The organism is Streptosporangium sp. NPDC000563 (genome assembly GCF_040299985.1).
Taxonomy (GTDB): Bacteria; Actinomycetota; Actinomycetes; order Streptosporangiales; family Streptosporangiaceae; genus Streptosporangium.
On sequence record NZ_JBEPDA010000001.1, the window covers coordinates 1,220,126 to 1,277,796 of the forward strand.

At 69.1% G+C, this 57,671-nt stretch carries 45 protein-coding genes, 1 tRNA gene and 2 pseudogenes (1 of these 48 cut by a window edge); 21 read left to right on the top strand and 27 right to left on the bottom strand.

Features of this window, described 5'->3' with window-relative positions; translation table 11 throughout:
• The 3 genes from ABT352_RS05820 to ABT352_RS05830 form a co-directional block, all read right to left on the bottom strand.
• On the bottom strand, positions 1-310 hold the 5' portion of the coding sequence (locus ABT352_RS05820; RefSeq protein ID WP_350942808.1) for a 2-oxoacid:acceptor oxidoreductase subunit alpha. Its footprint begins 1,544 nt before the window's first position; 310 of the gene's 1,854 nt are visible here — the first part of the coding sequence; it begins with the start codon at positions 308-310; the stop codon falls past the left edge of the window.
• A gap of 233 nt (positions 311-543) precedes the next feature.
• Positions 544-627, bottom strand: a complete 84-nt coding sequence (locus ABT352_RS05825) for a putative leader peptide (RefSeq protein WP_350943552.1) — start codon at positions 625-627, stop codon at positions 544-546.
• 69 nt (positions 628-696) lie between these two features.
• Positions 697-2,025, bottom strand: coding sequence for a polysaccharide deacetylase family protein (locus ABT352_RS05830; protein ID WP_350942809.1), 1,329 nt, complete (start codon positions 2,023-2,025; stop codon positions 697-699).
• 409 nt (positions 2,026-2,434) lie between these two features.
• Here ABT352_RS05830 and ABT352_RS05835 point away from each other — a divergent pair, with 409 nt between their 5' ends.
• From ABT352_RS05835 to ABT352_RS05855, 5 genes are all read left to right on the top strand, one after another.
• Positions 2,435-2,806 carry an NADH-quinone oxidoreductase subunit A gene (locus ABT352_RS05835; RefSeq protein ID WP_350942810.1) on the top strand — a complete coding sequence of 124 codons (372 nt, stop codon included), beginning with the start codon at positions 2,435-2,437 and terminating at the stop codon, positions 2,804-2,806.
• Positions 2,807-2,860: 54 nt separating this feature from the next.
• Complete coding sequence (locus ABT352_RS05840) at positions 2,861-3,358, top strand: NADH-quinone oxidoreductase subunit B (RefSeq protein ID WP_502992799.1); 498 nt, start codon at positions 2,861-2,863, stop codon at positions 3,356-3,358.
• Positions 3,351-4,127 (top strand): NADH-quinone oxidoreductase subunit C, encoded by a 777-nt coding sequence (locus ABT352_RS05845; RefSeq protein ID WP_350943556.1) that lies wholly within the window; start codon positions 3,351-3,353, stop codon positions 4,125-4,127. Before ABT352_RS05840 ends, ABT352_RS05845 begins: the two co-directional genes overlap by 8 nt.
• 234 nt (positions 4,128-4,361) lie before the next feature.
• The gene (gene nuoH, locus ABT352_RS05850) at positions 4,362-5,324 is read left to right on the top strand and encodes an NADH-quinone oxidoreductase subunit NuoH (protein WP_502992800.1); all 963 of its coding nucleotides are present in this window, start codon (positions 4,362-4,364) and stop codon (positions 5,322-5,324) included.
• A gap of 130 nt (positions 5,325-5,454) precedes the next feature.
• Complete coding sequence (locus tag ABT352_RS05855; RefSeq protein WP_350942811.1) at positions 5,455-6,393, top strand: hypothetical protein; 939 nt, start codon at positions 5,455-5,457, stop codon at positions 6,391-6,393.
• 365 nt (positions 6,394-6,758) lie between these two features.
• On the opposite strand, the gene ABT352_RS05860 is transcribed toward ABT352_RS05855, so the two are convergent.
• On the bottom strand, positions 6,759-8,342 hold the full coding sequence (locus ABT352_RS05860; RefSeq protein WP_350942812.1) for a serine/threonine-protein kinase: 1,584 nt from the start codon (positions 8,340-8,342) through the stop codon (positions 6,759-6,761).
• Positions 8,343-8,596: 254 nt separating this feature from the next.
• On the opposite strand from ABT352_RS05860, the gene ABT352_RS05865 reads away from it, so the two are divergent.
• The 7 genes and pseudogenes from ABT352_RS05865 (at position 8,597) to htpX (ending at position 17,058) form a co-directional block, all read left to right on the top strand.
• The gene (locus ABT352_RS05865; protein ID WP_350942813.1) at positions 8,597-9,262 is read left to right on the top strand and encodes a NuoI/complex I 23 kDa subunit family protein; all 666 of its coding nucleotides are present in this window, start codon (positions 8,597-8,599) and stop codon (positions 9,260-9,262) included.
• Positions 9,259-9,795, top strand: a complete 537-nt coding sequence (locus ABT352_RS05870) for an NADH-quinone oxidoreductase subunit J family protein (RefSeq protein ID WP_350942814.1) — start codon at positions 9,259-9,261, stop codon at positions 9,793-9,795. The genes ABT352_RS05865 and ABT352_RS05870 overlap by 4 nt, the downstream gene beginning before the upstream one ends.
• 1 nt (position 9,796) lies before the next feature.
• Positions 9,797-10,078 (top strand): annotated as a pseudogene (gene nuoK / locus ABT352_RS05875) (NADH-quinone oxidoreductase subunit NuoK); the annotation flags it as partial.
• Positions 10,079-10,248: 170 nt separating this feature from the next.
• Complete coding sequence (locus ABT352_RS05880; protein WP_350942816.1) at positions 10,249-12,402, top strand: NADH-quinone oxidoreductase subunit 5 family protein; 2,154 nt, start codon at positions 10,249-10,251, stop codon at positions 12,400-12,402.
• A 162-nt stretch (positions 12,403-12,564) separates the two neighbouring features.
• Positions 12,565-14,373, top strand: coding sequence for a complex I subunit 4 family protein (locus ABT352_RS05885; protein WP_350942817.1), 1,809 nt, complete (start codon positions 12,565-12,567; stop codon positions 14,371-14,373).
• Positions 14,370-16,133: an NADH-quinone oxidoreductase subunit N gene (locus tag ABT352_RS05890; RefSeq protein ID WP_350942819.1), complete on the top strand. Its 1,764-nt coding sequence runs from the start codon at positions 14,370-14,372 to the stop codon at positions 16,131-16,133. The genes ABT352_RS05885 and ABT352_RS05890 overlap by 4 nt, the downstream gene beginning before the upstream one ends.
• 73 nt (positions 16,134-16,206) lie before the next feature.
• Positions 16,207-17,058, top strand: a complete 852-nt coding sequence (htpX, locus tag ABT352_RS05895) for a zinc metalloprotease HtpX (RefSeq protein ID WP_350942820.1) — start codon at positions 16,207-16,209, stop codon at positions 17,056-17,058.
• A gap of 60 nt (positions 17,059-17,118) precedes the next feature.
• Here the strand turns inward: htpX and ABT352_RS05900 are convergent, their stop codons facing one another.
• The 3 genes from ABT352_RS05900 to ABT352_RS05910 all read right to left on the bottom strand — a co-directional run bounded on the left by ABT352_RS05900 (position 17,119) and on the right by ABT352_RS05910 (position 19,835).
• Positions 17,119-17,997 (bottom strand): WD40 repeat domain-containing protein, encoded by an 879-nt coding sequence (locus tag ABT352_RS05900; protein ID WP_350942822.1) that lies wholly within the window; start codon positions 17,995-17,997, stop codon positions 17,119-17,121.
• Between the two features lie 416 nt (positions 17,998-18,413).
• A complete protein-coding gene (locus ABT352_RS05905) occupies positions 18,414-18,989 on the bottom strand; it encodes a pyridoxamine 5'-phosphate oxidase family protein (RefSeq protein ID WP_350942823.1) in 576 nt (191 codons plus the stop codon).
• Between the two features lie 351 nt (positions 18,990-19,340).
• Entirely contained in the window at positions 19,341-19,835 is a 495-nt protein-coding gene (locus ABT352_RS05910; RefSeq protein WP_350942824.1) for a YajQ family cyclic di-GMP-binding protein, read from the bottom strand.
• A gap of 491 nt (positions 19,836-20,326) precedes the next feature.
• On the opposite strand from ABT352_RS05910, the gene ABT352_RS05915 reads away from it, so the two are divergent.
• Both ABT352_RS05915 and ABT352_RS05920 read left to right on the top strand, forming a co-directional pair.
• Positions 20,327-20,411 (top strand) — tRNA-Tyr (locus ABT352_RS05915).
• Positions 20,412-21,208: 797 nt separating this feature from the next.
• Complete coding sequence (locus tag ABT352_RS05920; protein WP_350942825.1) at positions 21,209-21,769, top strand: GNAT family N-acetyltransferase; 561 nt, start codon at positions 21,209-21,211, stop codon at positions 21,767-21,769.
• Positions 21,770-21,821: 52 nt separating this feature from the next.
• Here ABT352_RS05920 and ABT352_RS05925 read toward each other — a convergent pair.
• Positions 21,822-22,073, bottom strand: a pseudogene (locus ABT352_RS05925) (hypothetical protein); the annotation flags it as partial.
• A gap of 28 nt (positions 22,074-22,101) precedes the next feature.
• Between ABT352_RS05925 and ABT352_RS05930 the strand changes: the two are divergent.
• Positions 22,102-22,677: a DUF4265 domain-containing protein gene (locus tag ABT352_RS05930; protein ID WP_350942826.1), complete on the top strand. Its 576-nt coding sequence runs from the start codon at positions 22,102-22,104 to the stop codon at positions 22,675-22,677.
• A gap of 226 nt (positions 22,678-22,903) precedes the next feature.
• On the opposite strand, the gene ABT352_RS05935 is transcribed toward ABT352_RS05930, so the two are convergent.
• Positions 22,904-23,551, bottom strand: coding sequence for a hypothetical protein (locus ABT352_RS05935; protein WP_350942827.1), 648 nt, complete (start codon positions 23,549-23,551; stop codon positions 22,904-22,906).
• 682 nt (positions 23,552-24,233) lie between these two features.
• Here ABT352_RS05935 and ABT352_RS05940 point away from each other — a divergent pair.
• From ABT352_RS05940 to ABT352_RS05950, 3 genes are all read left to right on the top strand, one after another.
• Entirely contained in the window at positions 24,234-25,028 is a 795-nt protein-coding gene (locus ABT352_RS05940; RefSeq protein WP_350942829.1) for an HAD family hydrolase, read from the top strand.
• Between the two features lie 598 nt (positions 25,029-25,626).
• The gene (locus ABT352_RS05945) at positions 25,627-25,989 is read left to right on the top strand and encodes a hypothetical protein (RefSeq protein ID WP_350942830.1); all 363 of its coding nucleotides are present in this window, start codon (positions 25,627-25,629) and stop codon (positions 25,987-25,989) included.
• A gap of 518 nt (positions 25,990-26,507) precedes the next feature.
• Positions 26,508-27,137, top strand: a complete 630-nt coding sequence (locus tag ABT352_RS05950; RefSeq protein ID WP_350942832.1) for a pyridoxamine 5'-phosphate oxidase family protein — start codon at positions 26,508-26,510, stop codon at positions 27,135-27,137.
• A 134-nt stretch (positions 27,138-27,271) separates the two neighbouring features.
• On the opposite strand, the gene ABT352_RS05955 is transcribed toward ABT352_RS05950, so the two are convergent.
• From ABT352_RS05955 to ABT352_RS06035, 17 genes are all read right to left on the bottom strand, one after another.
• Positions 27,272-28,711: a serine hydrolase domain-containing protein gene (locus ABT352_RS05955; RefSeq protein WP_350942833.1), complete on the bottom strand. Its 1,440-nt coding sequence runs from the start codon at positions 28,709-28,711 to the stop codon at positions 27,272-27,274.
• Positions 28,712-28,789: 78 nt separating this feature from the next.
• Positions 28,790-29,452, bottom strand: coding sequence for a response regulator (locus ABT352_RS05960; protein WP_350942834.1), 663 nt, complete (start codon positions 29,450-29,452; stop codon positions 28,790-28,792).
• Positions 29,453-29,480: 28 nt separating this feature from the next.
• On the bottom strand, positions 29,481-30,680 hold the full coding sequence (locus ABT352_RS05965) for a sensor histidine kinase (RefSeq protein ID WP_350942836.1): 1,200 nt from the start codon (positions 30,678-30,680) through the stop codon (positions 29,481-29,483).
• 320 nt (positions 30,681-31,000) lie between these two features.
• A complete protein-coding gene (locus tag ABT352_RS05970) occupies positions 31,001-32,332 on the bottom strand; it encodes a UDP-glucose dehydrogenase family protein (protein ID WP_350942837.1) in 1,332 nt (443 codons plus the stop codon).
• Positions 32,333-32,371: 39 nt separating this feature from the next.
• Positions 32,372-33,538, bottom strand: a complete 1,167-nt coding sequence (locus ABT352_RS05975; protein WP_350942839.1) for a right-handed parallel beta-helix repeat-containing protein — start codon at positions 33,536-33,538, stop codon at positions 32,372-32,374.
• A gap of 3 nt (positions 33,539-33,541) precedes the next feature.
• Positions 33,542-35,497 (bottom strand): right-handed parallel beta-helix repeat-containing protein, encoded by a 1,956-nt coding sequence (locus tag ABT352_RS05980; protein ID WP_350942840.1) that lies wholly within the window; start codon positions 35,495-35,497, stop codon positions 33,542-33,544.
• Positions 35,494-37,872: a right-handed parallel beta-helix repeat-containing protein gene (locus ABT352_RS05985; RefSeq protein WP_350942841.1), complete on the bottom strand. Its 2,379-nt coding sequence runs from the start codon at positions 37,870-37,872 to the stop codon at positions 35,494-35,496. Before ABT352_RS05985 ends, ABT352_RS05980 begins: the two co-directional genes overlap by 4 nt.
• Before the next feature lies 1 nt (position 37,873).
• A complete protein-coding gene (locus tag ABT352_RS05990) occupies positions 37,874-39,091 on the bottom strand; it encodes a glycosyltransferase family 2 protein (protein ID WP_350942843.1) in 1,218 nt (405 codons plus the stop codon).
• 324 nt (positions 39,092-39,415) lie between these two features.
• Positions 39,416-40,015, bottom strand: coding sequence for a CGNR zinc finger domain-containing protein (locus tag ABT352_RS05995; RefSeq protein ID WP_350942845.1), 600 nt, complete (start codon positions 40,013-40,015; stop codon positions 39,416-39,418).
• Between the two features lie 191 nt (positions 40,016-40,206).
• Positions 40,207-41,646: an MFS transporter gene (locus ABT352_RS06000; protein WP_350942847.1), complete on the bottom strand. Its 1,440-nt coding sequence runs from the start codon at positions 41,644-41,646 to the stop codon at positions 40,207-40,209.
• A 1-nt stretch (position 41,647) separates the two neighbouring features.
• On the bottom strand, positions 41,648-43,123 hold the full coding sequence (locus ABT352_RS06005; protein ID WP_350942849.1) for an aspartate kinase: 1,476 nt from the start codon (positions 43,121-43,123) through the stop codon (positions 41,648-41,650).
• A 219-nt stretch (positions 43,124-43,342) separates the two neighbouring features.
• Positions 43,343-44,413: an acyl-CoA dehydrogenase family protein gene (locus ABT352_RS06010; protein WP_350942851.1), complete on the bottom strand. Its 1,071-nt coding sequence runs from the start codon at positions 44,411-44,413 to the stop codon at positions 43,343-43,345.
• Positions 44,410-45,546: an acyl-CoA dehydrogenase family protein gene (locus ABT352_RS06015; protein ID WP_350942853.1), complete on the bottom strand. Its 1,137-nt coding sequence runs from the start codon at positions 45,544-45,546 to the stop codon at positions 44,410-44,412. The genes ABT352_RS06010 and ABT352_RS06015 overlap by 4 nt, the downstream gene beginning before the upstream one ends.
• Positions 45,543-46,355 (bottom strand): thioesterase domain-containing protein, encoded by an 813-nt coding sequence (locus ABT352_RS06020; RefSeq protein ID WP_350942855.1) that lies wholly within the window; start codon positions 46,353-46,355, stop codon positions 45,543-45,545. The genes ABT352_RS06015 and ABT352_RS06020 overlap by 4 nt, the downstream gene beginning before the upstream one ends.
• The gene (locus ABT352_RS06025) at positions 46,355-49,648 is read right to left on the bottom strand and encodes a non-ribosomal peptide synthetase (protein WP_350942857.1); all 3,294 of its coding nucleotides are present in this window, start codon (positions 49,646-49,648) and stop codon (positions 46,355-46,357) included. The genes ABT352_RS06020 and ABT352_RS06025 overlap by 1 nt, the downstream gene beginning before the upstream one ends.
• 17 nt (positions 49,649-49,665) lie before the next feature.
• The gene (locus tag ABT352_RS06030; RefSeq protein ID WP_350942859.1) at positions 49,666-49,842 is read right to left on the bottom strand and encodes an MbtH family protein; all 177 of its coding nucleotides are present in this window, start codon (positions 49,840-49,842) and stop codon (positions 49,666-49,668) included.
• Positions 49,843-49,847: 5 nt separating this feature from the next.
• Positions 49,848-52,931 (bottom strand): non-ribosomal peptide synthetase, encoded by a 3,084-nt coding sequence (locus tag ABT352_RS06035; RefSeq protein ID WP_350942860.1) that lies wholly within the window; start codon positions 52,929-52,931, stop codon positions 49,848-49,850.
• A 928-nt stretch (positions 52,932-53,859) separates the two neighbouring features.
• On the opposite strand from ABT352_RS06035, the gene ABT352_RS06040 reads away from it, so the two are divergent.
• The 3 genes from ABT352_RS06040 to ABT352_RS06050 are packed head-to-tail and all read left to right on the top strand — an operon-like array spanning position 53,860 to position 56,784.
• A complete protein-coding gene (locus ABT352_RS06040) occupies positions 53,860-55,020 on the top strand; it encodes an argininosuccinate synthase domain-containing protein (protein WP_350942862.1) in 1,161 nt (386 codons plus the stop codon).
• A gap of 55 nt (positions 55,021-55,075) precedes the next feature.
• A complete protein-coding gene (locus tag ABT352_RS06045) occupies positions 55,076-56,059 on the top strand; it encodes an aldo/keto reductase (RefSeq protein WP_350942863.1) in 984 nt (327 codons plus the stop codon).
• Positions 56,056-56,784 (top strand): sulfotransferase-like domain-containing protein, encoded by a 729-nt coding sequence (locus ABT352_RS06050; protein WP_350942864.1) that lies wholly within the window; start codon positions 56,056-56,058, stop codon positions 56,782-56,784. Before ABT352_RS06045 ends, ABT352_RS06050 begins: the two co-directional genes overlap by 4 nt.
• Positions 56,785-56,998: 214 nt before the next feature.
• Here the strand turns inward: ABT352_RS06050 and ABT352_RS06055 are convergent, their stop codons facing one another.
• Entirely contained in the window at positions 56,999-57,595 is a 597-nt protein-coding gene (locus tag ABT352_RS06055; RefSeq protein WP_350942865.1) for a GNAT family N-acetyltransferase, read from the bottom strand.
• Between the last annotated feature and the right edge of the window lie 76 nt (positions 57,596-57,671).

Genomic DNA, 57,671 nt, shown 5'->3' on the forward strand with positions numbered 1-57,671 from the left:
TGTCGGCGCCGCGCGGCAGATCGGAGAGGTTGGCCTTCAGCGCGGCGGGGTTCATCGCGACCAGGACGTTGGGGGCGTCACCCGGCGTGAGGATGTCGTGGTCGGCGAAGTGGAGCTGGAAGCTCGACACACCCGGCAGGGTGCCTGCGGGGGCGCGGATCTCGGCGGGGAAGTTGGGCAGTGTCGACAGGTCGTTGCCGAACTCCGCGGTCCCGGCGGTGAAGCGGTCACCGGTCAGCTGCATGCCGTCGCCGGAGTCGCCCGCGAACCGGATGATCACGCGGTCGAGTTGCTGAACCTGCTTGGTCACAGCTCAGTCCTCCTCGACGCGACAGGGCGCCGTTGCTCGTGGCACATTCTTTTTTCCATGCTAGATCCTCGGGGTCACGCGTAGTCTTTTCGCGTTCCACTCGGCGGAGGAAAGTGACCTTTGTCCCATATCCTTAGTGCCGCTGAGTCGAATCTGAGTCGAAGCCTGGGCACGGACGTCGGTGTCGCGGCCGTCGTACGGTCTGCGTCGTACGGTCTACGGAGAAGTCGCGATCACGGACGGCCGGCCTGACACAGCCCGGCCGCGAGCCGACACAGGTCAACGTGCAGGCGGCCGAAGAGGACAGTTGGGATCACGATGCCCAACTATATGTCCCGTCGCGGAGACGCTCTCATCGCCTCCGGCTATGGCCCCATAGCCACAGGTTATGGCATGGATTGATTTTTCAGCACGTCCGACACGGTCCCGGAGTCGTAGGTCCGGCCCGGTTCCATCGCGTGTGGGTCATACAGTTCCGGAACGGTGACAAAGGTATAACCCTTGGCGGCGATCTCGCGCAGGATCTCGGGGGTCGCGTCCACGGTCGCGTCGTGAACGTCGTGCATGAGGACGATCGATCCCGGCTTGATCCGGTCGACGGTCCGACGGGCGATCGCCCGGGGGTCGGGGTCGCGCAGGTCCTCGGCGTCCACGCTCCAGCGCACCACCGACATGCCCAGCCGGCGCGCGGTGGAGGTCACCCGCGCGTCGGCCGTGTCGTACGGCGGGCGCATCAGCGTGGGGACCTGACCGATCGCCTGGGTGATCACGTACTGCGCGCGGGTGAGCTGGTCGGCGAGCAGCGCGGGGGGAAGCGCGGTGAGGTCGCGGTGGGACCAGCTGTGGTTGGCCACCAGATGGCCCTCGTCGCGCATCCGCCTGAGCAGCTCGGGACGCGCGGAGGCGTTGGAACCGAGGGCGAAGAAGGTCGCCCGCGCCCCGTGGGCGCCGAGGATGTTGAGCAGCCGCCCGGTCTCGGGGCCAGGCCCGTCCTCGTAGGTCAGCGCCACGCACCTGACCCGCGCGCAGTCCACCCCGCCCGCCTTGGAACTGTGCGCGGCGGGCCTGTCCCCGCGTGCCGCGAGCAGGTCCTCCTGTGAGGTGAGGGTCGCGGTCCCCACGGCCGCGTCCCGCGCCCGCAGCCCGGTCGCCGACAGCAGCGGCGCCGCGGTCGCGGACGGTACGGCGACCGCGACCCGGCCGGTCACGCCGAGGCTCACCTGCTCGTCGTCGAACTCCACGACGAGATCGCCGCGCGGGTTGAAACCGATGGAGTCGAACATCGCGGTGGTCGGCTTGAGCGCGCTGGGATTCACCAGCGGACCCCGCAGCGCCAGCTCCTTCCTGACGAGCCCGGTCAGCGTGGCCAGCGCCGTGCCGTCCCTGAGCAGGTCGGGGGAGTCCAGGGCGCGCCTGCTCATCCGGTCGTACCAGACGGTGGTCCTGGACTCCCGCCAGCCGGAGCCCATGGACTGGCCGATGCGCAGCCGTACCCCCAGGACCTCGGGGGACGCGGCGGCGAGCTGCCAGTCCACGTTGAACTCGGGCCTGGGCAGGGCACCCCGGGAGACCTTGCGCCGGGTGAACCGGTCGAGGCTCTCGGCCACCGTCTCGCGGAGCTTCTCGGTGAGGAGGGGGGCATGGGAGATGGCGGGGTAGGTGGCGTGCACGCGCCGGCCCTTGCTCCCTTCCGGGGTCAGGCTTCTCGTGCTCATGCCCTGGACCATGGAGGGGTCCACGTAATTGATCAGTGTCGGCTCTGAGGGGACGGGGGACTTCGCAGGGGGAGAGGCGGTGGCCACGCCGCAACCGGCCAGCATCGCGGCCATCCAAGCGATTCCTCCGATGAATCGCACTTTAGGCATGAAGCGACGTTATAGGGCCTAATGGAGTGTTTTGCTGTTGCTTGATGTGAAGTGGACAGAGGCTTTAGCCGTCGCGCGGCCGATGGTTCCGCCGCGTGACGGGGAGGGCGAATACTGCTATAGGTAAGCGAAGAACCTCCGTGCGGCGGTGGGTCCCCGACCGGGTTCGTACGGTCGGTCTTGGACCGCTCTGTAGCGGTTCCGAGTGGTCGCGCGGCGGTTCCGAGGATTCGTGCGGCGATCCCGAGGAGGAGAGGACATGAGCGGATATTTCGGCTCATATGTGGTTGTCCTCGCCCTGTTCGCGATCGGTCTGCTGATCGTCGCCGGGGCGTTGCTCGTCAACCGAGGACTCCGGCCCAACCGCCCCACCCCGGAGAAACTGCTCACCTACGAGTGCGGCGTCGACCCGGTCGGCGACGGGTGGGCGCAGTCCCAGATCCGCTACTACGTGTTCACCTACCTGTACGTGGTCTTCGCGGTGGACGCGGTCTTCCTGTTCCCCTGGGCGACGATCTTCGCCAAGCCCGGCTTCGGGATGACCACCCTGGCCGAGATGTTCGTCTTCCTCGGCTTCATCGCGCTCGGCATCCTTTACGCCTGGCGCAAGCGCGTGCTCACCTGGACCTGAGGGCCCGTGAGACCGGGCGAGCGCGAGCACCGACTCTGAAGGAGAATGCGTGCCATGGCGGATCTCCCGATGCCCACCGTGGGGCCAGTCTCGCGTCTGGCCCCCAAGCCCATGCGCTTCATCCTCAACTGGGGGCGCCGTTACTCACTGTGGGCGTTCAACTTCGGTCTCGCCTGCTGCGCGATCGAGTTCATCGCGACCTCGATGAGCAGGCACGACTTCATCAGGTTCGGGGTCATCCCGTTCGCGAACGGTCCCCGGCAGGCGGATCTGATGATCGTCTCGGGCACGGTGACCGACAAGATGGCCCCCGCGGTCAAGCGGCTCTACGAGCAGATGCCCGACCCGAAGTACGTGATCTCCTTCGGAGCCTGTTCCAACTCCGGCGGCCCGTACTGGGACTCCTACTGCGTGACCAAGGGGGTCGACCAGATCATCCCGGTCGACGTCTACGTCCCCGGCTGCCCTCCCCGGCCCGAGGCACTGCTCCACGGCATCATGATGCTCCAGGAGAAGATCGCCGCGGAGAACCTGAGTGATCGCTATGCCTGACCTCCCCGAGTCCCCGACCCCCGCCACCCCCGGCTCCGAGCCCGGCTCCGAGCCCGGTTCCGTATCCGGCTCCGCGCCCGGCTCCTCACCGGCGTCCTCACCCGGCTCCGGGCCCGCCCCCAAACCCGCGCCCGGTTCCATGTCCGGTTCCGCGTCCGGTTCCGCGTCCGGTTCCGCGTCCGGTTCCGCGTCCGGTTCCGCGTCCGGTTCCGCGTCCGGTTCCGCGTCCGGTTCCGCGCTCGGTTTCGCGTACGGCGAGGGCGCCCGGGTGTCGGAGTCCTTCGGCCAGATCACCGTCGACGTGGACCCCGACGGCTGGCTCGGCCTGCTGGAGTCCGCGAGGGCCGAGGGCTACGAGTTCTTCGACTGGCTCACCGCGGTGGACGAGCCGCCGGACGCCTTCGCGGTCGTCGCCCACCTCTTCGCCCCCGTCTCGCGCGCCCACCTGCTGCTGCGCACCCGGGTTTCACGCGCCGACCCCCGGCTGCCCAGCGCGGTCGGCGTCTTCCGCGGAGCCGACTGGCACGAGCGCGAGACCTTCGAGATGTTCGGCGTCGTCTTCGAGGGCCACCCGAACCTGGTGCCGCTGCTGCTCCCCGAGGGCTTCGAGGGCTTCCCGCTGCGCAAGGACTTCGTACTGGCCGCCCGGGTCGCCAAGGCGTGGCCGGGTGCCAAGGAGCCGGGAGAGTCCGGCCACGGCTCGCCGAGCCGTCGCAAGACGCTCCCGCCGGGGGTGCCCGCCGACTGGGGGCGCGAGCGTGACGACTGAGACACTCCGCAGGCCGTCTCGCACCCGCGAGACACCGCGCGTGCCGCGCGACGGATCGGCCAGGCTGTTGTCATGCGACGGCCCTGCCCGGGCGTCTCGCGCTCCCGGGATACCGCGCATGCCGCGCGGAGGGGCGGCCGATCCGCTGTCGTGCGACGGGTCCGCCCGGCCGTCTCGCGCCCGCGCGACCCGCGTGATCCGTGGTGGCCGGGGAGTCTCCCCGAGGGACCGGAGGTGCCCGTGATCGCCGAGGTGCTCGACGTCGTGGTACGGCTCGTCGTGATCGTCGCGGTCTTCCTGGTGCTGCCGCTGGTCGCCGGGCAGATGGAGCACAAGGTGATGGCGCACATGCAGGCGCGCCTCGGCCCCATGTACGCCGGGGGCTTCCACGGCTGGGCCCAGCTGATCGCCGACGGGGTCAAGTTCATGCAGAAGGAGCAGGTGATCCCGGTCGCGGCCGACCGCCGGGTCTTCACCCTCGCCCCCGGCGTGGCACTGGTCCCCTATCTCCTCGCGATGGTCGTCATCCCGATCGGACCCGGGCTGGTCGGGGTCGACCTGGACGCCGGGCTGTTCTTCGTCCTCGCCGTCATGGGGGTCGGCGTGCTCGGTTCGATCATGGCGGGATGGTCCTCGGGCAACAAGTACTCCGCCCTGGGCGGGATGCGCTCGGCCGCGCAGCTCATGGCGTACGAGCTGCCGCTGGTCCTCGCGGCCTCCAGCGTCGCGATGGCGGCGGGCACGCTCTCCCTGCCGGGCATCGTGGAGGCCTGGCAGTGGTGGTGGCTGCCTTGGCAGGCGATCGGCGGCGTCGTCTTCTTCGTCGCGGGGCTCGCCGAGCTGCGCCGTCCGCCGTTCGACATGCCGATCGCCGACTCCGAGCTCATCATGGGCCCGATGACCGAGTACACCGGCATGAGGTTCGCCCTGTTCATGCTGTCCGAGTACGCGGGGATCATCGTGGTGTCCGCGCTCACCAGCGTGCTCTTCCTCGGCGGCTGGCACGGCCCCTTCCTGCCGGGGCCGGTGTGGATGCTCCTCAAGGTCTTCCTGCTGGTCTTCGTGATCATCTGGCTCCGGGTGAGCTACCCCCGACTCCGTGAGGACCAGCTGCAGAAGCTCGCCTGGGTCGTCCTGGTGCCGCTGGCGCTCGTCCAGCTCGCACTGACGGGAATCGTCGCTATCGCCATAGGATGAACCTTTTCGTCCCATTCACCCGAGCTTTTCCGTGCCGTCCGGGGCGTTTTACCGGATGATCTGACGTTCGAAGTCTCCTCACAGGGCAGGGAGTTACACTCTGTGACACCACCTGCCAAGGACGGAATGCATGACCCTCGCGCTCGCCGTGGACAAGGATGAACTGGTCGTCGATGTGCCGGAACATTCGCCGGTGCGGCTGCCGCTCACCGGGGAGGGCCGGGCGAGCACACTGCTGATCTTCGGATATCCCGGCAGGGGCAGGACGAGATACGGCCTGGCGATACTCGACGAGTCCGGCCTGGTCATGCTGGAGGCCCCGGGCTCCCGGTCGAGGAGGGCGGTGGAGACGTTCGCCGCGGACAACGGGCTGGAGTTCGAACTCAGGGCTTTCGACACCCCGCAGCAGGCCAGGGTCGCGCTCGCCCGCCGGTCGCCGAGATGGCGCGCGGTGACCTGGCGCCGGGCGCCCGCGCCCCTGCCGCGCCTGCGCGTGCCCGGCGTGAGAAGCCTCAGACCGCCGCTGAGCTCGCCGAAGGTGTGGTGGCGCGAGCAACTGCTGTACGTGCTCATGTGGGCGGTGCTCGCCTACGGTGCGGTCTTCGTGACGCTCGTGCTCCTCAACCTGACCGAGACCCGGGCCGACGTCACCCGGGGGATGGGGCCGCTCGGGGTCGCCGCCCTCGTGCTGGCCGCGCTGACGGTCGTCGGGGCCGTCGTCGTGGTCGGGGTCGGCCGTCGCAGGTCCCGCAACCAGACCGCCCAGGGACGCGTTCTCAGGCGCGAGGGCCAGCCGCACTGCCGCCTGGTGGCCGTTCACGGCCGCCTGCTGCTGGAGACCGCGCGCAGGACCCGCGAGCTTGAGGCGTCCGAACTCCTGCTGTACTCGGTGGAGACAGGGGAGACCGGCCTGCTGGTGGGCGGGGGGCTGTTCCACCTGCCGGGACGCTGGGACGAGACGCAGGTCGAGCGCTTCGCCACGGGAAACGGCCTGGAGCTCACGATCCGCAGGCTGACGCGCGAGGAGTATCTGGACCTGACGGCGCGGGCGAAGGACGCGGTTCCCTAGAACGCCGATCAGGTAAGGAACAGGCGATGTCCGGCCATCGGTGAACCGCGGGTCGCAACGGATCGGTCTGGCCGCATCCGATGTCGATCAATGCTCTGCGCGGTCATCTGACCGGCTCTCCGGAGCCGAGCTCGGCGGGGTTTCCCCGGCACGGTCTCCCGGGGACGGCCTTTCCGGTGGCCACCTCTCCGGCACGGCCCCCGAGAGGCGGTCTTCCCGGTGTCCCGGCACGGTCTCCGAGAGACGGTCGGTGCCCCGGCCCGGTCTTCCGGGGACGGTCCTCCCGGGCGCCGCCTTCCCGGCACGACCCTCCGGGCGCGGTTCTCCGCGCCCGGCTCGGTGCGGGCCCCGGTGGTCGCGGTCCACTACTGCACGATCCGCAGCATGATGTCGGAGGCCGTGGGCCGGTTGCCCGGCTCCTTGTCCAGGCAGGCGGCGGCGAGCGGGCGCAGCGACTGGGGCAGGGCCGTCAGGTCCGGATGATGGTTGATCACCCGGTTCAGGATGGCGGGGATGGTGTCCTCCCCGAAGGCGGCCTTTCCCGAGGCGGCGAAGATCATGGTCGCGGCCCAGCTGAACACGTCGGTCTCCGGGCCGATCGTCCGGCCCGCGAGCTGCTCGGGCGACATGTAGGCGGGGGTGCCCATGATGTTGCCCGACGTCGAGGTGACCTGGTCGAGGGCTCGGGCGATACCGAAGTCGATGACGCGGGGGCCGTCGGCGCCGATCAGCACGTTGGCCGGCTTGAAGTCCCGGTGCACCACGCCGGCCCGGTGGATCGCGGCGAGCGCGCCCGCGGTGGCGAGGGCGAGCCGGGTCAGGCCGTCCTCGTCGCGCGGACCCTTGTCGCGGACCAGCTGCTCCAGGGAGTCGCCCTCCACGTACTCGCTGACGACGTACGCCTGGTCCTCGTTGATGTTCACGTCGAGCACCCGCGCCGTGGAGAACGTCGCCACCCTGCGCGTCGCCTCCACCTCCCGCAGGAACCGCTCCCTCACCACCTGGTTGCCGGTGAAGTGCTCGTGCAGCACCTTGATCGCGACTTTCTGTCCCTGCGGGGTCAGCGCGAGGTGAACCGTTCCCTGGCCGCCCTTCCCCAGGTGACCGATGAGCCGGTACGGCCCCAGCCAGCCCTGAGGGGCGGGGGTGTTCCGGTTCTGCGCGGGGTAGGTGGGCCCGGCCTGGGCGAAGGGGGTGTTCGGGTTCTGGGAGGTGTGGGTGGGCTGCCCCTGAGCGAAGGGGACGTGTGGGCTCTGGGAGGCGTGGGTGGACTGGCCCTGCGCGAAGCGGTCCCGGGGGGTGTGCGCGGGCCCGCCCTGCGCGAAGCGGTCCTGGGAGGTGTGGGTGGGCTGGCCGTGGACGAAGTGCCCCTGGGCGGGCTGGGGCGGCGCATACCGGGGCGGCCGGTCGTCGTGACGGGGTTGTGGCTGCGGCCGGTACCCGCCGTGGTGCTGCGGCGGCTCGGGAAGTCGCGGCTGCGGCCGTTGCGCGGGCGGATGCAGCATCGAGACCTCGGTGGGACCCGTCTGGTACGACGGCGGCCGGGGCGGTCGCTGGACGTGGCCGTACCCGGGAGACGACGGCCCCGGATGGAACGCGGGGGAGGGCCCCTGCGCGAAGACCGACCCCCTGAGGATCAGCGCGTGGCCCAGCCCGCCGAGCCAGCTGCCGACGAGACCGATCGTCGCGACGGTGTCCAGCACGATCGGTATGTCGTCGGAACTCCCGTAGATGGCCGCGGCGGTCACAAAGATGCCGACGCCGAGGCCGTAGAAGGCGGCGGCGAAGGCCAGTAACGGGCTCCGCAGCTTGCGCGCGGCGTGGCCGATGATGAAAGGCGTCCCGATGCCGCAGGTCAGCAGGGGTACCAGCGTCCACACGACGCTCCACGCCGTGTTGGATCGTGCCGGTGGTTGCGACTGCCAGGCCGGCCCGTACTGGTGGGACATGGGGCGAACAATACGATTTTTTCCGGATCTCTGCAGACGCTTCGGTGGCGAGTCGGCGATTGGAGGGCGGTTCTCGAACACACAGTCTGTGGATAACTTCTGTGGATAACCCGGTTCCCTCGCTGATTCCCCCGTCATTACGGTCTCGTGGTTCCACGCATTCCCGAGCGCCCCACTGTGCGTCATGATGTTGAGTTGTGGCACGGATACCAGGAGTGGGATTGGCGAAGGGGCTTTCCGTCACCCTTCGCCACATGCTGAGCAGGTCGGTGACCCAGCAGTACCCCGAAGTCCGGCCGGAGCTGCCCCCGAGGAGCAGGGGGGTGATCGCGCTGGTCGAGGAGAACTGCACGGTGTGCATGCTCTGTGCCCGCGAGTGCCCCGACTGGTGCATCTACATCGACTCCCACAAGGAGACCCTCCCGGCCCCGGAGGGCGGCCGCCCCCGGGCCCGCAACATGCTCGACCGCTTCGCGATCGACTTCTCCCTGTGCATGTACTGCGGGATCTGCATCGAGGTCTGCCCCTTCGACGCGCTGTTCTGGTCGCCGGAGTTCGAGTACGCCGACGGCGACATCCGTAACCTTCTCCATGAGAAGGACAAACTCGCGGCCTGGGCGCAGACCGTCCCGCCGCCCCCGGCGCACGAGCCCAACGCCGATCCGCCGAAGGAGCTCGCGGCCGCCTCCCGCCCGGTTCGCCCCCGGCCCACCTCCTCCGGAGCCGCTTCTCCCAGACCCGCTTCGAGCGTCCGGGCGATCCGGCCGCCGGGGGCCCTGCCGAAGAAGAACGATCCGTCCACAGGCGGGTCGTCCGTCGAAAAGTTATCCACAGGCGGGGACGACGCGCCTCCGGCGACGGCCGCGCCGGGGCAGACTCCTCCCACGGATCCGAGTGGAGAGCCCGGGGAGGAGAGGTGACCGAGGTGCCGTCCTACCTGTCGCCGACCGGGCAGGAGATCGTCTTCCTTCTGCTGGGCGCGATGGCCGTCGGGTCGGCGCTGCTCGTCGTGACCACCAGGCAGCTCGTCCACGCGGCCCTGTGGCTGGTCGTCTGCTTCGGCGCGCTGGCCGGGTGTTATCTGGTTCTCACCGCCGAGTTCGTCGCCTGGGTCCAGGTGCTGATCTACGTCGGCGCGATCGTGGTCCTTCTCCTGTTCGGCATCATGCTCACCCGCGCCCCGATCGGCAAAAGCGCCGACCTCGACAGCCCTAACCGTCCGGCCGCGGCGATCGTGGCGATCGCCACCGCGGCCGTGCTGGTCACCGTGGTCGTCGACGGCTTCCGCATGGCCTACATCCAGCTTGAGCCCGGTGGCGGCTCGGCCGCCGAGCTCGGTTCCAGCATCTTCCGCAACTGGGTGCTTCCCTTCGAGGCGCTCTCCGTCCTGCTGCTCGCGGCCCTGATCGGCGCCATCGTCCTGTCACGCACCGACATCCGAGGGAGGGACTGACGTGCACGTCGTCTATCCCGCGGTCGTCTCGGCACTGCTGTTCTCCATCGGCGTGTACGGGGTGCTCGCCCGCCGCAACACGATCCTCGTGCTGATGTCCGTCGAGCTCATGCTCAACGCCGTCAACCTCAACCTGGTCGCCTTCGACGTGTGGTTGCGCGACCGGCTGCACAGCGGGCAGGTCCTCACCCTCTTCGTCATCGTGATCGCCGCCGCCGAGGTCGGCCTCGGCCTCGCGATCATCCTCGCGCTCTACCGCAACCGCCGGACCGTCGACCTGGATCGCCTCCGCTCCCTGTCCGACTCGCCCGACCCGGCCCTGTCCGACTCGCCCGACCCCGTCCTGTCCGGCTCCACCGATCCGGTCCCGGCCGGAAAGACCGCGCCTGTCCCGGCCGGAAAGACCGACTCGGCCCCGGCCGGGGAGCCGGACCCCGGGCAGGGTGACACGCCATGATCACCATCGCCTCGCTCGTGATCCTCCTGCCCTTCCTCGCGGCGGCCGTCGGGCTTCTCGGCTCCCGCTTCCCCCGGCGTCCTCGAAGCGTGACGCCCCCGGAGGCCGGCGACAGCACCGCCCCCAAGCCCGGCATCTCCAAGCCCGGCACTTCCGAGACCGGCGACTCGGAAGTCGCCTCGGGATTCGACGCTTCCACGACCACTGTCTCCAAGCCCGGCACCTCCACGCCCACCACCTCCGAGGTCAACCCCGCCCCCGACACCGACGCCAACCGCAGGGCCGCCTGGATCGCCGTGGTGCCCACCGCGATCTCCGCGGCCCTGGCGATCTGGCTCGCCTACGCCACCTGGGCGGCAGGCGGGGGCGGGAGCGGGATCGAGTCGCCCGCACCGGCCGGGGCAGGGGCCCAGGGGGCGATCGACGGTGTCACCGCGACGTTCGCCGTCATCGAGACGGGTTCGGTGCCGATCTCGGTCGGCCTGCTGGTCGACGGCCTCGCCGCGTCGATCGCCGTGCTCGTCGGCGTGGTCGCGCTGGCCGTGCAGGTCTACTCCGTCGGCTACATGCGCGGTGACCGGCGCTACCCGTCCTACAGCTCCTTCATCAGCCTGTTCACCAGCGCCATGCTGCTCGTCGTCTACGCGGCCGATCTCCTGGTCCTCTACGTGGGCTGGGAGATCATGGGGCTGTGCTCCTACCTGCTGGTCGGGCACTGGTGGGAAGACCGGGCCAACTCGCGAGCGGCGATCAAGGCGTTCCTCGTCACCCGGATCGGCGACGTCGGCTTCCTGTTCGGCATCTTCGTTCTCGGGACGGCGGCGGGCAGCTTCAGGATCGCCGACGTCATCGCGAAGGTCCCCGAGATGTCGTCGGGCACGCTCATCGCGGCCACCATGCTGCTGCTGGCCGGGGTCGCGGGAAAGAGCGCCCAGGTGCCGCTGCACGTCTGGCTCCCCGACGCGATGGCCGGACCGACACCGATCAGTGCCCTCATCCACGCGGCCACCATGGTCGCCGCGGGCATCTTCGTCGTCGCCCGCCTCTACCCGGCCTTCCTCGGCGCCCAACCCACCCTGGACATCCTCGCGGTCCTGGCCGCCGTCGGAATGCTCGGCGCGGCCCTCGCGGCCCTCGCCCAAGACGACCTCAAACGCGTCCTCGCCTACTCCACGATCAGCCAGCTCGCCTACATGGCCGGCGCCCTGGCCGCCGGGTCCCGGAGCGCCGCGGTCTTCCACCTGATCACCCACGGCGCCTTCAAGGCACTCCTCTTCCTCTGCGCCGGTGCTGTGATCCACGCGGTCGGCTCCAACCTGATGAGCACGATGGGAGGCCTGAGAAAGGATCTTCCGGTCACCTTCGCCGCGACGACGATCGGCTTCGCCGCCCTGGTGGGCCTCCCCCCGGCGAGCGGTTTCTTCAGCAAGGACGAGGTGCTGGTGGCGATCGAGCGTTCCCTGTCCTCGGGGGCGTCCTCCGGGACACTGACCGGCGCCGCGGCCCTGCTGCTCTACGGCTGCGCGCTCACCACGGTCGCGGTGACCGGCGCCTACGCCACCCGGGCGTGGCTGCGCACCTTCTTCGGACAGCGCGCCCCCCAGCCCCATACCCTCCCCGAACTCCAGCCCGCGCCGGGCACGCCTCACACCGCCCATGCCGTTGTCCCCACCGCCGCCCACACTGCCGTTCACGAGGCTCCGGCCACCATGCGCGTGCCCATCCTCGTCCTGGCCGTCCCGGCGCTGCTCCTCGGCCTCGTCCGGGTCGGCGACGTCCACTGGGGCACCGCCGCCCTCGGTCTCGCGGTGGCGCTGCTGGGTGCGGGGGCGGTCTACGCGGCGTGGCGCTCCGACTCCATGCGCGACCCGGCCCGCCTGCTCGGCCCCTTCAGAGCCCCGTGCGAGCGCGCCTTCTACGTCGACTCCCTGTACGCCAGGCTTTTCGTCCGCCCCACGCTGCTCTTCGCGAGCCTCGTCGCCCGCACCGACAGCCGTGTGGTGGACGGTGCCGTGCGCGGCTCGGGCCAGGCGACCCTGAGCCTGGCGAGACTGGTCCGCCTGATGCAGAACGGCAACGCCCAGCTCTACATCACCGGCCTGCTGGCCGGAGTCCTCCTGATCGCGGCGTGGGCGGTGATTTTCAGATGATCTCTCTGCTGTTCTGGGGCATCGTCGCTCTCGTGGTGCTGCTCCTCATCCGTCTGGCGGTGATGCGCCGGTGACCCCCTCCCCGCGACCGACCCCGACACCGGTCCCAAAGCCCGTCACGGTGACGGACCCGGTGCCCGGCCCCTGTGAGGTGGTCACGCCATGAGCTGGCTGCTGATCGCGCTCCTCGGCGTGCCGCTCGCCGGGGCCGCCGCGCTGCTCGCACTCCCCGGAGCGGACGTCGCGGCCAGGAGGCGGCTGCTCAGGGTGCACGGCCTGGTCGTCTCCGGGCTCACGTTCGCGCTGTCGGTGCTGCTCGCCGCCACGTTCGACTACGGAAACGCCGCCCGGCCGCAGTTCGTGACCGACCTGGCCTGGATCCCCGGCCTCGACCTCAGGTTCCACCTCGGCGTGGACGGGATCTCGCTGCCGCTGGTCGTGCTGACCACGCTGCTGACCTTCCTGTGCTTCGTCTACCTGTGCCGGGGCAGCGCCGAAGGACCCGGGCAGCTGCTGGCGCCGCGGCCGGGAGGCAACCGGCCACGGGCGCTGGTGTTCACGCTGCTCGTCCTCGAAGTGGGCATGATCGGCACGTTCCTCGCGCTCGACCTGCTGCTGTTCTTCGTCTTCTTCGAGGTCGTCCTCATCCCGATGTACTTCGTGATCGCCGTCTGGGGCGGGCGTGCCCGCCGCGCGGCGGCGATCAAGTTCATCCTCTACACCCTGCTCGGCTCGGTGGTCCTCCTGCTCGGCCTGCTGCTCATCTGGTCGCAGACCGGCACCCTGGACATGACCGCCCTCGCGCAGGCACGGGGGACGGGCATGTCCACCTCGGTGCAGACCCTCGCCTTCCTCGCCGTCGGCATCGGTTTCGCGGTCAAGGCCCCGATGTGGCCGCTGCACACCTGGCTGCCCGACGCGCACACCGAGGCACCGACCGTCGGTTCGGTGCTCCTGGCGGGTGTGCTGCTCAAGATGGGCACGTACGGCATCGCCCGCGTCGCGATCCCGATCCTGCCCGACGGCGCCGTCGCGGTGGCGCCCTGGCTCGGGGCCTTCGCGGTGGTCGGCATCGTCTACGGCTCGCTGGCCTGTCTCGCCCAACGCGACCTCAAGAGGATGATCGCCTACTCCTCGGTCGGCCACATGGGGTTCGTGCTCCTGGGCTTCGCCACGCTCACCCCGGCCGGAGTCAACGGCGCCCTGTTCGGCAACATCGCCCACGGCCTGATCACCGCCCTGCTGTTCTTCGTCGCAGGAGCGATCAAGGAGCGCTACGGCACCTCCGACATGCCGGCTCTGGGCGGCGGCATGATGACACGCCTGCCCCGGCTCGCCTCCCTGCTCACCTTCGCCTGCGTCGCCTCGCTCGGGTTGCCGGGACTCGCGGGCTTCTGGGGCGAGATGCTCGCCCTCCTCGGTGCCTTCGAACCGGCCGCGGGCCTGTCCCGCCCCCTCTACCTGGTCTTCATGGCCCTCGGAGGTCTCGGTACCGTGCTGACCGCCGCCTACTTCCTGCTCATGCTCTCCCGCGTCACCCACGGCCGGAGCACCGAGACCGTCCACGTCCCGGTCCTGGCCGGAGTCACCACGGGCGGTCTCCCCTCCACGGGCCCGACCGGTGAGGAGACCGATCACAGAGAGAACGACCGCGAAGAGGGCGCTCCCACCCCCGAGGCCGACGAGAAGGAGGGCATCCCCGTGGCGACAGGCGGTGGGGGAGACGCTTCCTCTCCGGGGGCGATCTCAGCGGCGACTTCGGAAACGGTTGCGGGGACGGTTTCAGAGACGGCCTCGGCGGTGACCTCGGGGACGACGAGCACGACCAGATCACGTATGCCCGACGTCACGGGCTACGAACTGGCCGCCTGGGTGCCGCTGATCGCGCTGATCCTGCTGTTCGGCCTCTGGCCCAAGGCGCTCCTCCTGCTCACCGATCCGGTGGTCCGGACCCTGGTGGGCGCGCCATGATCCAGTCGATCGACTACTACGCGGTCGCACCGCCCCTCGTCCTCGCCCTCACCGCCGGGCTCGTGCTGCTCCTGGACGCCTTCCTGCCCCGCAGGCCGTACGTCCGGACGGCACTCGGCGCGGTCACGCTGGCCGGGGTGATCGGCGCCCTCGCGGTGGTGATCTCGCAGGCCGTACGCGCCGGAGACCCGCTGCGGACCTTCTGCGTGCCCGAGGGCCTGCTCGGCTCCCCCCAGGCGGCGATCGGGGCCATCGTCCCCCCGGTCACCGAGCCGACGGCGCCCACGGCCGCCGTGGCACCCTGCTCGTTCGTGGTCGACGACTTCACGCTGGTCTTCGCCGGGCTCGCACTGTTCGCCGGGATCGTCGTGGTGCTGCTCTCGGCGACCGAACTCTCCTCGGGAGACATCCCCGTCGGAGAGTGGTACTTCCTGCTGCTCTGCACGCTGGCGGGCGCCGTCGCCCTGCCCGCCTCCCGTGACCTGATCATGCTGGTGGTCGCTCTGGAGCTCGTCTCGCTGCCGGTGTTCGCGCTCACCGCGCTCAGGCGGTACGACGGCCGAAGCTCAGAGGCGGCGGTCAAGCTCTTCCTCGTCTCCGTGGTCTCCACGGCGGTGATGCTCTTCGGGGTCTCCCTGCTGTACGGGACGACCGGCACCGTCTACCTCGACCGCATCGCCCACGTCCTGCGGCAGGGCGTCTCCGCCGCCACCGGTCTCGGACCCGGCTCGGGAGGCGCCGGCACCGCCTACGAGTCCTCGCTGCGGATCGGCTACGACCTGCCCGCCGTGGTCACCGTGGCCGTGGTCCTGGTCATCGCCGGGTTCGCCTTCAAGATCGCGGCGGTGCCGTTCCACGCGTGGGCGGGCGACGTCTACCAGGGTGCCCCCATCCCCGTCGCGGCCCTGCTGTCCGTCGTCTCCAAGGCGACGGGGTTCGCCGGGCTGATCCTCGTCCTGGTCGTCGCCCTGGGCGGCCAGGGGGCCACCTGGGTCCCGCTGATCGCGATCCTCGCCGCGCTGACCATGACCGTGGGCAACCTCCTGGCCATGCGCCAACGCCACGCCGTACGACTGCTCGCCTGGTCCTCCGTCGCCCAGTCGGGCTACATCCTCGCCCCCCTCGGCATCAGGAACGACGAGGCGATGAACGCCTCGGTCGCCTATCTGGTCTTCTACGCGGCGATGAACCTCGGGGCGTTCGCCGTGGTCACGCTGGTGCCGAGGCGGTCGGGCGGGGGAGAGCTGGACGACTACCGGGGCCTGGCGCTCCAGAGGCCGGCCGCCGGGCTGGCGCTCGCCTTCTTCCTCATCTGCCTGGCGGGCCTGCCCCCCGGGCTGGCCGGGCTCTTCGCCAAGATCGTGGTGTTCCGGGAGCTCCTCGGCGGAGGCGGTGGCTGGCTCGCCGTCGTGATGGCGGTGAACACGGTCGTGGGCCTCTACTATTACGTCGCCTGGGTCGTACGGATCTTCACTCCGGTTCCGGTCCTCACTCCGGTTTCGGTGACCGGGAGCGCCATGACGGGAGGCGGCGCGACGGGGAGCGCCGTGGCGGGAGGCACCGCGACCGGGGGTGTCATGACAGGAAGCGCTGTGGCCGGAGATGTCGTGGTGGGGGGCGTGAGAACGGATGGCCGCGGTGCCGGATGGATACCCGCGACCGCGGCGATCGCGGTGGCGGCGATCGTCGCGATCGCCTTCTCGGTCGCCCCGCAGCTCGTCCTCGACCTCGTCCCCTCGGGCCTCATCGCCGTGGGCTGAACCGTTCGGGAACGTTCGACCTGGCCGGGGACGTTGTCACGGGTGAACCAGCATCAACCGAGAGGGGGATGTAGTGCATCACAACGGTCTGCGTACCGCGGTCCTTCTCGGAGCATTGTCCGCGGTGATCATCGCGGCGGGGGCGTGGCTCGGAGGCAGCCTCGGCGTGCAGATCGCGGTCCTGATCGCGCTGGCGACCAACGGCGTCGCCTATTTCTTCTCCGACCGCATCGCGCTGTCCGCGATGCGTGCCCGGCCCGTGGGCGAGGTCGAGCAACCGGTCCTCTACCGGATCGTGCGCGAGCTCTCCACCGAGGCCCGCCAGCCCATGCCCCGGCTCTACGTCTCGCCGACCATGCAGCCCAACGCCTTCGCGACGGGGCGCAACCCACGCAACGCCGCGGTCTGCGTGACCTACGGGATCACCCAGTTGCTCGACGAGCGCGAGCTGCGCGGGGTCATCGGACACGAGCTCTCCCACGTCTACAACCGCGACATCCTGATCTCGTCGGTGGCCGGCGCCCTCGCCACCATGATCACCTACCTCGGCTACGTCGGGCTGTTCTTCGGCGGCGGTGACGACGACGAGGGGCCCGGGTTCATCGGCGCGCTCCTCATGATCGTGCTCGGCCCGGTCGCGGCCGGAATGATCCAGATGGCCATCTCCCGCTCCCGCGAATACCAGGCGGACGAGTCCGGTGCCCGGTTGACGGGTGATCCGCTCGCCCTCGCCTCGGCACTGAGAAAGATCGAGATGGGCACCCGTCAGCTGCCCCTCCCGGAGAACAGCCGGATCGCCTCCGCCTCCCACCTGATGATCGCCAACCCCTTCCGCTGCGCCGGGATCGGCAGGCTGTTCTCCACCCACCCGCCCACCGCCGAGCGGGTCGCCCGCCTGGAGCGCATGGCCGGCTACCGCCGCTGACCGCACGCTCGCGCTTGAGCCCCTGCCCGCCCCCGTGAAACCTCCACGGTTCGGGGCGGCTCAGGGGGTCAGCCCGGTGACGATCGGATTGTGCACGGATCCGGGCACGACGAAGCCCCCCATTCGCTCCGTACCGCCCGACTCCTGATCGACCCGATACCAGGCGTAGCGGGCACCTCCTCCCTTCCTGAGCCTGCGCGGGATCACCGTCTGCAGGTCGAGACGGCCCGCGCCGTTCCAGCGCATCCGGGTCGGGGTCCTGCCGACGGGCACGGCGACGGGGTCGCGCCTGGGGATACCGCCGGTGGACACGTCCCACAGGCGGATCCCCGCGTCACGGGCCGTGAAGTGAGCGACGACCTCGCCGCCCGGGCCGAGCGCCCCTCCCACCGGAACGCGCCCCCGCTCGGCGAAGGGCGAGAGCGAGTAGATCCCCGCCTGGAACATGTCATCCACCACGAGTACGAACCTCGCGTCAGGACTGAAACTCCACGGCCGCAGTCCGGGCGGCAACGGGACACCCTCCCCGCTGTAGGTGTCCAGGATCTGATAGTCCCCGCCGATGCCCAGCACCGCGTACCGCCCACCGGGGGAGAGTTCGACCCGTGCCGTGCGCATGCCGTTCGACCACATCACCCCCGGCACCACCCGCACCTCGCCGGTGGCCATCTCCCGCACCACCAGAGCCCCGTCCCTCAACTGGAAGTACGCGACATACCTGCCGTTCGGCGACAGGGCGAGCGGTGCTCGTTGCCCGCGCACGGAGAACACCCGGGCGTCGCGGAGGGCGACCACCTTGCCGCCGCGTACCCAGAGTTTCCACGGCGCGCAGACACACCCGTCGAGCCCCGCGTACCGGACCGGCGGCCTCGCGCTCGCGGCCCCCGCCGGGCCGCCCGCTCCCATGACCACGGCGACCGCACCGACGCAAACACTCAAGCGGCGGAACAACCCCACTGGCGCCCTCCCGAGTCTTTCCGGACAGCGGGGGACGTCCGTCACGTACGGGGCTCACTGTACGCCTCGGGGAAGGCCGGTCGGCGGTGCCGCCGCGAGTGTCACCCGACCTCGCCGCGAAGCGGACACCCTTTCCGATCGGTGGTGCCGCCGTACGGGGAAGCAGATCGAGGCGTGGAGCGGACATCCCTTCCGGCCGGTGGTGCCGCCGTACGGGGGGAGTCGGCCAAGGCGTGAAGCGGAGACCGCTTCCGTTCGGTGGTGTCGCCGAAAGGGGCGTCTTCCGGTCGGCGATGCCATCGGAAAGGTCATCCGGCCGAGGCAGGAGCGGAAACCCCTTCCCCCGCGGGGCGAACGGACCGGCCCTGCGAGGGCCGGTCCCGGCCGGGAAGGTCGTCTCAGGAGTGATGCGTGACCGGGTCGGTCTCCTCCGCGGAGAGACCGGGGATGCCGTCGATGCTCTCGCGGTTCTTCTGCGCCCGATGGGCGCGCCGCTGCTGGACGTCCCTGCGCCCCGCCCACTCGTCCAGCAGCGTCCGGTCCTCCTCGAAGGACATGAATGGCACCGAGAAGCCACAGGAGTCGGAGATCCGGTCACAGTCGACGACGATGATCGATCGCACACCCGGATGCGGGCCGAAATTCTTGATCAGTGTTGCGAAGTCGGGGCTCTCCGGTACGACGACCCGGCCGGTGCCGTACAGGCGGAGGATGTTGGGAGGGCCGGAGAAGGCGCAGAACATGACCGTGATGCGGCCGTTCTGGCGGAGGTGCGCGATCGTCTCCACCCCGCTGCCGTCCAGGTCGAGGTAGGCGACGGTGGTGTCGTCGAGAACGGCGAAGGTGTCGGCGTACCCCTTGGGGGACATGTTGACATGACCCCCCTTCTCGGGAGCCGTGGCCACGAAGTAGACCGGCTGCGCTCCGATGAACTCACGCAGCCGGTCGTTGATCCTGTCGTGAATTTTCCCCATGAACAGGACGATAGTTCTTTGCCGTTCGCCGGTCGGCGCCGCGTCCAACAGCTGTATCCAACCGGTGAGCCCTCTCGCCCACGGACAACCCTTCTCCTTCGGGCTCCCCGCTCCCGCCCTCCCGCTCTCGGCTCTTCCCGCCTTCCCTGCCTCCCGGCCCCGTCTCCCGCCTTCCCCGCCCTCTCCCTCGCCGAGAGGCCGTACCTCCGCTCACGGACCGGGAAGGTGAAGCGGCCGGGGCACACGCGAAGGCATGCGCGTGCGCGTATGCCCCCGGCCGTGTGCCCGGATACGCCTTCTGCGGCGGGCTGGATCCCGGAGCCGGAGGCCGGGGTCGCGACCGCTCATCCGCTAGCGATAGTTCGAGAACTGAAGGGCGATCTCCAGGTCCTTACCCTTGAGAAGGGCGATGACCTCCTGCAGATCGTCCCTCTTCTTCGAGCTCACCCGAAGCTCCTCGCCCTGGATCTGAGCCTTGACGCCCTTGGGCCCCTCATCGCGAATGATCTTCGAGATCTTCTTGGCGTGCTCCTGGTCGATGCCCTCCTTGAGGGTCACCACCAGGCGGTACTCCTTGCCGGACAGCTTGGGCTCGTCCGCGTCCAGGATCTTGAGGGAGAGCCCCCGCTTGATCAGCTTGTCCTTGAAGACGTCGAGCACCGCGTTGGCGCGCTCCTCGCTGTTGGCCTTGATCTCAACGGCCTTCTGCCCACCCGACCAGGCGATGGCCGCGCCGGTGCCCTTGAAGTCGAATCGGTGCCCGATCTCCTTGATCGTCTGGTTCAGCGCGTTGTCGGCCTCCTGGTGGTCGATCTTGCTAACGATGTCGAACGATGAATCCGCCAAAGCACAATCCCCTCTGACCTGCCAGAACTATGAATCACTCCCCGGCTCCCGCAGACCACGGACCGCGAATCACGGCGACGTCCGCGAGCCGGTTCGGTAGACGCGTACGTAACGGATCAGCCTAGCCAGCATCTCCCGCCGATGCCGAGGCGGCAGCGTGTCCTCACCCGTCCTCCACGGGTCCTTCCCACCCCGGCGCGTCTCATCTCCCCTCTCCCCCCTCCCGCCCCTCACTCACCCTGCGCGTCTTTCCTCCTCAGCCCTTCGCGCCCCCTGCCCGTCCTCGGCCTTCACCCCCATCGGGCCTCCTCACACCCCGGCACCGCGACGCCTCTCGCGCCTCTTCTTCCCCAGAAGGCACCGATCCGAGCAGCGGTATAGGCACAAAAGTCCTGATAGGGGCGGGTATCCGGAGGTGCCCTCCGCCGATGTCACGTCACCCCCGGAAGTCCGCTATTCTTCTTCCTGTCGCCGCCGCAAGCGGAAGACATGGCAGGTTGCCCGAGTGGTCAAAGGGAGCGGTCTGTAAAACCGTCGGCTCAGCCTACGCAGGTTCAAGTCCTGCACCTGCCACCAGCCAAACTGGCAGCTCAGAGGCCCTCCGGGGCCTCTTTTGCGTTTCCGGGACAGGCAGCCGGAAGCAGTCGCATGTCACCACTCCATGCAATATGCATAGAATGATCTTGACCGTGCTTTCCCCGGTCGCGCTGGGCTTTCCGGCGGCTCTGCGACGGGTATGGGCCTTTCGACGGCCTGCTGAGACGTGACAGGATGGCTGCATGCTGACTCGAAGGAACCGTGCCGCGTAGGCCGCCCGGCACTCTGCGTTCAGGGTGCCCTCGATCATCCGACCCCACCCCGACCAGGCAGATACCTGGAATCTCTCGTAAAACCCATGCCGCGATACGACGGCTGGAAGCCGAGCGTCTGTGGTTGAACGCCCTGGTCGACGCCTCGGACCAGTACGCGGAATTTCTCCGGCACCCTGGCCGGTACCTCTACCTCCGTCCGAACGGGTTGCCGTGTTGCGACCCCCTAGAAGCCCGTGACCTCCTGGAAAAAGCCCTTCACGCCCTGCCTTCGTTCGCTCGATCTGAGCTCCGGCGAATCGTGGAGCCTCTGGACACGAAGTTCCGCGACCGGACCCTGCCTGATCCAAGGGCAGACGACGGACGCTCGTCGATGTCAGCCGCATGGTGGCGACATCGTCTGGCCGAATGGTGATCATGTGACGGCTCGACAGTGGGCAGAACAGCGGATTCGAGGAGGTCGGCGCAGTTGGCCGGACTTGCGGCGTAGCGGGTGCCGAACAGGTCGCGATCGACGCCATAGGCGCAGACGAGTGCAAGGGTCTGTTCTATGATCACGGGCCTATGAGCCCCTTGCGCACGCTATCTGCCACGGAGGTCCTTTCGGAACGACTCCTGCTGCGCAGTGTGTTACACGATGCCGACCGTGAAGGATTCATCGAGCTCTCGACCGACCCCGAGGTTCAGGCATACATCGGTGGTCCCCAGCCTCGGAATGACGTCGAGCAGCGCTTCGATGCAGCAATCGCCAACGCGACATCCAGGCCCGGCAATTACGTCATCGCGGACAACACGACGAACCGACTTATCGGGACATTGATGCTCGCCCGCCGGTCGACCGATGGCCCCGGGCATGTCACCGAGGATGGCGAGGAACTGGAGCTGGGCTATGTACTGCGGCGCAGTGCATGGGGCGCGGGGTTCGCATTCGAGGCCGCAACAGCCGCGTTGCGCGCTGCGGCTGACGAACTCCCCGACCAGCCGGTCTTGCTCGTGACCCAGACCGCGAACAAGCGATCTCTGAAACTCGCCGCCCGCCTTGGCTTCTGCCCCATCAGCACGTTCGAGAAGTTCGGCGCTGAGCAGACCCTCTGCATGGCGCCCTTGTCCATGTTCCGAGTCTGATCACAGCATCCAACACAGCGGACCCCCAGGGTTTCAGGTACTTCCCAGGCCGTCAGGAGGTGGGTCTGATGCAGGAGTACCGTGCTTCGAACCAGTCGGTGGCGACATCGGTTTTCGTAAAGCGTCCGATCAGCGCCAAGGCCGAGTTGACGCTCTTCGGGTCCACGCGATCCTCGAAGACGTCGTCAGCGCTGATCTGGAAGCGTCGGACGTCCATCAGGTGATCGAGCGCGTACGGGTCGTCGCCGAAGCACAACTCCGGCTCGGAGGGGCTGAAGGAGGTCACCAGGTGTCCGTCACGGGCGTAGTGGTGGTGGAGGAGAGGTTAACCGGTGTTCTGGTTCGTCTCCTCGGGCGTCTTGGCAGGGCTCGATGCCCGAGAAGAATGCGCGATCATGTCGGTCATGGCCTCCACGACTTCACCGGAGCACGACACCACCGAGGACAACCGGATCAAGGTCTGGTTCCGGTTCGTGCCGCGAGAAGGGGGGCTTCCCTACAGCACCGAAGGACTCTGGGCCACGCGGCTTGGCGAGGACACCGCCTGTCTGGAAAACGTCCCCTTTCTGCAGGAGGGGGTGGCCATGGGAGATGTCGTGCGATTCGCTACCGATGCCGAGGGACTCCACTGGGCCAAGGAACGTGCGGAGGCGTCGGGAAGCTGTACCGTGCGGGTCCTGGCCGTTCCCAGCGGTCCACTCGGACCAAGTGCCCAGGCCGTGCACGAGCGGTTGGCGCCGTTCGGTCTGGGCGGAGAGGTCTTCAGCAAGGAACTACCGCTGGTTGCCTTCAACGTGCCGCCCGACGCCGAACTCGGCCAGATAAAGGCTCTACTGATTCGTGGTGAGGAAGATGGTTGGTGGCACTTCGAGGCTTCCTGTGTCACCGATGCCTGGCGCAACGCTTGATCTAAAACTGACGGACATCGTTGACACCTGGGTATCAAGGCGGCAGCGCGGTCCCGCCGCCCACCTCACCGTCCGGGCGTGCGGCGTAGGAACCGGTCCCGAACGGCGGCGGGACCGCGGGCCGCCCGCCGCATCACACACTCGCCGTACCCACTCCTTGGTCGCCGTCCTGGGGCCGCACCGCCGCCCTAAAACGGATTACGTGCGCTCACCACCACGGTGAATCTCAACCATGCAGACCCCAGCGGTCCAGGCCCGTATAGACGAACGCGATCCGGCACACAGGGGCAGACAGGCACTCCGCCTCTCCTCTGTAGATGGCTACCAACGAATCCGGTCCCCTCCACCAGGTATCTGCCAGTCCTGCAACCTCTTGCACAGGCTCATGACCTTCGAGTCGGATCGCTTCGACCTCGTCAGCCGTAACCTTCACGATCCTCTTGGCGTACATAGCCGCGTGATAGGCCAGGGCCACCGATTCCACCCAGCCCTCGACCGTCGCGTGCAGCGGCACCCAACGATCACCCAGGACACCGAACTCACCACTAGGGCCGATCATGAATGAATAGGGAACCGCCGTCCGCTGCACACCGGCCTCGAACCACCAACCTTCAGCCGGTGAACCTTCTGGGGTATCCGGACACAGGACCCGAGGACCACCGTCGTAATGCGGCGCCGGAGGAAGCAGAAGCCCACCCCAGCGAGCGGCATACTCCGCGACCCGATCGATCTCATGTTCCGGGATGCCCGACGAGAGCCAACTATCCCGGTACTGATCAACCTTTAGGAAGTCCACCCGTTGGCCGTGAACCTGGACAAAGTTGCGTGCCCTACGAGTGAGCCCCGGAGGGACATCGGCGAGGTAGAGATCCACTTGGCGACGTTACAACGCCTTCGGCGGGGGCGCTCCGACTCCGGGATGACCATCGAGGGCGTGCTCATCATCGCTGGCCTGTCAGTGGCTGGGGTAGGGGCCTGTTCATCCCGTCTGCCGTCGACCCGGAACAAGTCGAGCGGACCAAGGGCACACCAGAGTCTCCATCGAACTCGGGACGATTCAGTGTGCGATCATCGACGCCATGACATCGATCAGAAAGGGCCATGCCTCGTAGGCGGCCTTCGGAGGTTCGCGCACGAGAATCGGTGTGCGGAACCCACAGAGCTTCGATTCATCAGGTTCCCGGTCTCGGACGTCGCCCCATGGCTGCGGTGATTGCGCTGGAGCACACCCGGATGCGGCCCGGAACGGTTGCTGAGGCACTGCTGGCCTGGACGCAGGCAGTCGTTCCCGGCACCGTCGACCGGATCGGACCCCGGTGCATGTGTCCCGAGTGCGGAGACGCGCCACGCCAGCGGCTCGAACAGGCACTCATCGCCTTGCCGCGTTGGGCCGAGCCGTATCTGTACGCTCTGGTCTTGCCCATCGACAGACGATTTCTCGCCCGAACATCGCCGGACCCGCATGCCTCGCCCGAGTGGCCGTGGTGGCAGCAACGACGTTGAACATCAGGGGCGGTGCATTGATCAGCAGGCGCACGGCCTCGGCGAGGTGGCCGATGGACGCGTACAGCGGTGGAATGCTCGGCGTGGCGGAACCCGGCAACACCAGGACCAGAAGGGGCGACCTCATGCCGATCCAGGGTGTGCTTTTCGACGTGGACGACACCCTGTTCGACTACTCGACCTCGGAAGAAGTAGGCGTGCTCACCCACCTGCGGGCCGAAGGACTGCTTGAGAGGTTCCCCGACTCCACCACGGCGCTCGCGCTCTGGCGGGATGTCATGGAGAGGCAGTACGCCCGCTTTCTGAACGGCGAGCTCACCTTCACCGAACAGCAGCTCGAACGCACCAGGGAATTCCTCTCCCACCTCGGGCAGATCACGCATGCCGGTCTGTCGGACCAGGAGGCCTCCGCGTGGTTCGCCGGATACCAGGCTCACCGCAGGGCCGCCTGGGCGGCGTTCCCCGACGCCGAGCCGGTCCTCAGGAAACTCGCACCCGACTACCGCCTCGGCGTCGTCTCCAACTCATCCGCCGATCACCAGCGTCACAAGCTCGACGTCCTTGGCCTTCTGCCCTACTTCGGCGACACGCTTGTGTGCTCCGAGCAGCACGGCGTGGCCAAGCCCGCGTCGAGCATCTTCGTCGCCGGCTGCGCTTCCCTCGGCCTCCAGCCGCATGAGGTGGCCTACGTCGGTGACAAGTACGCGTTGGACGCGGTGGGAGCCCACGAGGCAGGGCTGCACGCCTACTGGCTCGACCGGGCGAACGTCAGCGCCGACACGGTCATCGGTAGCGGCATTCGAGTCATCCAGTCCCTCGCCGAACTCCCGGCCGCGCTCACCGGCTGAGCTCTGTCGGCACCATGCCACCCGTGGCGAAACCGGCACCATGCCGCCCATGGTGAAGCGTGGCTCGGCCGGCGGCGGCCGATGGCGATCGACGGGTTCGGGCCGGACCGGGCCCGTACTGGCTGCGTGACCTGGACGACGGGTCCTGGGCTCGAGGTCATCACCAACCCCGTGATCGGCCTGCGCGGATCACGGAAGGACCCGCTGCGCGAGAAGGTGCCGTGGCAGGGCGAGCGGCCCATCCGTGGCTGTGGCGCGGCGTGGCGATCACCGTGGTCTCGTCGGCCTCGGTTTCCCGCCGACTCGCCGGACCTGTTCGAGGATGTGCGGCGGGTGCCGGATCAGAGTCACGCCGACGCCGGAGAGAACCGTCATCGAGACCGAAAAAACGCAAGGGCCATATGGAAAGAAAATTATGAGAACGTAAAAAAGTCTTCCGGGAACGGCCGTGGGATCGAAAGGATATCGACCGCGTACGTTTGGCCGTAAAAATGTGCACGTGGCGATTGAGAAATAAGTTCAGTGCCTGCCTTGACGCCTCTCAGATAGGGGGGTTCATGATGGGAGGGTCAGAGGAACGCGAACCTTGGGAGGAAACGTGCTCAAGGAAGCCTGTGTTGTCGGCGCTCTCGTGGCTGCCGCCCTCGCCCCTTCGATTCCCTCGCAGGCGCAGTCCGGAAGCGTCGGCACCGTCGTCTCGTCCACCGATCACTCCGTCTCGCAGGCCCCGAAATGTAAATGGCTCGATGAGGGAGGGAGGAGGTGCTACTACTGCCGCGACAAGAAAGGCAGTGGATACAAGAAGCAGTACTGTGAGCGAAAGCACGACGAGTCCGAGACGTCGACCGAGGTCGAATGCGTGACCACCAAGGACCCGACCACGACCAGCCCGAACCGCACGTGCAAGACGTGTACGGACGCCAAGACCGGGAAGCGCATTTCCAAGGTGTGCGACAGCTAGCTTCATGAGGTGCTGCTGAATCTCGCCGCGCCCCACCCGCTGTGTGGCGGGTGAACCTGATGACCGTGTCCACCGTCACGAGGACACCGCCGGAGTTTGCCGCCCGTTGCCCATGGCTCCGGAGGAACAAGGAGGTCCCGCCCGATCGAGGTGATCGGACGGGATCTCGTCAACCCTTGAGCACTAAAATCCAGACGTCATCCAGAGGTCATTCTTCACCTGTCGTCGGGAACGGCCTGTAACGTCGTCGGCTCGGCCTGTGTTGATTCAAACCGCACCCGCCACGCAGGTAGAAAGAGCTCCCTCGCCGGTGGAAACGTGGTGAGGAGGCTCTTCTCGTATGTCCGGCCGTTAACGATGCTCTATGACTGATCTTTCCCAATGAGTTTCCATGGGCCTATGCTGCATGAGGGCGTAGGTTCATGGTCCACGGTGTGAACGGCAACGATCCCGACGTTTACCTGCCAGGTCGGTGACCACACGCCCTCCGCGAAGAAACGGATCACCGAAGGGGAATCATGGGGGCCGAGGGCTGGGAATCGATCGAGTCGGCGGACGAGTTGCGGGAGGTGCTTGGCGCACCCAAACCGGCCGCGCTCGCGAAGGAGCGGAGGACCCTGCACGAGCTGGACCGGGCCTGGCTGGCCGCCTCGCCGTTCTGCCTCATCGCGACCTCGGACGCCGACGGTAACTGCGACGTCTCGCCCAAGGGTGACCCGCCCGGATTCACGCTGGTCCTGGACGACTCCACGATCGCGGTTCCCGAACGGCCGGGCAATCGCAGGGCGGACGGATTCCACAACATCCTGCGCAACCCGCACGTCGGCCTGATCTACTTCGTCCCCGGTCGCGGCGACACCCTGCGGGTCAACGGCAGGGCGCGCCTGGTGCGCGAGGCCCCATTCTTCGACCGGATGGTGGTCAAGGGGCACCGGCCGTCGCTCGCGATCGTGGTCGAGATCGAGCAGATCTTTCACCACTGCTCCAAGGCTTTCCTCCGCTCGGAACTGTGGCGCCCGGAGAGTTGGAACCCGCAGGTCGTGCCCTCGCGGGCGCGTATCGCCCAGGCGCTGGAACGGCAGGGGGAGCCGATCGAGGAACTGGAGCGTTACTACGGTCCCGCCTACGCGGAGGGGATATATCGCTGAGCGGACGGGCGGTCGCGTCCACGTGTACCGCTGAGGGGACGGGGGCGCGTCCACGTGTACCGCTGAGTGGGCGGGTGGGTCGCGTCCACCGTCCACGGAGGTGGTGTACGGGTTTCCCCAGGTCGTGCCGGGTGTTATGCGACCTGACCGGCGCGGTGGAAGCACCAGAGGCGGCGGCCGAGCGCGACCGCCCCGAGCACGCAGCAGGTGAGACAGAAGAGCGCCAGCAGTGGCAGCAGCCAGGCGGTGACGATCCAGTAGTGGATGCTGAACGCCCCCCAGATCAGCGTCGGCAGCACCGGGCCCAGCACCGTCACCAGGGCGAGGGGCACGAGCCGCGGGACCAGCCTCGGCCGGCGCGCCGCGCGGCGTCGCGAGGCCCAGCGGCGCGCTCGGACGATCGCGGTGACCAGCAGTGCGGTCATTCCCGCCGTGAGCCCGAGCAGGACCGCGTTCACGACGGTGAGCGGGTTGCTCATCGGTGTTGTCGGCGCCCCGATCCGTTCGGCGAGAAGGTTGGTCGAGAGCAGACCGGGATCGCCGCCGCTGTTGGTGAGGACGATGGCGGCCACACCGGTCTTGGGGGAGAAGACCATGTCCCCGGTCCACGTCGCCAGCGTTCCGCCGTGGCCGATCACCGACGGCGGGGCGTCCGCCGTGAGGGGGCGGGACTGCCAGCCGAGGGCGTAGGCGCCGGCCTTGGGCTGGACGGTGTGCAACTCGGCCAGGGAGCCGGCGCTCAGCAGGTCCGCCCCGAAGGTTCCCTGGTTGAACCGCAGCCACCGCACCATGTCGTCCAGGGTCGAGATCACCCCGCCGTTGCCGACGCAGAACCCCGGCATCTCCGGTGCCGCGACGGCGACCCCGAGAACGACCTCGTACCCGGACGGCAGGCCCTCGGCACGATCGGAACACCCCGAGGTCGAGCCGGTGCCGGTCATGCCCAGCGGCGTGAACAGCTCGCTGCGGAGAAAGGCGTCGAAGGACCTGCCCGACACCACTTCGACGATCCTCGCCGCGATCGAGTAGTTGGTGTTGTGGTACTCCGAGCGGGTGCCCGGATCGGCGGCGAGGGTCTTGTCGGCCAGCCTGGCCACGACCTCCCGCGCGCCGCGCGGAGGCGGGAACACGTACTCGTTGTTCGTGTCGCTCGAGAGCCCCGAGGTGTGGCTGAGGACCTGGCGCACGGTGATCCTGGTGAAGCGCGGATCGGCCATCTCGAAGTCGGGCAGCAGCTTGACGACCGGGTCGTCCAGGGAGACGCGGTCACGGTCGACGAGCAGCATGATCGCCGCAGCCGTCATCGACTTGCTCATCGACGCGATCCGGAAGCGGGTCCGCACCGTCACCGCGTTGCCGTCACCGTCCCGGCCGCGGACGATCGTCTCGACCGACGGCCCGTCGATCACGGCCGCCGCGACCCCCGGCGCACCGTAGACGGAGCGGTAGTCGTCGACCAGCCGTTCGCCGACGGCATGGGCCGGTGCCGTCCAGCCGAGCAGCACGGCGACGAGCACACCGCCGAGGACGAGGAGGGCGGTCACCCGAGGAAAGAACAGATGGAGGAGATGCACGACGTCGAACGTAGGCCGGGCGTCACCGGCCGACATCACCCCGAGGGGGGAGACGGCACCACTCGGCAGGATGGAATCTCAGCCGGGCAGATCGCCGCGCCCCACAAGCCCGTTCTCGTACGCGTGGATCACCACGTGCACGCGGTCGCGCAGGTTCAGTTTCTGCAGGACGGCACGGACGTGCGACTTCACCGTGTTCTCGCTCAGCACCAGTTCCGCGCGGATCTCGTTGTTGGACCTGCCGCGGGCGAGCAGGCCGAAGATCTCGACCTCGCGGGGGGTGAGGCCGTCCAGGGCCGTCGTCCTTCGCGTCGGCACCCGTCGTACGAGATCGAGGATCGTCGCGGCCACTCCCGGAGCCAGCGCCGCCGTCCCGGAGGCGACGTCGCACACGGCCTGGGCCAGGGCCGCGGGCCGGACGTCCTTGGTCAGGTAGCCGCTCGCGCCGGCCCGGATGGCGGCCACGACCAGTTCGTCGTCGTCGAACGTCGTCAGCATGAGCACCCGGGTCGCGGGCGCGATCCTGACGATCTCCGCCGTGGCGGCGACCCCGTCCATGCGCGGCATGCGGATGTCCATCAGCACCACGTCGAGACGGTGCCGCCGGACGACCTCGATCGCGTCGCCGCCGTTCGCGACGTCGTGGGTGACCTCGATGCGTTCGTCGGCCGACAGCACCGTACGGAGCGAGGCCCGCAGCAGCTCCTGGTCGTCGACGAGCATGACTCGGATCCCGGTCACCGGGGCACCGTCTTTCTCGCGGGCACCACTACGGTGCTCGGTGAAGGGACTCGGTGGCGGCCGGGTCATGCCCCTCCTTCGTGGGGAGCCGCGCCCGCAGCACCCAACCGTCGTCCCCGCCGTCGACCGACAGGGTGCCGCCCGCGGTACGCACACGTTCCTCGATTCCTATCAATCCCGTCCCCTGGCCGCCGATGTCGCGAAGCGCCTTACCGCCGTCGTCGCGTACCTCCACCATCACCTCGGCCGGGGTCCAGCGCAGGCGGACGGTCACCTCGACCGGCGGTTCGAGGTGGCGCAGCGCGTTGGTGATGCCCTCCTGCACGGTCCGGACCGCCGCGACCTCGGCGCTCAGGCTCAGCGGCCGTCGCTCGCCCACCTCCGCGAACGTCACCGCGTGGAGCGGGCTCGCCGCCGAGGCCACGAGGTCGGGGAGGGCGTCGAGCGAGATCGGGACCTCCCCGGGCCGGGAACCGGCGCGCGGCGCCAAGGTGGCCAGCATCGCCCGCAGACCTTGGTGGGCGTCCCGGCCGGCCTCGGCGATGTCGCCGAGTTCGTGGCGGGTCGCCGGATCCGCCGTCGTCACCGCCGCGGCCTCGATCCGCGCGACCATGACGGTGACCGTGTGGGCGATCACGTCGTGCAGGTCGCGGCGGATGCCGGCCCGCTCGTCCGCGACCGCCGCGGCCAGCCGTTCGCTCTCGGCCCGTTGCCGGGCCTCGTGCCTGCGACGTACCAGCAGGGCCGCGAGCCACACGCCGCCGACCACGAGCATGAGCAGGCCACCCTCGACGAGGGGGGTCCACCCGGGGGTGTCAGGGGGCAGCCGGGCCCACGCCACCAGCTCGGTGAGCACGATCCCGAGCGCGGCGACGGCCAACGCGACCACCGAGGACCTGACCGGGACCAGGCCGGTCAGCCGCCACAACATGAGGGGGAAGCACACGGCCGAGGGCAGCATGCTCGGTGACCAGCCCAGCTGGGGCATCGTCACCAGGACGAGCATCGCCAGCGCGCCGATCGCGTACCCCGCCCACGGCCGTCGATCGGCGACGACCACTCCCGCATGGAGCAGGCCGGCGGCACCCGCCGAGGCGAAGATCTGCCACAGGTCCGCGCCGAGGTGCCGGACGCCCACCAGGATGATCACCGTCAGGAGAGCGACGACCAGGTGCGCCGTCACCGCCACCGGCGTCGGCCACGCGCTCCGGCGCTGGGAGGCTGTCACGGTCGTCGCCTTCCTGTGGGCTCGTGGTGGGGGAGCCGTACCCGGCTCGACGCGCCACAGGATAGCCAGCGGGGGGGCAGGACGACTCCGGCCCCCCCGCCGCGAACCCGCCGACGACGCCCGTTCGATGAGCCGCCTCGCCGAACGCCGAGCCGTCGAAGCGGCTGGCGTCCCGGAAGGCTGCGCGCGAGCAGAACACCTGGATCGGGGATGCATCCGATCGTTGACGGTGCTCTGTCAGGAAATCACGAATCACATCCCCTCCTGCGTGGACGTGGAGGGGATGTACCGCTGAGCGGGTGGGTGAGGTGGGCGAGTGGTCAGGGGCTGCCCAGGGCGCGGTATTCCCAGCCCGCCGCACGCCAGGTGTCCGCGTCGAGCGCGTGCCTGCCGTCCACGATCCGGGGGTGCTTGACCACGCTCGCCAGTGCCGAGGGCTCGATCTCGCGGAACTCGGCCCACTCGGTGAGCAGGACGACCACGTCCGCGTCACGGGCCACGTCCATCGCGCTCGTGCCGTACCTGAGTTCCGGATAGGTGCGGCGCGCGTTGTCCATCGCGGCCGGGTCGTACACCCGGACGTTGGCGCCCAGGCCGTGCATGGTCCTGGCCACGTCCAGCGCCGGGGCGTCCCTGATGTCGTCGGAGTTGGGTTTGAAGGCCGCGCCCAGGCAGGCGATCCTCTTGCCGTCGAGCCGGCCGTCGAGCAGTTCCCTGACCAGGTCGATGGTCCGGGAACGGCGGCGCCGGTTGATCGCGTCGACCTCGCGGAGGAAGGACACGGCCTGGCCGACGCCGATCTCCTCGGCCCGGTGCGCGAAGGCCCGGATGTCCTTGGGCAGGCAGCCGCCGCCGAAGCCGAGGCCGGGCTGGAGGAACCGGCCGCCGATCCGGTCGTCGTAGGCGAGGGCCTTGGCCAGGTCGCGGACGTCGGCTCCGGTGGCCTCGCAGACCTCGGCCATCGCGTTGATGTAGGAGATCTTGGTGGCCAGGAACGAGTTGGCGGCCACCTTGACCAGCTCCGCGGTGGCCAGGTCGGTGACGACCACCGGGGTACCGAGGTCGAGGATCGGCTGGAACGCCGCGGTGAGGCGTTCGCGCGCCCATTCGGAGGTGACGCCGAACACGAGCCGGTCGGGCTTGAGGGTGTCGTCGACGGCGAAGCCCTCCCGCAGGAACTCGGGGTTCCAGGCCAGCTCCACCTCCTCTCCCGCGGGGGCGAGTTCGCGCAGCATGCCGGCCAGGCGGGTGGCGGTGTTCACCGGGACGGTCGACTTGCCGACCACCAGGCAGCGCCGGGTCAGGTGGGCGGCCAGGTCGCGTACGGCGGCGTCGACGTAGGTCAGGTCGCAGGCGTCCGAGCCGGGCTGCTGGGGGGTGCCGACGCAGACGAAGTGGACGTCGCCGTGCTCGGCGGCCTCCGCGTAGGAGGTGGTGAACCGGAGGCGGCCCGACTCCAGGGCCTTGCCCAGTAACTCGGGCAGGCCGGGCTCGAAGAAAGGCACCTCCCCGGCCTGTAGTTTTTCGATCTTCTTGCTGTCCACGTCGAGGCCGACCACGTCGTACCCCAGCGACGCCATGCAAACCGCGTGCGTCGCGCCGAGATAGCCGGTTCCGATCACGGTCAATCGGGGGAGCTCGGCTTCGCCCATATCCGTCGTCCTATCTACTACTTGTCTTCGGGCTCTTGTTCAGGAACAGTCGTCGGCCTTGGAAAGGGCCCCGCCGGTGACGTTGTTGTCGCAGGTGATCGTGTTTCCGCCGACCGTGTCGTTGATGCCGAAGCCGCCCGAACCACCAAGATCGATGGTGTTGGCCTGGAACACGTTTCCGGTGCCCCAGCCATTTACGATCTTGTGAGTCTGGAATCCGTCCCCGTTGCTCTGGCTACCGGTGTTACCGCGGATGAGATAGCCGTTGCCCTTGACGTCGACCCATGAATCGTTGTGCTTGTGGCCGCCGAGGCGGGAACCGTCGAAGACGTTGTCGAGGATGCGGCCGTCCGAGGTGCCCTCCTTGATGTCGATCGCCTCGGCGGTGGCCCGGATGACGTTGCCGCGCACGGTGTTGCGATCGCTGCGGTCCATCTGCCCGCCGGAGAAGGCCGCCCAGTTGCTCTCCGCGGTGCCGAGGTAGACGCCCTCGCCGAACTTCTCCCGGCGCAGGCCGGTCGCGTAGATCATGCAGTACTGGACGGTGTTGTCGCTGCTGAAGTTGCGCAGGTGGATCGCCTCGTCCCCGATGTGGTGGACGGTCAGCTGCTGGATGATCGTGTTGCCGGTACGGTCGGCCATCACTCCCTTCTGGCTGTTGCGGACGGTGAAGCCGACCAGCCGCCAGTGATCGACCTCGTTGAGGTGGAAGGCGTAGCCCTTCTTGATCCCGCCGCCGTCGATGATCGCCTCGGGCGGGCCGCAGACGAAGATCGGTTCGGCCTCCGTCCCGGAGACCGCCGCCACGAACCGGCCGCTGTAGACACCGGGCTCCAGCCTGATCACCGCACCCGGCTCGACCGCCTCAAGGGCCTCGGCGAGTTCGGTGGCGTCCGTGACGGTCACCGTGGCCTCGGGGCACTCGACCAGCCCTTTCCCGAGGGGTACGGCGATGTCGGGCGGCTCCTGCGACGCGACGAACTCCTCGGCGTCCCTGTCCTCGTTCACGTCATCCTCCGCCCGCGCGGTGTCGTCCTCCTGCTGTGCGGCCGGCGCGTCCGCGCTTTTCGGCCGGATGTCCTCGATCGCGGTGCCCGGCTCCTCCGCACCGCCGAACAGCCCGCGCAGCAGCACTACGACGATCACCGTGATGACCGCCCCGGCGAGCATCCCCACCAGGGTCTTCCTGTCAATGTCCAGGCGCATCGCTCAACTTCTCTCGGCTGGAGTGTGGGCGGCGGTCCGCAGGAGCTTGGCCGGTCGCTCTTCCAGCAGTGTCTGCTTCTCGTACGGGTGGACGAACCGCCGGCCGGCCCGCGGGCCGTCGCCGCGTAGTGCCCGGAGCGCCGAGAGCACGATCAGGGAGATGACTCCCAGCCAGATCAGGTTCATCGGCTTGGCGATCCGCTTGACCATCGTCCAGAAGCCGGCGGTGTCCTGCCAGCCGGTGGTGTTGTTCTGCGCGACGGTGGTGGCTCCCTTCGCCCGGCCGGTGTCGAGCGCGCTGCGGCCGGCACCGCCCAGGGTGTTCCCGGTGATCGTGGTGCCCTCGGCCGCGCCGAGCAGTGAGATCGCGTGCAGCGAGGCGGACTCGACCGTGTTGGCGGAGATGGTGGCCTCGGAGTCACGGAGGTAGATCGCGGTCTGGGTGTCCCGCACGATGTTGCCGCTGATCCGGGCCCCCCGTACCCCGCCGCGCAGCGCGATTCCCTGGCTGCGCTGGCCGGTGAGACGGTTGCCGGAGACCCGGACCCCGGTGGCGTCCTCGCTCACCACGATGCCCATCTCCCCGCCGATCACCTCGGTGGTCTGTACGACGAGCTTGACGCCGCCCTGGATCTCCACGCCGTAGCGGCCGTTGTCCCGCGCCGTGCTGCTCGTCACCGAGCTGCCGCCGAAGCTGCGCAGCGACTCCCCGGACGCCGACGGCCCCCGGGCGAGCGGCAGGCCGCTGATGGTGAAGCCGTTGCCGTTGTTGCGCTCGGCTCCCGAACCGGTGATCGTGACGTTCTGCGTGCCCCTGGACAGGACGAACCCGTCACCCCTGCTGCCGGTCACGGTGGTGTTCTCGATGGTGGCGTTGCGCGCGAACCGGTGCAGCAGGATCCCGTGGACCAGGCTCCCGGTGACCGAGACGTTGATGATCCGGGTCTCGTTGGAGGCCGTGATGAAGATCCCGTACGCGTTGCCGGTGACCTTGGTGTCGGTGATGTCGCCGGTGACCAGATTGGCCTCGGGCAGCCGGTAGGCGACCCTGCCCCGGCCGGCTCCGTTGGTGATCTCGACCTCGTTACCGCTGCCCCTGCTCGGCACGAGGAGGCCGTTGGGCAGGAGCGCCCGCTGCTGGGAGGAGGCCCGCTTCGGCCGGGAGGTGGGGTTCGGCGAGGAGGTGGGCGACGCCCCCGGCAGGGAGGCGGGGACGGTCACCAGATCGGCGTTCGTGGTCGGCCGGTCACTGCCGGTCAACGCGAGCCCGCCGGTCGGGCCGCTCCAGAATCCGAGATGCTCCACCGTCGCGTGGCTCATCTTGAGCTCCCCGCCGATCACGCGCAGGTAGGCGCGTCCGTCGGAGACCTTGGTGTCGGCCGTCCTGTCGTGCGCGTTCCAGCTGGTGATCCGCACCGGGTTTCGTGCCGAACCGTTGATTTTGATGTTCGCGCCGAAGCTCACGATCGACACGAAGGCACCCGGGTCGCTGCGCATCCGGATCACCAGGGGGCCGGTCGCGTTCTGGAGCACGACCTTGGCCCCCGGACCGGCGAACAGGTTGATGCCGAGCACGTAGGAGCCGTCCGACTGCTTCTGGAAGTGCTCCTGGCCGAGGCGTTCCAGGTCGGCGACCCGGTACGGCTCGCGGCGCTGCGGTAGCACGAGCGTCTGGCCGTTGGCCGAGCTGGAGATGTGCGGCACGCGGGATCTCGCGGCGGCGGGGCCGCCCCGCGCCATCGCCGAGGTCAGCGTCGCCCGGGTCTGCATGATCCGCAGATCCTCCTGGTCGACCAGGGCCGACTGCTGCTGTGCCTCCACCGCGGGCACCTCGTTCACGCCGGGAGGTGGCACGGGGCGATCGATGTAGGAGAGGTATGTCCAGGTACCGGCCGCGGACAGGCACAGGGCCAGGACGATGAGGAGGGTACGGCTCCTCTTCCGGGGTGGCCGGCTCATCCCCTGCCTCCCACGGGAGCGCCGCCCACGGAGGGACCGCCGATGGAGGGGCCGCCGATGGAGGGGCCCGTCATGTGGACCGGGTCGAGGCGCGGCGAGGACGGCCGCCGGCGCCGTGCAAGACGTCCGTCGGCGGGCACCGGATGGTCCGGCGCGGGCACGGCGGCGTGGCGCAGTACCTGGAACCGCCCCTCGGCGAGCAGCCGCTGCTGCTCGTAGGGGTTGCGGATCTCCCTGCGCCGTTGCGTCCGTTCCACGACAGCGCGGGATCGGATCGCCGACACGATCACCAGGAGGATGACCGCGGCCCAGATCACGTTCATGGGCTTGACGAAGCGTTTGGCCTTGACCCAGAACGACGACGTGTCGTTCCACTGGTCCTCGTCGTTGTTGTGCTTGTTCACCGTGTCGGCGGCCCGTGCGACGCTGATCGCGCTCGTCCCCGAACCGATGACGGTGTTGCGGGTGATCTCGGAACCCGCCGCGTCGCCGACCACGGTGATCCCGTGGGCCTTGGGATGCGACAGGGTTGTGATCTTGTTTCCGATGATCATGCCGGCGGAGTCGCGGAGATAGATCCCGGTGACGGTCCCGGCGATCGTGTTGCCGGCCACATGCGCGCCGGTCGCCCTGTCGCGCAGCGCGATCGCCTGTCGGCGCTGGCCGGTCAGCCTGTTGCCGGAGATCTGCACACCGCTGGCGCCCTCGCGCACCACGATTCCCATGTCACCACCGATGATCTCGCTGGTCTGCACGGCCAGCCGGCTGCCGCCGAGCACCTCGACGCCGTACCTTCCGTTGTCGCGGGCGGTGCTGCCGCTGACCGAACTGTCACCGTAGACGGCGAGCGACTCGCCGCTCGCGGACGGACCGCTCGCGAGCGCCCGTCCGTTGAGCGTGAAGCCGTTGCGCCCGTTCCGCTCGGCCAGGCAGTCGACGACCTTCACCTTCTCGGTCGCCCGCGACAGCACGAAACCGTCGCCGCCGCTACCGATCACCTCGGTCTTCTCGATCGTCGCGTTCTTGGCGAACCGGTGCATGAACACGCCGTGCACCAGGCTGTCGACGATCCTGTTGTCGATGATCTGTGTCTGGTTCGAGCCGGAGACGAAGACGCCGTAGGCGTCGCCGGTGATGACGCTGTTCTTGATCGATCCGGAGACCAGCTCGTCGGCGAGCACGTGTGAGGCGGTGCCGGGGCCGATCGGAATGGTCTCCACGTCGCCGAAGTTGCTGCCACCTCGCTCGCCCTGCTTGGTGTTCGCCAGCCGTTCCCGCTTGTCCTGGTGACGCTGGTCCTTCGTCCGGTGCCGGTAGACACTGGCCGGTCGCTCGGTGCCGGTGAGCGCGATGCCCCCGGTACGGCCGCTCCAGAATCCCAGCTGGGAGACCTGGGTGTGGGTCATCTCGAACTCGCCGCCGACCGCACGGATGTAGGCGCGGCCGTCGGTCGTGGTCGTGTCCGGCTTCTGGGTCCGCACGTCCCAGCTGGTGATCCGCACCGGCCTCTTGGCGGTGCCCTTGATCTCGATGCCGCCGCCGAACGTGATGATCGAGCTGAACGAACCCGGCAGGCTGCCCATCCGCAGCGTCAGCGGGCCGCGCAACTGCAGGCGCGCCCCGTCGGCCACGAAGACGTGGACGCCGAGCAGGTAGGAACCGTCCTTCAGCCGCCGCAGGTACCGGCCCTTCTCGACGGCCGCCAGATCCCTGAGGGTGTACGCGGCCTCGGTGTTGCGCGCGGGCAGCACCAGCGTCCTGCCGTGCGCCGACACGAAGACCTGGGGCTGCTTGCGCTGGGCGGCCGCGATGCCACCGCTCTGCAGCATGGCCGTGAGCGCGGCGCGAGTCTGGATGATCCGCTGGTCCTCGACGTCCACCAGGATCGCCTGCGCCTCGGCGTCCTCCGCGGCGAGGGTGCCGGCCTCCAGGATCGCGTCGTTCGCCAGGATCGCGTCTTCGACCAGAGCCGGGCTCTCCTCCAGCTCGGGGTCGTCCGTCGCGGAGGTCGGGGCCGGGCCGGAGGTCTGGGTGGGGCGGGTCGGCGAGGTGGGAGCGGACGTCGGCTCCGAGCCGTCTCCCGTGGCCGGGTCGGTTGTCCGGGTTGCGGTGGCCGTCGGCCTCGGTTTGGCGGTGGGGGTCCGGGTGGCCTTCGGAGGGGGGTCGTCCTCCGTGGAGGGCTTGGGCTCGGGCGACGGGTCGGCGAGGAACGGGTTGTCGTCCGAGGGGGCGCTGCCCGTCGGAGACGCGCTGGGCCCCGAGACCGCCTCGGAATTCCCTCCGGGGGTGGGGGAGGAGAGGGCGACGGCCGGCCCGCCCCCCAGCCCGACCGCCAGCGCCACCGCGCCGAGCAGCACGGAAATAGAACGTTCCATCTCAGCTCATTCCCTGCAGGGTGGCAGCGCTCTGGCCCGCCCCGCCCACCTGGTCGGAGGTACGGGTGAGCCAGCCCTGCTTGTTCATCGTGAGGAACGCGTACAGCTTGATCGGCAGCGCGATCATGATGACCACCAGGCAGAGCAGCGGCAGCAGCAGGATCTCGCCGGGGTGACGGCGCAGGTGCGACCAGCCGCGGACGCCCCGGCCGAGGAGCAGCCAGCCGACGGCGAGCCCGATGCCCAGCGGGGTGAGCTCAAGCCTGCTGAAGAACAGGTAGGCGAGTGTGACGCCCATGGTCACCGGGGTGAGCAGGATCTGCAGCACGGTCACCTTGGTGACCAGCGGCGTCTTCCACAGCCATCCCTTCCACAGCGCGGTCAGGTAGCAGCGGTAGGAGTTGCGGCTCCAGCGGACGCGCTGCTTGACGAAGGCGCGGAAGGAGTCGGGGAACATCGAGATGGCGCGGGCCGAGGACTGGTGCACGGTCTTGTACCCGGAGGCGAGGACGAGCCAGGTGAGCCGGCCGTCGTCGCCGGCGATGCACCGGCGGCCGAGGAAGAACTCGTTCTCCAGGTGGGTGAGCACCGGGAGGATGGCCTCGCGCCGGTAGGCGGCGGTGCGGCCGGACAGGCAGGCCACCCCACCCCTGCTGCCCATCGCGGGCACGTAGTCGTAGTAGCGCAGGTTGACCAGCCAGTCGGCGATGCGCCGCCAGACGCTGCTGGTCCGCTGGTACACGTTCTGCTGGGTGCCTACCCCGCCGACCGACGGGTCCTCGAACGGCATCTGTACGGCGTCCAGCAGACCGGGCTGCCACCAGGTGTCGGAGTCGGCGAAGACCACGATCTCGCCCTGGGCCGCCCGGATGCCGACCCCGAGCGCGGAGCGCTTGCCCGAGTGCTCGTACACCAGGACACGCAGCCGGGGGTCTGTCACCTCGCGGAGCTTGGCGTGGCAGTCGGTGTCCCCGACGTCCACGACGATGATCACTTCCTGGGGGTTCTGGGCCAGCCAGCTGTCCAGGCAGCGAACCAGGATCTCGGCATCCTCCCGGTAGGACGGGACGACCACGGAGACCGTGGTCCGGTAGCCGTTCACGACCGGCTTGGCCAGCCGGGACAACACCACCCGATAAACCCACAGGCCCCAGACGAGCAGACCCGCCAAGCCCAGCGGAATCAGATCCCGCCAGGTTCCGTTGGCACTGGATCGCACGATCCATTCGTAGGCAGCATCAAACCAATTCACGGCGGATTCCACTGATCCTTCTGGGCGTGTTCGCCCCAAGATGCTCGTGCGGCTGCGGGGAGGAAAGGTCCCTTACCTGATAGATCGGGACAGTACTAAAACACCTTTCCGGCAGCGTATTGGAACGATGCAATTGTTACGGTATCGAGGAGATTTGCACAAGATGTACGTGGGGCTGGTGAAACAACAATTCGATCATCACGAGCCCGGGGTTTTCCGCGGCGTGCGCCTCATACGCGCATGTGCCGCCCTGGATCCCGCCGCATGGTCTCACCCCGTGGGTGAGGGGCGTCAGCGGTACGTCTGGCGGTGGCGGCGCGCCTTCTCGCGGTTTCCGCAGACGCTCATGCTGCACCAGCGGCGACGTCCGCCTCGCGAGGAGTCCAGGAACAACCAGCCGCATCGCCCGCACGTCCTGATCCGACCGGGCGGGAGGGTGAAAACCGCGTGAACGGTCAGCAACGACAGTGTCGTGGGGATGGCTCCGGGTGCCGTCCAGTCGGCGGTGCAGCCGTCGAGCGCGGCGTCGATCCGCTGGACCTGCCCGGCTCGCGTTCCCTTACCGGCTCGTTGCAGGAGTGCGCCGAAGGGTTCGGTCGGCACGGTCTCGCCGTCGGCGATCGCGCTGAACACGGCCCACGCCTGCTCGCGAACGGCCCGGACCTCACGTACGAGACCGCTCACGGAGTCCTCCGCCAAGGACGGCACCTCGTCGAACAGGCCGGCGGACGCGCACCAGGTGAGGACGTCCGAGGGGGTGTTCAGCAGTTCGACGTCCTCGGCCGGGAGCGTGCGGTCGAAGACGGTGTTCGTGAGGTCCAGGACCGGATGGCCGCCGACGAAATGGGTGTCCTGCCAGGGCGGCCGGGCCTGGGGGGTCAAAGTAACCATTGTACTGAGTGTATATGGTTTTCCGCCGGTGGCCGGTGGCCGAAGCCGGTGGTCGGTGGTCGGTGGTCGGTGGTGGTGTCGGGGGTTGGGGTTGGTCTGCCGTGCGACTCGGAGCGGCGGGTGGGGCGTCGAGGTGGCGTGCGGCGATCGTGTGGGAGCCGCGGTCACGCGGCCTACGTGACCCGCACGGCCTACGTGACCCGCACGGCATCTCCCTTGAAACGCCTCCTGAGAAGGACGGTCGTCACGATCGCCACGGCGGCGAACCCGACCGAGCACCAGAGGGACCAGCGCCAGCCCATGAGGACGGCCTCGGGGCCGGCGGATCCGGCGGCGAAGTGGGCGGCCACCGAGGTCACGACCCCCACCCCCACGGCGAGTCCCAGCTGCTGCGAGGCGTTGATCAGCGCGCCGGCCGTCGCCCGTCGCCCTTCCTCGGCGCCGTTCGTGCCGGCGATGCTCGTCGTGATCAGCGCGAGGATGTGACCGGCGGCGTTCACGGAGGTGCCGATCAGGATGAGGGTGAGTCCGTGGTCTTCCGGCAGGCCGACCATCACCACGATGCCGATCGTCTCGACGACGATTCCGTAGAGGAGGACACGGTACAGCCCGAAGCGTTCGACGAGCTTTCCCGCGTAGATTCCGGTGACGACCGCGATCACGCCCGAGAGGGCGAACGCCAGACCGGTCGCGAGCGCGCCCAGACCGAGATGTGTCTGCAGGTAGAGGGTGAGGATGAACAGCATTCCACCGTAGGAGCAGACCAGCAGGACGGTGACGAGGTTGGCCGCGCCGATGGCGGCCGTGCGGAAGATGGGGATCGGCACCAGCGCGTCGTCCTTTCTGGACTGAGTCCAGACGAAGAGGGCGATCGCCGGCACCGCGATCCCCGCTGAGAGCAGGATCGGAGCCGACGACCAGCCGTACTTCTCACCTTCGGTGAGGGCGAACACGAGGGCGACCATGCCCGTGGTCGCGAGGACGACGCCGATGACGTCGAGGTGGCGGGAGGCGCGCGTGTCCCGGCTCTCGTCGAGATGGACCCTCGCGAGGAGACCGGCGGCCACGACGACGGGTATGTTGATCAGGAAGACGGACCGCCATCCGGCGTACTCGGTGAGAACACCCCCGAGCACCATACCGGAGACGAACCCCGCCGACAGTGCCGCACCGTAGACGCCGAGAGCGCGTTCGCGTTGCGGTCCTTCCGGAGTGGCCGCCTGGAGCAGCCCCAGACCCGCCGGGGCGATGAACGCGGCGGCGACGCCCTGCAGGGCACGGCCCGCGATGAGCGCGGCCGGTGACCAGGCGAGGCCCGCGAGGAGCGAGGCGAGGCCGAAGCCGACAAGGCTCCAGATGAACACCCGCTTTCTTCCGAAAAGATCGGCGACCCTTCCGCCCAGGAGGAGGAAGCCACAGAAAGTGAGCGGATAGCCGGAAAGCACCCAGGCGATGTCACCTCCGGAGCCGAAGTTCAGGCCCTCGCGGATGCTCGGGGCGGCGACGTTGATGATCGAATAGTCGACGGCGACCAGGAACTGGGTGCCGCAGATGACGGTGAGCTGCCAGAACCGCCGGGACCCGAACGCGATCTCGGCGCTTCCTGTCGTGTGTGACGATGTCGTCTTCATCTCACCCGCCTTTCGTCTCTGCCGACCATCGGGCCGGAGATTCCAGGAGATGGGGTTGGGCCGGTTCCTGCGCGGTCGTGTCCCGGATCTCGCCCGTTCCCGCTGGAGCCTCGGCGCGGGCGTGCGGGGTTCCGCGTGCCGGGTGACCCGCGTGGGAGTAGGGGGCCGCATGGGTGTCGCGGGGAGAACGATCCGGGTACGAGGAGAGGTCCGCGTGGGTGCCGCCGGGAGAACGACCCGCGTGGGAGTAGGGATCCGTGTGGGTGTCGGTGGAGAGGAACATCCGGTGAAGCCGTCTTACGGCGTTGAGCACCTCGTACTCGGCGCAGGTGATGGAGATCCGCCGGGTACGGACCGTCATGTCCCGCACCGTGACGCCGTGGGTCGCGAGCGCGCCCGGCAGGAGTCGCACCTGGGGGTGGCGGGCACAGAACCCGTGGCCGACCAGCGACACCTTCCCCACCGGCCCTGACCAGTGGCACTCACCGAAGGCGCCCGCCGCGCGCAGGTCGGCGAGCACCCCGTTGACCTGGTCCTGGTCGGTGGCCTTCACGACGAACCGCAGGGAGTGACCGGAGCCGTCGGCGGCCAGGTGGTCGAGCATGTCCACGGACAGCGCGGGGTCGGCCAGCATGGCGGCGACCGTGGTGAGGGCGGTGGGGACGACCCCGTCGAGTCGGCAGCGGAGCTGACCCGTCCGGTGGGCGACGCCGACGGCGGTGAACCGCTCGCCGTCCGGCGGGATGGTCGAGCGGGAGCCGGTCACCCAGGTGCCGGTGGTCTCGGTCGTGCTGGACCGGACGTGGAGGGGAACACGGTGGGTACCTGCGTACTGGACGCTGGAGTGGGCGAGCACCGTGGCGCCGCCCGCGGCCAGCTCGGCCATGTCCTCGTAGGAGAGGTGGCTCAGTTTGCGGGCTTCGGCGACGTATCGCGGATCGGCGGTGAACACGCCCTCGACGTCGGTGAATATCTCGCACACCTCGGCCCGTAGCGCGGCGGCGAGGGCGACGGCGGTGGTGTCGGAGCCGCCTCGGCTCAGGGTGGTCAGCTCGCCGCTTTCCGCGGCGATGCCCTGGAAGCCGGTCACCACGGGGACATAGCCGGCCTGGATGCATTCGCGGATCTGTTCGGGGTGAACGTTGACGATGCGCGCGCAGCCGTGCACTCCGTCGGTGATGATGCCGCCGTCGCGGGCGTTGAACGAACGGGCGGGTACGCCCAGCTCGTGCAGCGCCATGGCGAGTGCGGCGGCGGAGGCCTGTTCACCGGTGCTGAGCAGTATGTCCAGTTCCCGGGCGTGTGGATTGTCGGTGAGGTCGCGTGCGAGTTCAAGCATGGCGTCGGTGGTGCCGCCCATCGCGGACACCACGACGGCCACGGATCCATCGGCGGCGGCTATGCGCTGCGCTGCGTGACTGATCTTGCTCACGTCACCCAGTGATGTTCCGCCGTACTTCTGTATCACCAGGCCCATCGTTCACTCCTGCGTCACGTGCTTCCTTGAGAACCATCCGGGCATGCTCGGCCGGGTTTCCGGCTCGACGGCCGGCGCGGCCGGTGCGGTCGAAGTGACCGGCCCGACCGGCCCTGTCGGCGTGGCCGACACGGTCGGCCGGTCGACGCGCGAGGTGTCGTCGCGGCCGGGAGGCCGTTCCGCGGGTGCGGAACGGCCTCCCGGCCGCCGCGGCCTCCGTCATCGTGTGTCCCGGCTTTCGCGCCGCAGCCGGGACGGTGTGCCGAACCGTACCGATTCGGCCGCCGCCCACCTGTAGTACAGCTGCGCGTCGTTGTCGGACCGCATGCCCGCGGCACCGTGGATCTGCATGGTCCGCGTCGTGACCGTACGGGCCAGGTCCGAGGCCGCCGCGAGGTTGGCCGCCGCGTGCGAGGCCGCGTCGCGGTCGTGCACCAGCAGGCGCGTCGCGTCGATGTGCATCGACAGCTCGCTGAGCCGGAAGGACAGGGCCTGGAACCTGCCGATCGGCCGGCCGAACTGGCGGCGTGTCCTGGCGTGGTCGACGGCGTGGTCGAGCGCCGCCTGGGCGAGGCCCACCAGATACGCCGCCTGGCGCACCCGCGCGTTGGCGAGCGCCGCCTCCCACGCGGCGGAGGAGTCGGCCCGGGCCACCGCGGGCGTGCCCTCGAACTCGACCCGGTACGTCTCGCCCCGGCTCGTCTCCTCGTGGCGCCGCATCGTGATGGACGGATGGCCGGCACGCACGAGCGCGAGGCGCGGCCCGGTGGTGTCGGCGCCGCCCGCGTCGGCTCCGTTCGTGTCGGCTCGGCCCGCGTCGGTTCCATCCGCGTCGGCTTGGCCGACGCCGGCTCCGTTCACGTCGGCTCCACCCACGCCGACCTCGCCCACGACGAAGTGGTCGACCTCCGCCGCGAACCCGACGAAGGCCCGCCGCGCGGAGATCGCACCGTCCTGGTCGGACCATGGCTCGGCCGCGACCGCGAGCGCCACCGGTTCTTCGCCGATGTCGTCGGGGAACAGCTCCCGCGCGGTGAGCGTGTCGAGCAGCGGCCCCTGGTACAGCACCGACCCGAGCAGTTCGGCGAGCCGTACGGTGTCCGAGGTGTGCAGCGCGCCGAGCCCGACCAGCCCCTCCCACACCATCGCGCGGGTTTCGCGGTTGTCGTCGTCGGTCTCCCCACCCGCCGGGCGAGGCCGATCGGTCATCCGCCGCACCAGCGGCGCCAGATCTCCGTCGAAGAAGTCGGCGAACGCCGTGCTCTCCGCTCTGGTCTCCACTGTGGTCATGACGGCAACCCCAATTTCGATGTGGCGACGAAGAAGAGCATGATCTCCGAGGAGCCCTGGGCGAGCGTGAGTCCCGGAGCCTCGCGGAACGCGGCGTCGAAGACACCCTCGGCGATGGCCTCGGGGTCGCGTGCGTCCAGCAGCGCCCGTGGTCCGAGCAGTTCGACCGCCGCCAGCGACACCTCCTTGGCCGTCTCCGACGTGTACCACTTGGCGGTCGCCGAGTGGACCTCGTCGGGCCGTCCCTCGTGCAGGTTGGTTATGCACCGCCAGGCCAGCAGGCGGGCCGCGCGCACCCGGGTTTCGAGCTGGACCAGCCGCTCCTCGCAGCCGGGCGGCGCGTGCTCGCGCAGCGCGGACAGGGTGCGCTCGGCCTTGGCCGAGTGGTCCAGCCCGGTGCGCTCCAGGGGGAGCACCTTGCCCAGCACCTGCCACCCGTCGTCGACGTCGCCGAGCACGTCCTCGGGCCCGAGCCGGATCCCGTCGAGCGTCACCAGGTCGAACCGCTCCTCGGACAGGTTCCACACCGGCTCGATGACCGTGCCCACGCTCTGCAGCGGTACCAGGAAGAGCGTGATCCCCGAGAAGTTCACCGGGCCGGTCGACGTACGGGCCGCGCACAGCGCGAACTCGCTGTGCTGCGCCTTCATGTTGTAGATCTTCCGCCCGTACAGGCGCCAGCCGTCGCCGTCCGGCTCGGCGCGCGTGGTCAGCGACGCGAGGTCGGAGCCGACGTCGGGCTCGCTGAACAGCACGTTGGCCGTGATCTCGCCGCGCGCCAGGCCAGGCAGGAACCGGTCCTTCTGCTCCGGCGTGCCGAACAGGTGGATGGCGTTCCCGACGATGTCGACGCCGAGCGAGTGCACGTTCTCGGGGACGCCGTGGCGGATCATCTCCTCGGTGAGGATCGCCTTCTCCACGATCGTGGCGCCCGATCCGCCGTACCGTTCCGGCCAGTTGATCGCGAGCCGGCCGAGCTTGCCCAGCCGCCGATGCACGTCGAGCAGGCCGCTCTCCTGCCCGTACGGCATCCGCCGGGACTGTGCGATCTCCGCGCTCACCGCGTCCTCGCACAACAGCCCGCAGACCTCTTGCCGGAAGCCGTCCTGCTCTGGCGTGAAGGCCGGCATCATCGGACACTCACCTCGCTTAATCTGTCGCGCATCACGTCCGCCAGGGCTTCGACGTGTGCTGGTTGGAGCATGGTGTAGTGGTCGCCGCGCACCACCTGGATCTCGTCGGCGTAGGCACGCCAGCCGTCGAGCTTGTCCGGGTCGGCGTCCTCGGCGCACAGCAGCACCACCCGGCCGCCCACCCGGGTGGGACGGAACGTCAGGAGTCCGCGTACGTTCGCGGCGAACACCGGGAATCGTTCGGCCATCTCGGTGGTGTCCGGTTCCGCGCCCATCTCCGCGACGTCGGCGGCGAACCACGCCCGCAGTTCGTCGTCGCAGGGATGGGACGGTTCCTCGGGGAGGGCGGTGTCGAGCGCGAACGTCACCGCGACGTCGCCGTCCTGGCGCGCCATGTCGAGCGCCACCGCTCCGCCGACCGACCAGCCGCCCAGGTGCAGCGGCCCGTCGGGCCGGACCTCGCGGACCGCGGCGAGGTAGGTGGCCGCGAGGTCGGACAGCCGCCGCCCCTCGGTCACGCCGCCGTGCAGGCCCGGGTCCTCCAGCGCGTAGACGGGCCGGTCGTCGCCGAGCAGCGCGGCGAGGGTGACGTAGGGCGCCACCGATCCGCCCGCCGCGTGTACGAGGAACAGCGGTGGTTTCGTGCCCCCGCGACTGAGCGGCACCAGCGGAGACGCGGGCGGCCGCCCCTCCGCCGGGGCGGAGGGGGCCCTCCGCAGGGAGAGGGCCTCCTCCCGTTTGCGCCGGAGCCGGAGCCTCAGCAGCGCGTCTCGTTTCTCCTCCAGGGTGGAGGGACGCGAACCGCCCATCAGCTCGACTCTTTCAGCAGCCGGTCGAGTTCCTCCTCGGACAGATCGGCGACCTGAGCCTCCAGCTGTGCCACCTCGTCGTCGCCGAGCAGCGCGCGCTGCGCGTCGTCGACCTGGGCGGCGAACTGGCTGAGCAGCGGGTAGCTGAACAGCCGTCGCGGGTCGAGCGTCACCTGGAAGGCGTCGCGTACCCGCGAGATCATCTGGGTGACCTGCAGCGAGTTGCCGCCGAGGACGAAGAAGTTGTCCTGCGCGCCGACGCTCCCGGGGTCGAGGCTCAGCAGGCTCTGCCAGATCTCGGCGAGCCGGCGCTGGGTCTCGGTGGTCAGCTCGACCTGTCCCGCGTCGCCCTCGGGGCGAGGGTCGGGCAGCTTCGTCTGGTCCACCTTCCCCGTGGAGGTGAGCGGGAGCTGCTCCAGCCGCACGTAGTCGGTGGGCACCATGTGCAGGGGGAGGCGCCCGGCGAGGTGTTCGCGCAGCGCGTCCGGCTCGAACTCGCCGACCACGTAGGCGGCGAGCCACGCCGACGTCGTGCCCGCGTCGCGCACGGTCACGACGCACTGCCGTACGCCCTCGAAGCTCTCGACGGCGTGCTCGATCTCGCCGAGCTCCACGCGCAGCCCGCGCAGTTTCACCTGACGGTCGACCCGGCCCAGGAACTCCAGGTTGCCTTCGCCGTTCCAGCGCGCCAGGTCACCGGTGGCGTACATGCGCTCGCCCGGTGTGGGGGCGAAGGGGTCGGGCAGGAACTTCTCGGCGGTCTGGTCCGGCCGGCCGAGGTAGCCGACGGCGAGACCGGCGCCCGCCATGTAGAGCTCCCCGGGGACGCCGACCGGCACGGGCCGCAACCTCTTGTCCAGGACGTAGGCGCGTTGGTTGTCCATCGCCCGGCCGATCGGCGGCGGTCCGTCCAGCGGCTCCGGCGGGCACAGGTAGTCCACGCACGTCACGGTGACCTCCGTCGGGCCGTATCCGTTGTGGAACTCGCGTCCCGGCTTGCGCCACCTGTTGACCAGGTCGGGGCCGAACGGCTCCATGCCGATGAAGCACACCCGCAGGTCGTCCAGGGCGGACGGATCGAGCAGCCCGAGCACGGCCGGGGGGATGTCGACCATCGTCACCCGCTCGCGGGCGAGCAGCGCCTGCAGCGTCTCGGGGTCGAGCAGCTCCGAGCGCGGTGCGCCCACGATGGTCGCGCCGGCGGTGAGCGTCGAGAAGACGTCCGAGACGCTCACGTCGAAGGCGGGGTTGGAGAACTGCAGGATCCGGTCGTCCGGCGTCACCGAGAACATCCGCCGGAAGGTGGTGCAGAAGTTCGCGACCGCCCGGTGGGGGACCATCACTCCCTTGGGGGTGCCGGTCGAGCCCGAGGTGTAGATGACGTAGGCGGTGTCCTCCTGCGCCACGTGCACCGAGGGCGGCGAGACCTCCCGGCCGTCGAGCGCGTCGGTGTCCAGCGGGATCCGCCCCACGTTCGGGGGCAGCAGGTCCACGAGGTCCGAGGTCGTGACGACCGCGGCCACGTCGGCGTCTTCGAGCTGGTAGGCGAGCCGCTCCGGCGGATACTGCGGGTCGAGCGGCAGCCACGCCCCGCCCGCCTTGAGCACGCCGAGTTCGGCGGCCGGCAGGTCGAAGCCGCGGTCGAGCAGCACCCCGACCACGCTCCCCGGCGCCACCTTGAACTCCTCGACGAGCGCGTGCGCCAGCCGGTTGGCGCGCTCGTCCAGCTGCGCGTAGGTGAGGTCCTCTCCGGCGAAACGCATCGCGACCGCGTCGGGCGCCTCGGCCACGCGCGCCGCGACCAGCTCGTGCAGCAGGCGTTCGTCGCGCTCGCCTGGCTCGGGGTTCCATTCGGTGAGCACGCGCAGGTACTCGCTGTTGGGCATGATGTCCAGCGAGTCGATCCGGGCGTCCGGCCTGGACAGCGCGTCGGTCATCACCGTCGTGAAGTGTTCCACCAGGCGCTCGACCCGCTCGTGGTCGAACAGCTCGGAGGAGTACTCGATCCACACGCCCAGTCCGCCGTCCGGCAGGTCGTTGATCTGGAACGTGAGGTCGAACCTGGTCGTCTCCGGCTGCGGGGTCAGCATCTCGACGTCCACGCCGGGCAGGCTCCAGCGCGCGATCATCGACTCGGGCAGCAGCGTGAACAGGTGCGCGACCAGCGGATTCCGTCCCGGGATCCGCTCCGGGCCGAGCTCCTCGATCATCCGGCCGAACGGCATGTCCTGGCGGGCCATCGCGTCCAGGACGGTGTCGTTGGTGGTGTGCACCAGATCGCGGAACACCGGATCGCCCCCGAGGTTCCCGCGGACCGCCACCGTGTTGGCGAAGAACCCCATCATGGGTTCGGTCTCCGAGCGGGTCCGTCCGGAGAAGACCGATCCGAGCGCGATGTCCTCCTGGCCGGTGTAGCGGTTGATCACGACCTGGTATCCGGCCATCGTGAGGGCGAGCAGGGAGACGTTCTCCGCCTGGGCCAGGTCGCGGATCCCTCGGGCGAGCTCGTCGGGCAGGCGGCCCTCGTAGATGCGGCCGGCCCCGGTGGGCGCCGACGGACGCTCCCGGTCGCCGCGCCACTCCAGCGGCTCCATCCCGTCCAGGGCGGAACGCCAGGAGTCGATCTGCTTGGCCGGCTCCTCGCTGAGCAGCCAGAGCCGCTGCCAGGCCGCGAAGTCGGCGGGCTGGAGGCTCAGCTCGGGGAACTGCGAGCCGCTCGGATCGGTGTAGCGGGCGGTCAGTTCCTCGGCGAACTGGCGCGAGGACCATCCGTCGATGACGATGTGATGCCACACGATGGACAGCACGTGGTCCTCGGGACCCAGACGCAGTACGGCGAACCGGTACGGCGGCCTGTTGCGCAGGTCGAACTCCTCGCGCACCTGGGCGTCGATCCATTCCTGGACGGACTCCTCGGTCCCGTCGACGACCGGCAGCTCCCACGTCTCCGGCGGCGGGTCGACCACCTGGAACGGCACGCCGTGCTCGTCGCCGAACCGGGTGCGCAGGCTCTCGTGCCGCGCGACGATCCCGCGCAGCGCCTCGGACAGGGCGTTCACGTCGAGCGGCCCGCGCAGGCGCATCGCGAACGGCACGTTGTAGACCGGTGCGCCCGCGACCATCTGGTGCAGGAACCACAGGAATCGCTGCTGCTCGGCGATCGCCATCTTGCCGGTGCGCGGGACGGCGACGATCCGTTCCCGTTCGGCCTTCTCCGCCACACGCTGGCGGACCTTCCTCTCCAGCAGGGCGCGTCTGATGTCGGCGACGTCACGCTCTTCGGGGTTTGCCATGATCTCCTTCTCCTCCTTCACCGTCGCACGCTCAGCGGTCGCAGATCGGTCCACACCCGCGCGATGTGTTCCAGGCACTCGCCCTTGTCGCCCTCGACCCCGGCCTCGCGCCAGCCGGGCGGGATCTCCCGGCCGGCGGGCCAGATCGAGTACTGCTCCTCGTGGTTGATCACCACGGCGAACTTCTCTTCCACAACGCCTACCTTTCTTGAGGTACGAAGGCGGAAATATCGGTTAGTTGACTGAGGTAGCGGTCGAGCGTCCCGAGCCCGTCCACCGTCGGCCGCGCGAGCGAGGCCGCGTGCCGGTCGAACCGCCGGGTGTCGAAGTGCCGGGAGCAGTCGGTGAACATCCGGTCGAACTCGACCGGCGCCGCGTCACGGCCGGCGGCCGCGGGCGGCAGCAGCAGGTGCAGCCCGGCGAGCCGCTCGTCGGGCTCGGCGATCGCCTCCAGGCGGTCGCGGAACCGCGCGTAGCCGACCCGGTCGAGCCCGCATCGGGCGGTGAGCACGTCGAACGCGTCGGCGAAGCGCAGCCTCGTCGGCCACAGCACGTGCATCGCGCCGTCGGGCACCTCGATGTCGCCGATCGCGGCGCCCGCCACGAACCGGCCGACCACGTCCACCGGCGTCACGTCGGCCTCGGCCTCCGTGGGGAACACGCATCCGGTGCGCGCGCACGCGTACAACAGGTTGTGCGCGAGTGAATCGGGGTTGGCCACGCCTGTCTTCCGGTGCGGCCAGACCTCACCGAGGCGGTACACCACCGAGCTGACGCCCTGGCGGTGCGCGTCGGCGAGGAGGTTCTCCGCGACGTACTTCGATCTGTTGTAGCCGTCCGCGGCGACCTGGTCCAGCACCGGGATCTGGTCCTCGGTGAAGCTGGAGGCGGCCTGCTCGCCGGGGGCGAAGATGCTCAGGGTGGACAGGGTGTGCAGGCGGGCACCACTCGACGCGAGTTTGATGAGCTCCTGCACGCCGAGCACGTTGGCCGGGCGGTGGTCCAGATAGCCGAACAGGAAGTTCACCGCGCCCGCGGCGTTGACGACACCGGAGACGGCCGACGCGATCGCGTCGAAGCGCCACTGCGGCAGGCCGAGCAGCTCGCTGCCCAGGTCGCCGGGAACGACCTCGACCCGTCCTGCCTTGATCGCCGCCGGTAGCTGCTGCCAGGCGGACGTGAGCCCGTACCGGTCGAGGGCCTCGGTCAGCCGCCGGGCGCCCTCCGAGGGGTCGAGGCTCCGCACCAGGCAGATCAGCTCGACGTCGGAGCGGGTCAGCAACTCGGCGAAGATGTGCGCCCCGATGAACCCGGTCGCGCCGGTGAGCAGCAGCGTCCGAGGCGGGCGCCACGTCAGGTCGTGCTTGATGTAGGCGAGTTCGGCGCTGTCGTCGTCGACGCCCTCGGCCAGCCGCGCGGCCTGTGCGCGTACGGTCGACTCGACGAGCAGGTCCCTGGGCCGCACCGGCCTGCCCAGCCGCTCGCTGACGGCGGTGGTGAGCCGGTAGGCGCTCAACGAGGTGCCCCCGTAGTCGGAGAAGGGGACGACCACCGAGACCTGTTCCCGCTCAAGCACCTCGCGCCACGCCGAACAGAGCAGCTCCTCCATCGGGTTGGCCGGCGGCTCGATGTGTTCGGCCGGGCCTTCCTGCCGTGCCGTCTCGGCCACGATGAGCGCGGCCAGCGCCTTGCGGTCCGCCTTGCCGTTGCGGTTGAGCGGGAGCGCGTCGAGCACCACGATCCGGTGCGGGACCTGTTCGGCCGGTAGTTTCTCCGCCGCGTACGCGCGAAGTTCCTCCACGGAGGGTGTCTCGTCCGGTGAGCGGGGCGTGACGCAACCGACCAGGGTGGCCTCGGGCGCCTCGCCGAGCACGACCGCCATCGCGTCGCCGACGAGCGGATGGCCGGCGAGGGCGGAGGTGACGTCGCCGAGTTCCACCCGTACCCCACCGATCTTGACCTGCTCGTCGAGCCGGCCGTTGAAGTGCAGCAGCCCGTCCTCGCCGACCCGCGCCAGGTCGCCCGTCCGGTACAGCCTCTCGCCGGGGATCTCCGGGAACGGGTTGGTCACGAGCACCCGCGCGGTGCGCTCGGGATCGTTGAGGTAGCCCGCTCCGACGCACTCGCCGCCGAGGTACAGCTCGCCGGGGGTGTTCTTCGGGAGGGGCCTGAGATCCTCGTCGAGGACGATCGCGGCGGTGTTGTCGATGGGGCGCCCGAGCGGGATCCGGTCGACGTCGGCGTCCGTGACGTCGTGGAACACCGACCCGATCGAACACTCCGTCGGCCCGAACGTGTTGGTGACCTCGAGGTCGGGCAGCAGCGCGCGCAGCCGGTGCACCACGGCGGGACCGGCCGTCTCCCCGCCGATCAGCATGCGGCGCAGGCTCGACGTCGCGGCGCGCAGATCCTCGCGCGTCTCCAGCAGGGAGACGAACGCCGTGAGCACCGAGGGGACGAAGTCGGTCATCGTGACGCCGTAGCGGCCGATGGTCATCGCGGTCTCCTCAAGGTCGAGGATCCCGTCGCGGTCCGGCAGTACGACCTGCCCACCCGATGTCAGCGGCCACAGCACCTGCCACATCGAGGAGTCGAACGTGGACCGGCTGTTCTGCAGCGTCACGTGGCCGGCCCCGTCGCCGAACCGGCGCGACATCGCGGTCAACCTGTTGACCAGGCCGCGGTGGTGGTTGAGCGCGCACTTGGGCGTGCCCGTCGAACCGGAGGTGTAGAACCCGTAGATCAGGTCTTCCGGCCCGGGTGCACGGTCGGCGGGCGGCGGTTCCAGGTCGGCCGGATCACGCGGAGGTTTCGAGCAGTCGACGATCACCGTCGGAATGGACAATCGCAGTTCGGTGATTGTCTCCACCGTCGCCGGCGACGCCAGGACGGCGGGTGGCGACAGTTCGGCGACGATCGTCCTGAGCCGGTCGATCGGCCAGGAGGGATCCAGTGGAACGAACGCCGAGCCCGTCTTCATCACTCCGAGGAGCGCGGCCGGGAATTCGCGCCCTTCCGCTATCAGCACGGGTATCAAATGTCGTGTCAGTACGCCGTCGCCGATCAGTCGATTGGCCGTTGTATTGGCTGCGGCGTCGAGGGCTGCGTAGCTCATCGTCATGTCCCGATAGCGAATCGCGGGACGGTCCGGTGCGTTCTCCCGCTGTTCGTGGAACAGGTCGAGAACTGTGCTTTGCCGGGGGAACGCATGCTGCGGACCCAGTGATAAGTGAATGGCGGTTCGGGCATCGTCAATCAAGTGCGTCTGCTGATGGCTTGACATCGTGCTTCCATGGTCTCGGCTGGCAACAGGTCCTCTGTCAGGCAGATCGATCACTATTCAGATAGGTGGGCTTCAGATAGCCGTGGCCGATTCTCGGCGAGCGTCACAAGGGTGGCGAAGGGGTGTTCACCGCGTTTTTCCGGCGCGCCTGGCGGCCGCCCGGCTCTCGGTCGAATATGCGAAGCCGATAGGTATTCGTTCCATGACGGCTCGTGCGTGCGGTGACCACGCGTTTCCTCCCAACGCCAGTCGGTTTAGGTGCTGCACAAAATATTAAGTAACCGTCGTTAACTAATTTACGGGTTACTTCCATAGTGGGACACCTGCTCCGGGTTCGCAAGCTCGGGCGTCGCTGCGGTCGGCTGACAGTAGCTGTGAACTGGGGAAATGAGCGCCAGGCTCGCGTGGAGCGGCGACGGGCGTCCGGGTGCTCCTCGTCGTGACGGCTTCGCGCCCCCATCCGAATCGGTGACAACACAAACGCTGATTCCGGATGTGCGGTCCGACCACCCGGAATGCGGAACAAAAGGCTCCGGTGCCGGTGCGACAGGACGTCGTCGCCCAGAGGGGGTGTGAAAGGCATGTCCGTCCGTACCCAACCCGATGCCCGCTAATCCACCGATCGCGTTTTTCTGTCAGATCCGCTCGAAAATGGACGATGACCAGCGGAGGATCAAAGAATGATCAATGCGACATCGTGGCCGATAAATTATCGGTGGGCAATCCGGGGCACCTCCCGGCGCTCTTGATCGACTTAACTGAATGGCCTGTAAGGGCGCCCGTAAAGATCGCTTCCGGTCGCCGGGATTCGATGCGGAGTTCGTCGGCCAGCAAGGAGTGAGGGATTGTCGTGCATGGGTAGTGTGGGTGAGTGTCGGCTTATTGATCATCGCGTCGCATCTCGCCCGGCGGGATATAGGAGGAGACTGTGGAGCAGGTCAACGACAACACGCGGGTCGGATTATTCCAATCGGGAGGGCTCTCCTCCCTCGCCGTCGGAGTCTGGCTTCGCGAGACGTCCACTCCGGCGAGGCACTATCTCGCCGATATCGGTCAATCAGATATCACGAATATGGACGCACTCGTTTCTTCTCTACGAAGTTTCGGAGACGAGGTCGTCGTTATGGATTTACGATCGTCGATGGCCTCCATGGCGTCGGACCTGCTGCGGTACGGCGCCCGTCACGACGGCGGTTACTGGAACACGACCGGCGCGTCCCGCTTCGTGCTCGTCAACGAGATCCTGCCGAGGATGCGGGCGGACGGATGCCGGACGTTCGTCCACGGCTGTGTCGGCGGGGGCAACGACCAGCGCCGGTTCGCGCGCTACGGCACCCAGGTCGCCCCGGAGATGTCCGTCGTCGAGCCGTGGACGAGCCCGCGGGCGCTGGAGAGGTTCCCCGATCGCGACGCGATGCTCGCGGCGGTCACCGAGCACGGGCTGCACCTCGACCACGGCAGCGGCGCCGACCGGTCCACCGACGCCAACCTCGCGGGCATCTCGCACGAGTCGGCCGAGCTGGAAGACCTGGAAACGCCGGTCACCCGCCTTCGGCCGCGGTGGAGCCGATGGCCGGGGGATACCTCCGCCGAGCCCGAGACCGTCACCGTCGTCTTCCACGAAGGACGCGTCGCCGACGTCGACGGCAGCGGGCCTGACCCGGTCGAGTGGATGACGCGGGCCAACGAGATCGGGTCACGGCACGGCGTCTGGCTCCGTGACGTGGTCGAACGGCGCATCATCGGCACGGTCTGCCGGGGCGTCTACGAGGCGCCGGGGCTTGAGCTGCTCGAACGCGCGTGGACCCGCGTCCTGCAGGCCGGCCTCGACGCGGCCGGCCGCGAACTCCACGACCGGCTGGCAGGCGTTCTGGGCGCCGCGCTGTACGAGGCGCGGTGGCTCGATCCCGCCGCGTGCGCGGCGCGGGACGCGATCGACCGGCTCGTCGGCGAGCTCGGCGGCAGCGTGACCCTCTCCGTCCACCGCGGCGTCGTCAGGGTCGAGCGGATGAAGGTGGCCGGTCACGTGGTGCAGCAGACACGGTTCGGCTCGGGCGGCAACCGCTGGAGCGAGGTGGTCGCCGTCTGAAAGGACCGTCCGAAAGAACCGTATGAACGAGCCGTCTGGATGAAAGGAGGAGGCGATGCGTGAGCGTCGATTCGGCCGGCTGGGCTGGATGGTCGGCGACGTCGGCTACGGAATGTGGGGCATAGCCGGAGGCGAGGGCGGATGGACCGGCGCCGACGGCGAGACGGGCGACACCGCGTTGGACGAGGCCGTCCGGCTCGGGTGCGACTTCTTCGACACCGCCTGGATCTACGGCCGCGGGGAAAGCGAGAGGATGCTCGGCGAGTTGGTGCGGAGGCACCCGGAGCGTCGCCTGCGCATCGCGACCAAACCCCCGCCGAAGGATCGCGAGTGGCCGTCCACCCGAGACTCCAAGCTGTCCGACGTGTACCCGCCGGACTATCTCTGGGAGTGTCTGCACCGCAGCCTCGAAGGGCTGGGCACCCCGTCCGTCGACCTGTTCCAGTTTCACGTCTGGGAGGACGCCTGGGCACACGACGCGGCGTGGCAGGACGCCGTCATCGAGATGAAGGAACGCGGGCTGATCAAAGGCGTCGGCATCAGCGTCAACCGCTGGGAACCCTGGAACGTACTGGAGACCCTGAAGACCGGACTGATCGACGCGGTACAGGTCATCTACAACATCTTCGACCAGGCCCCGGAGGACGAGCTCTTCCCGGCATGCCGTGAGCTGGACGTGGCGGTGATCGCACGGGTGCCCTTCGACGAGGGAACGCTCACCGGCACCCTCACCCGCGACACCCGCTGGCCGGAAGGCGACTGGCGCAACACCTACTTCGTACCGGAGAACCTCGTCGCGAGCGTGGAGCGCGCCGAACGGCTGGCGCGGATCGTGCCCGAGGGCATGACCATGCCCGAGCTCGCCCTGCGCTTCATCCTGCGGAACCCCGACGTCACCACCGTCATCCCGGGTATGCGCAAGCCCGCCCACGTACGCGCCAACATCGCCGCCAGTGACGCCGAACCCCTGGGTGAGGAGCTGATGGCGCGGTTGCGCGAACACCGCTGGGACCGCCGGCCGACGGCGTGGTCGCAATGAGCGCCGCGTCGAAGCCCATCGTGCTGTGGGCCGTGCCCCGATCCCGGTCCACGGCGTTCCTGCGCATCATGCTCGAACGCGGCGACCTGGAGGTGGCCCACGAGCCGTTCTCGTACCTCCAGACGGACGGCCACTTCGAGTTCGCGGGCAGGCGCGCCACGTCGGCGATCGAGTTGCTCGACGCGATGCTCGAGGTGAACGCCGAAGGGCGGCGGGTGTTCGCCAAGGACACCTCCGACTACACCTACACCCCGCTGTTCGAGGACGAGCGCCTGTTCGGCGACGTGATCAACACCTTCATGATCCGGGAACCGCGTAGCGCGATCTCCTCGCACTACGCCGTCAACCCCGAGGCCACCCTGGAGGAGTACGGATTCGAATACCTGCACGCCATCTTCGACGCCGTGCGGTCGGCGACCGGCGAGATCCCCCTGGTGATCGACGGCGACGACCTGGTGGCCAGTCCGGAGGCGACGGTCCGGGCGTACTGCGAGCGGGTCGGGCTGGAGTTCATGCCCGAGGCGATGCGCTGGGACCCCGGCCAGCAGGCGAACTGGCAGCGTACGAACCGGTGGCACGCGGAGGTGGCCGAGAGCAGCGGGCTCGTCGCCAAGGCGCCCGAGCGGCGTGAGACGCCCGACACCAACGAACACCTGCGCCGCGTCGCCGAGCATCACCAACCGTTCTACGACGAACTCGCGCGCCACCGCCTCACCTGCGGGTAAGGCCGGGGGGCGGTGACGTGACCGGGTAGGGCCGGGGGCGGTGACGCGACGCGAGCGCGTGCCACCGTCCTACCGGCCGGCGGCAGAGGGCGGTGACGTGCTTACCGGCCGGTGGCAGGGGGCGGTGACGTGCCGGTACGTCGCGACGCGGGCGTGCGTCCCGCTCCGCCGGACGCACGAGAGGGATTCACCGGTCGACCGATCATGCGGGGCGTCACCCCAGCTTCCGTCGCATGATCGGCCGATCGTCGCGGGGGCGGGCCACCTCGGAGAATCCGGCGTCGAGGAAGGCGCTCGCCATTCCCGTCATCGCCGTGTCCGCACCCGCGCGTTTCCCTTCGCGAGGCTCGACCGGATAGCCCTCGGCGACCTCGTAGCCCGCGGAGGCCGCGTAGTCGCAGACGGCCTCCAGAACGGCCGGCAGCAGCCCGGAGCCGCGATGCTTCTTCTGGACGTAGACGCACGCGATCGCGCAGACCGGCTCGTCGTCGACGCTCGCGAGGAGCGGCGAGCGCTCCAGCCGAGGGAACGACGAACGCGGCCCGAGCGAGCACCATGCCACCGGCGTGTCGTTTTCGTAGACGACCACGCCGGGGGCCGGGTCACGCTGGGCGAGACGACTCATCGCCTGCTTGTTCCCCTCGCCCTTTCCTTCCGTCCACTCCGCGATGGACAGCCGCCAGTGCATGCACCAGCACCCGCGGGCACCTCCGTTGCTCCCGAGAACCGTCTCGAAATCGCTCCAGGTCTTCTTGGACAGCTCTTTGGCGGTGAGGGGGCCGGACGCTTTCCGATCGCTACGGGTGGTCATCTCGAATCCTCCGACTGGGGTTGAAGGCTTGACGTACGTGAGCGTTTCCTGGCGCGCGCCTCCGAATGCGAATAAC

Coding starts and splice junctions, on each gene's coding strand:
- ABT352_RS05830 (WP_350942809.1), bottom strand. CDS start 2,025: ATGAGCACGAGAAGCCTGACCCCGGAAGGGAGCAAGGGCCGGCGCGTG.
- ABT352_RS05835 (WP_350942810.1), top strand. CDS start 2,435: ATGAGCGGATATTTCGGCTCATATGTGGTTGTCCTCGCCCTGTTCGCG.
- ABT352_RS05840 (WP_502992799.1), top strand. CDS start 2,861: ATGGCGGATCTCCCGATGCCCACCGTGGGGCCAGTCTCGCGTCTGGCC.
- ABT352_RS05845 (WP_350943556.1), top strand. CDS start 3,351: ATGCCTGACCTCCCCGAGTCCCCGACCCCCGCCACCCCCGGCTCCGAG.
- ABT352_RS05855 (WP_350942811.1), top strand. CDS start 5,455: ATGACCCTCGCGCTCGCCGTGGACAAGGATGAACTGGTCGTCGATGTG.
- ABT352_RS05860 (WP_350942812.1), bottom strand. CDS start 8,342: ATGTCCCACCAGTACGGGCCGGCCTGGCAGTCGCAACCACCGGCACGA.
- ABT352_RS05865 (WP_350942813.1), top strand. CDS start 8,597: ATGCTGAGCAGGTCGGTGACCCAGCAGTACCCCGAAGTCCGGCCGGAG.
- ABT352_RS05880 (WP_350942816.1), top strand. CDS start 10,249: ATGATCACCATCGCCTCGCTCGTGATCCTCCTGCCCTTCCTCGCGGCG.
- ABT352_RS05885 (WP_350942817.1), top strand. CDS start 12,565: ATGAGCTGGCTGCTGATCGCGCTCCTCGGCGTGCCGCTCGCCGGGGCC.
- ABT352_RS05890 (WP_350942819.1), top strand. CDS start 14,370: ATGATCCAGTCGATCGACTACTACGCGGTCGCACCGCCCCTCGTCCTC.
- ABT352_RS05905 (WP_350942823.1), bottom strand. CDS start 18,989: ATGGGGAAAATTCACGACAGGATCAACGACCGGCTGCGTGAGTTCATC.
- ABT352_RS05920 (WP_350942825.1), top strand. CDS start 21,209: ATGAGCCCCTTGCGCACGCTATCTGCCACGGAGGTCCTTTCGGAACGA.
- ABT352_RS05940 (WP_350942829.1), top strand. CDS start 24,234: ATGGACGCGTACAGCGGTGGAATGCTCGGCGTGGCGGAACCCGGCAAC.
- ABT352_RS05950 (WP_350942832.1), top strand. CDS start 26,508: ATGGGGGCCGAGGGCTGGGAATCGATCGAGTCGGCGGACGAGTTGCGG.
- ABT352_RS05970 (WP_350942837.1), bottom strand. CDS start 32,332: ATGGGCGAAGCCGAGCTCCCCCGATTGACCGTGATCGGAACCGGCTAT.
- ABT352_RS05975 (WP_350942839.1), bottom strand. CDS start 33,538: ATGCGCCTGGACATTGACAGGAAGACCCTGGTGGGGATGCTCGCCGGG.
- ABT352_RS05980 (WP_350942840.1), bottom strand. CDS start 35,497: ATGAGCCGGCCACCCCGGAAGAGGAGCCGTACCCTCCTCATCGTCCTG.
- ABT352_RS05985 (WP_350942841.1), bottom strand. CDS start 37,872: ATGGAACGTTCTATTTCCGTGCTGCTCGGCGCGGTGGCGCTGGCGGTC.
- ABT352_RS05995 (WP_350942845.1), bottom strand. CDS start 40,015: ATGGTTACTTTGACCCCCCAGGCCCGGCCGCCCTGGCAGGACACCCAT.
- ABT352_RS06000 (WP_350942847.1), bottom strand. CDS start 41,646: ATGAAGACGACATCGTCACACACGACAGGAAGCGCCGAGATCGCGTTC.
- ABT352_RS06005 (WP_350942849.1), bottom strand. CDS start 43,123: ATGGGCCTGGTGATACAGAAGTACGGCGGAACATCACTGGGTGACGTG.
- ABT352_RS06010 (WP_350942851.1), bottom strand. CDS start 44,413: ATGACCACAGTGGAGACCAGAGCGGAGAGCACGGCGTTCGCCGACTTC.
- ABT352_RS06015 (WP_350942853.1), bottom strand. CDS start 45,546: ATGATGCCGGCCTTCACGCCAGAGCAGGACGGCTTCCGGCAAGAGGTC.
- ABT352_RS06020 (WP_350942855.1), bottom strand. CDS start 46,355: ATGGGCGGTTCGCGTCCCTCCACCCTGGAGGAGAAACGAGACGCGCTG.
- ABT352_RS06025 (WP_350942857.1), bottom strand. CDS start 49,648: ATGGCAAACCCCGAAGAGCGTGACGTCGCCGACATCAGACGCGCCCTG.
- ABT352_RS06035 (WP_350942860.1), bottom strand. CDS start 52,931: ATGTCAAGCCATCAGCAGACGCACTTGATTGACGATGCCCGAACCGCC.
- ABT352_RS06045 (WP_350942863.1), top strand. CDS start 55,076: ATGCGTGAGCGTCGATTCGGCCGGCTGGGCTGGATGGTCGGCGACGTC.
- ABT352_RS06050 (WP_350942864.1), top strand. CDS start 56,056: ATGAGCGCCGCGTCGAAGCCCATCGTGCTGTGGGCCGTGCCCCGATCC.
- ABT352_RS06055 (WP_350942865.1), bottom strand. CDS start 57,595: ATGACCACCCGTAGCGATCGGAAAGCGTCCGGCCCCCTCACCGCCAAA.